We start from the raw sequence: 56,232 nt of genomic DNA, 5'->3' as shown, positions 1-56,232 counted from the left end.
TGGTGCAGCTTCAGCTGGCGCACGCCGAGGCGCGAGAGGGTTCGGGCCAGGGGAAGCACTTCGTCGATGTTCTGGGAGGTGACCGTCATGGTGACCCCGGTGGGGACACCGAGCCGTCGGGCGAGGGCGAGGGCCTCGAGCGCGCTCTGGTAGCTGCCGGGCTTGCGGATACGGTCGTTGGTCGAGCCGATCCCTTCCAAGGAGACGCGCAACAGGTCCAGGTGGGGAGCGATCTCGTTCAGGCGGCGCTCGATCCGGTACCCGTTCGTGCAGATCTCGACCCGCTGCCCCAGTTCCTCCTTGGCGTACCGGACGACCTGGGTGAGGTCCTTGTAGACGAACGGCTCCCCGCCGAGCAGGGTGACGGCCTCGGTGCCGTACTGCTCGCGCATCAGGGTGAGGAGGCTGACGGCCTGCTCGGCGGTGAAGGCGTCGGCGTGCTGGAGCCTCTTGCCGTGGAAGCAGTGGGCGCACTCGAAGTTGCAGCGGTACAGCAGCTGGAGGTACAGCATCCGGATCTTCCGGATCCCGGTGACTTCGCCGATCACGTGGGCTCCTTGGGCTGGTTGCCTGATGGGAGCCCTGATAGTGGCCGAGCGTCAGGGGACCGCATTACCGCGTCTAGGGACAGCCCAAGGACGTCCTGGGACGTTTCCCGTGCACCGCGAAGGTCTCCAGCAACCTGAGAAGTTGGGCGGTGTCCGAGAGATCCGGAAGGACCACGGAGGCGCCGGCGGCGGCCAGTTCCTCGGTGCTGTGGATGCCCGAGGCGACCGCGACGATCCCGGATTCTGTGGCGAGGGCGGCCTCAACGTCTCGTGGTGTGTCCCCCACCAGTACGGCGGGCACGTCGGCTGGCACGTCGTAGAGCCGCCGGGCCCGCTGGCGGGCGACCGCTACGAGGTCGGGACGGAGCTCAGCGTCAGCGCCGTAAGCGCCGACGGACAGGTCCAGGAGGGGATCGAGGCCGAAGGCGGACAGCTTCACGCGGGCGTTGGCGGCGATGTTGCCGGTCAGGACCGAGGAAATCCAGTCGTCATGTGCGGAAGCCGCCTTGAGTGCTGCGCGTACGCCTGGCAGCGCGGTCCCCCGTACCCGGAGATCGCCGAGACGCTCCTCTCCCGCATGGGCGAGGGCGGCCTCGACGGCGGGCCAGTCCGGCTCCGGCAGACCGTCTCGGAGGAACATGTCGCGCATGATCAGGCGATCCGTACGCCCCTCCGTGTGCGCCGGCCCGTTCGGTCGGCGTCCCGCGAGTGCCGAGAAGGCAGCCGCGTAGATATCCTTACTCACCCCCGCGTTCTCGATGAGGGTGTGGTCGATGTCCCACAGGACGATGAGCTCCATGCCGCCAGGGTAGGTACGTGACGCGACAGAGGTCCCACGAGAACGTCCCATAACGTCCTTGCGTGATCACGCCGGCCGCCGCTTCCATGGCCTCTGTGAACGAGCGACTGCACTCCGTACTCGCCCAGCGCGGCGTCTCACCCGAATCGCTCGCGGAAGTCTGCGAGGTGGACCCCAAGACGGTAAGTCGGTGGCTCGGCGGTCGCGTTCCCCACCCGCGGCACCGTTTTCGGGTCGCAGGCCACCTGAGGGTGGAGGAGACGTTCCTCTGGCCCGCCCCGCCACGGCGGGCAGCGCGGCCTGGTGACGGATTAGGCACCGAGCTCGTCGGCACCTACCAGAACCGCGCGAGTGTCCCGCGGGACATGTGGATCTCTCTGCTCCGGGAGGCTCGGGAGGAGATCGGCGTCCTTGTCTTCTCCGGTACCTTCTTCGCGCAGTCCAACCCGCATGTCGCCAAGATGCTGGTCGAGCGCGCCGCGGACGGCGTCCGAGTACGGCTGTGCTTCGGCGACCCGGAGGGCCAGGCAGTCGTCATCCGGGGCCGAGAAGAGGGAATCGGAGACACCCTGGCCGCCAAGATCAGGGCCTCCCTGACGTACTACCGCCTCCTGCTGGCCGAGACCGGATGCGAAGTGCGGCTGCACGACACCACGCTCTACACGTCCCTGTTCCGCTACGACGACAACCTGCTGGTCAACCCGCACGTGTGGGGCCAGCCGGCCAGCGCCAACCCCCTGCTCCACCTCAATAGGGCCGACGGCACAGGGTGGTTCGACAACTACGCTCAAAGCTTCGAAGCCGTCTGGGCCGGCGCACGGCCCTGGACACCCGACCAGGAGGGGACCGCCGCGCATGGGCAGGACTGAGTACTACAACGACCCCGCCGCTCCGAAGGCGAACACTCTCATCCCCGCCAGCAACCTGCTCGTCGTCGACGACAGCGGCGCGATCCTGCTCCAGCGCCGCCGCGACACCGGCCAGTGGGCGCTCCCGGGCGGAGCTCAGGACATCGGCGAGACGGCGGCACAGTGCGCGGTACGGGAATGCCTGGAGGAGACCGGCATCATCGCCGAGATCACGGGCTTCCTCGGCGTCTACACCAACCCGAATCACATCGTCGCCTACACCGACGGCGAGATCCGCCAGCAGTACGAGAACACCTACATCGGCCGCCCCGTCGGCGGCGAGCCCACGATCAACGACGAGGCCGACGGCGTCCGCTTCGTGAAGCCATCAGACCTCGACCAGTACGACATCCACCCCAGCATGCGCCAGCAGATCGGCGACTACCTCGCCGGCACCTACCCCTACCTGGGCTGAGCCGCCAGCGCCGCCTCCACCCGCTCCACGGAGGAGAAGACCTCCGGCGCCGCGCGTCGGATGAACCGCCCGACGACGCTGTCGGCCCCATAGCGGCCCAGGATCTCCGTGACCCGTTCCTGCGCGGTGGTCCGGCGGCCGTCGGGCGTGGTCGTCATGTCGCAATACACGAGCGCGTCCACCAGCAGTGGTTCGCCCAGCAGCGGGAACTCCGCCTCCAACTCGTCGCGTAGCCCGCGCTCCTCGGCCTCCAGCAAGGCGAACGAATGGTTCGCAACCAGCCGCACCAGCCGCTCGTCCGCCCCGTGCTCGTCACGGAGGAACCGGGCACCATCGAGCGGGTGAAACCCGGTCACCGCGAGCCGGGGCGCGTAACCGACGTCATGCAGCACGGCCGCAGCCACCAGCAGGTCGGCGTCCCCCCGCAGCACGTGACCGAGACCGACCGCTCGACGTTCGACGCCCCGGGAGTGCGCCCATCGTCGCGGTAGAACCGCGCCGAGTTCCACCTCGGCTACTCGGAACGCCCATTCCGCCAGAGGTTCATCCAATGCCCTGCCCCTCATCTGACTCCCTCGAAGTTGTCAGCAGAGTGCCTCGGCCACGCTCTCCACGAACGTGCACCACGCATTCCTGCCCACGGTAAGAACGGGCCCTCCGGGACGTTTCGAGTCCTGTACGAGCATGGCTTCGCTGCTGCGGGCGCACTCCACGCACTCGCCGCCCGAGCCGTTGCTATGGGAGGATTTGAACCACTGGAGGTTCAGCGACGGCACGCCAAGGGTGTTGTTCATCTCGCGTATTCCTTTAGCAATGTCTTGATTAGCTGGGCCGAGTGGTGAGGACTCGCGGCAGCAGCCCGCAGTTTGTCGAAGGCGCGCGTGTACTCGCGAACATCGTCGTTCCCCTCCAGGTAGATGGCGTCGGTGATGCCATCCCTGTACACGATGTCTGGATCTTCGGCGTCAGGGAAGCCCATCAGAGTGAACGATCCCGTGGCGGGATAGGGGCCGGCGTCAAAGCGCAGCACCTGGAGGGTGACGCTGGCCAGCTCGATCGATTCCAGAACTCGTTCCAGCTGTTCGCGCATCAGTCCGTGGTCACCGATCACGTTGCGCAGGGTGCTCTCATGGACCACGAACCAGGCATCGGGCGCGTCGGCGCGAGTGAGCATCGTCTGGCGTTCCATCCGTACCTGCACGGCTCGCTGGATGTCCAAGGCCGACATCTGATTCGTGGCCCGATGCAGCTCAGTGGCATACGCGGGTGTCTGCATCAGCCCCGGCAGGAACTCGCACTGATATTGCCGAAACGTCGACATGTCCTGCTCCAGGCCGATGTAGATGGAGAACCACGACGGGATTCCGCTGCCGTGCGCCTGCCACCAACCCTTCGTCTTCGCCTGCCGTGCCAGCGACTTGAGGAACTCTCGAAGCTCGTCGTCGGTCCCGTAGAAACGGCACAGCGCGTCGACGTCGGATGGCTGAACCCGCCCTGTACCCGTCTCCATGCGGTTCACCTTGGACCCGCTCCAGTCCAGTGCGTCACCGACCTGTGCGCAGGTGAAGTCGTTCGTCTCACGCAACTTCTTCAGTTCGATCGACAGTCGTCGGCGTCGAGCCGTGGGCGAACCGGCCATGTCAAACCTCGTTTCGCTAGCGGGTGTTCAGTCTCTGCGCCAGGGTGTGGCGTTGCCAATCACTCAAACGTGGGAATCCCTTCGTGCACATTGCATGAAGGGATTCGTGTCCTGCACGCTAGCGAGGCGAAGTACTCCCGTTGATGAGGAGAAGAGCATGGGGCATGAGGCATGCATGGCGAGACCGCCGTGGGAGCTCCCCTTCCTGGCGGAGCCAGGGGAAGTCGCTGCGCTCCGCAGGATCGTGCGAACCCACCTACGCGCGTGGGGTCTTCCCGATCAGACCGAGGTCGTTCAGGCGTGTGTGACTGAGCTGGTCGCGAACGTCATCAATCACGTCGGGATCGGCACACCGACCACACTCGCCCTGTCCATGCGCGACACCTATCTACGCATCGAGGTGTCCGACCCTGATACGCGTGCGCTGCCGACTCTCCTTCAGGCGACTACGAACTCGGAGTCGGGGAGGGGGATGCTCATGGTCGACGTTCTCTCTGATCGTTGGGGAGTGCAGCTCCGAGAGGACCGCAAGGTCACCTGGTGCGAGATCGCGACAGACCTCTCGGCGCCGAACGGCCACAGCGGTGGCGCGCGAGTCACCCGGGCGGAGGCGATGATCTCCCTTTACGGGGCGGCCAAGCTGCCTCGTCGCGGCACCTCAGCAACCTCGGCGTCGCAGCCGTGGAGGAATCCGCAGTCGATGTCATCTCCGACATCCTCCATTGGCTCCGCGCCCATGGCTGTGACCCGGAGACAGCCCTCGATCGCGCTCAGACTCATTTTGAGGCGGATGCGTCGCGAGGTTGACTGAGTGCCGTTCGGAACAGGAGGTGGAGGAGACCGCAGTCGTGTGCGGACTCCTCCAATATTGCGGTGCGCAAAGCGGTCAAATGCGCACCGCAAGCGGACTATTGCTCTGAGCCGGCATCCGTTGCGCGTCGAATTTCCGCCAGTATGAGCTTCTTCCGTTCACTCAAGAATTGATCGTAGTCATCTGAAGAAAGAGAGGAGTTCTCGCCCGTAGGGAGTAGGTGGGACTGGAGGATCCCGGAAACCTCTTCCTCACCCATTGCGTCGCTCATCGTGGCGATGTAAGTCGAGGGTGCGCGACTTCCGATGCTCTGATTGGTTCTCTTGTCGATCAATGCGCGGTTCAGGATGAGTTCCGGGCTGGCTGCGGTGAGGCTCGTTTCAAGATACTTCTTAGGGAATACATGGTGAGCATCAACGTTTTCCTGAAGAATCTTCTCGGGCGTCAGGATCGATCCGGTATGGAAGTCTCGTGCGCCGGCGCTAAGGGTCAGTGCCATGATGCCCTTGTAGAGGGCCTGCAGGTTCGTTCGAGCAGTGTCGAGGACGTCGTCGGAGAAGGAGAAGTCTCTAACTGCCTCTGGAATTGTCTCTTCTCCAGAAAGCCAGGCGGTCAGATCTGTGAAATCTCGCCCGGCTTGACTATTTCCTCCTTGATCGTAATTCCGACTGAATACTGAGCACCAGAAGAACCGGCGGATTTTCAGAAGCGCTGCACCGTTCTCCGCGCCGCGCTTTTCTTCGGCATCGTTCCATGCTGCTGCAAGAGGGACGATCATCATGGAATAGGGAAGCCACTTGGGGGCAAGAACCCCACACTCATCGCGCAGGAAGGTGAGTGCCCTGGCTGCCCCCTGCGCCACGCGGTCCCAGTGAAGATCGAGCTCCTCGGGCTTGAGTTCCAGCACGTCGCTTCGTTGCGCCGAGGCTGTTCTCCTCGTCCTTCCGAACGGATTCGACCTCCGTGTTGTGGCCAGGAGCGAAACAGCCTGCAGAAGGGAGTAGGCGTCGACATCGAATGCGCTGAGGATAGGGTGCTTCTGGCGAGCTGTCTCCCACATTTCTCGGAGGTCTACTCCGGCCGGCCAGAATCGAGCTGCCAGAAGCTCAAAAACGGTCAGCTTGATACCTGTCCGATTCAGTGTCTCGAAGATGCGACACACGGCGTCGAGCGGAGTGCTCTCGGGGAGCTCCACAACCGGGAATCGGTAGTTCCCGATAGGGCGCAAGTAGTTTCGGATTAGCTCACGAAGCTTCTGTCGCCGCTCCCGCCAGTCTTCGAAGAGGTCGGCTGCTACCTCCATCTCATCGAGCCACTCTTCGATCCTGTCCGATTCGATGAGAGCGAGAGGGAACAGTCCCATTTTGATCTCATCTGCCGCGCTTGACGGGGGACGCTTGCTGGCGGAGCGCGCATTATCCTCGCGGTACACGATTACGTCGTCCAAGCGGCTCGCGTCGAGCGGCCCGTCGTGGTCGAAGTGCAGCCCTTGGAGGGCGTTAAGGTCGACGTAGAACTTCTGGGATCCAACTCCACTGAGCGCGCGGAAGATTGACGTCATTCTCTGTTGGCCATCGAGAACTAGCGCAGCATTGTCCCGTAGGGGTGCATTGTCGAATCCTTCAAATCCACGCCGCCTGATCTGAGGCGTCTTCTGTTCCCAAAAGAGGAGGGTTCCGGCCGGATATCGAGCGATGATGGACACGAGGAGCTTCTGCGTGTCTGAAGGATCCCAAACGAAACTTCGCTGGAAGTCCGGTATTGCGAGCCTGCCTCGACGAATATCCGCCATTAGTTCGTTGATGGATGGCGTGTCGGGTGTGGAGAGCTGCTTCTTCGAGGGTGCTTCCCTGGATTCCATGGATGGCTACTCCGTCACGAGGGATTCTTGGTATGGCTGATGCGATTTTGCCGATTGGAGTGGCTTGCTCTGCTATCCGGCCGCAATGGTCGAATAGGTCCAGACATCCGCAGGGAGCTCATGTCGGAGTTTCCATGTGATTCCCATCGGCTTACTTCCCTTGTGCTCGACGTATTCCGCCGGCCCAAGCAGCATCCAGGGCTGTGGGCCGCCGATATCCGTTTTCTTGTAGCGGCGGGCGAAGAGGAGGACGTGGCTGCCGGAATCCTTGTGGGTTTGGTAGCGGACGCCCGTGGGGGAGGTCTCCGAGGTCTGGTTCTGGGACTCCCAGTGGAACAGGGTGTCGTTCAGGGCGTAGTCCCGGTAGCGCGTCTGGGGCGAGAAGTCCTTCTCGTCCTTCTCCAAAGTGATCAGCAGCGCATCCGTCTCAATGTCTTCGCACCACTTCACTCCCTCCCGGAAGTGGCCGGGCAGGAAGCCGCCGATGAAGGACTGGCCCAGAGCCGGCAGGATTTCTTCGCGGCTGTAGGAGGCGTGGACCGTCAAGGGGAGGTTGGCGAGTGGGCCGAAGAGGGGCACTGGGATGTGGTCGGTTCGGTCGAGGGCATACGCCAGGACCTGGCGGAGTTCGTCGCGGAGGGCGTGCTGGGGGCGTAGTGCATCCAGTGCGTCTTGGTAGTTGGAGTAGCCGCCACCCAGAGGCCACAGAGAGAAGAAGAGCATGCGGGCGTAAGCCCGCTCGATCTCGCTGAGCTTGCTGTAGGTAGGGGCGTCGTCGGCGAGGAGCCTCGTGTAGGTGTCCACCCGCCGGGGATCGTCGACGTGAAGGAACGCGGAGACACGCTTGAGCAGGGCGTCCTCACCCTGCGGGCCAGAGTGGGGGAGCAAGCTTGACCGGCGAAGGAGGCCAGTCCAGGAATTTCCGTTGCCGCGGTAGATATCTTTGAGCTCGCGCCCGCTCTCCTTGAGGTAGTCCGAGAGCCGGGGTTCGCCATACTGGCCGACTTCGCGGGCAAGCTGAGTCACGTTGACGCTGAGCTGGCTGCGGAGGTTGTCGATGATCAGCTCCTTGGCCTTGGACTCAAGGATGATCTGGCAGCCAGACGGCAGCTGGGGGAAGTCGTGCTCGATGGTCGCGAGCAGACGGTTCCTCGTGAGGTTGGTCAGTGCGCGGAACTGCTCCTCGAAGCGGAATTCCTTACGGTGCTGGCCGATGAAGTCCAGAACGGTCAGAACGGCCTTGCCTTCGCTGCGACGAAGCCCGCGTCCCAACTGCTGGAGGAAAACAGTGGCGCTGGACGTTGGACGCAGCAGAAGCAGCGTGTCGACGTCTGGGATGTCCAAGCCCTCGTTGAAGAGGTCGACGGAGAAGATCACTTGCAGGCTTCCGGAGCTAAGCGCAGCGAGTGCATCCCTGCGCTCGTCTCGCGGCGAGTCCCCTGACAGTGCCACAGCGTTGAGGCCTGCGCGGCGGAAGAAGTCCGCCATGAAGCGGGCGTGGGCCACCGAGACACAGAAGCCCAGGGCGCGCATAGAGCCCGGATCAGTGACCTTGTCCATCACCGCCTGTACGACGAGTCGTGCGCGGGCGTCGTTGCCGGTGAGCAGGTTGCTAAGCGCTGTGGCGTCGTACGCGCCGCGCTTCCACGTGATGGCGCTCATGTCGGTGTTGTCTGTGACACCGAAATAGTGGAACGGGCTCAGGAGGTCGTTCTCCAACGCCTCCCAGAGCCGCATCTCCGCTGCGATGCGACCGTCGAAGAACTCGTCCTGAACATTTCGACCGTCCATGCGCTCTGGCGTGGCGGTCAGGCCGAGCAGCTCGACGGGCGCGAAGTGATCGATGATCTTCCGATAGGTGGGCGACACACCATGGTGAAACTCATCGATGACGATGACGTCGAAATGATCGGAGGCAAGCCGCTCCAGCGTGCGAGTGTTGAGCGACTGGACGCTGGCGAAGACGTGGTTCCACTCTTCCGGGGCGAGGCCGCTGTGTAGCTCTTCACCGAAGTTGGCGTCCACGAGCACGTCTTGGTACGTGCGCAGGGACTGGCGCAGGATCTCCTGCCGGTGGGCGACAAAGAGGAGCCTCAAATCGCGGCCGTACGTCTGTCGCAGATGCTTGTAGTCGAGCGCAGCCATCACGGTCTTGCCGGTGCCGGTGGCCGCAACCAACAGGTTGCGGTGGCGGTCGTGGATCTCACGTTCCACTTCAAGACGCTCCAACATGTCCCGCTGGTGAGGGTAGGGGCGTACTTCGAGACCAGAGAGAGTGATGTGGCGGCCTGTGGTGTTGTTCGTTCCGCGGCCGGCGACATGGAGGGCTTCGTCGAGGCGCCTGGAGTCGTTGTCGGGGTCGTACGGTTCGAACGCCGAGTCGCTCCAGTATGAGTCGAAGGTCCCTTCGAACTTGCGGAGGACATCGGGCGTTGCGACGGACGAGAGGCGGACGTTCCACTCCAGTCCGTCAAGCAGAGCGGCCTTGGACAGGTTGGAACTGCCTACGTACGCCGTGTCGTAGCCGCTGTTGCGACGGAACAGCCAGGCCTTGGCGTGGAGACGCGTGGAGCGGAGCTCGTAGTTGACCTTGACCTCGGCGTTGAACCGCTGCACGAGACGGTCGAGGGCCCTTCGTTCGGTGGCGCCGATATACGTCGTGGTGATGACCCGGATGGGGACACCTCGTGCGTGGGCCGATTCGAGCGACTGCTCGATGACGCGAAGGCCGTGCCACTTCACAAAGGCGCACAAGAGATCAACGCGGTCAGCGGTGGCGAGCTCGGCCCGGAGTTCAAAGCCGAGGCTCGGGTCTTCGGGCGAGTTGGTGATGAGTGCGGTCTCTGACAGAGGTGTTGCGGGTCTGATCCGGTAGACCCCCTTTGCCTCTTGCTCGGCGATAGCCAGGAGCTGCCGAGGGCCGTCGGAGACGAGGTCGACCCACTCGCGAGCGCCCTCGATACTGCTCATCGACTCGAGGATGTGGTTGGCCGCGTGGACCCGCTCCGCTGCAGGCAGCTGCTCCAGGATGCGCCGGGCTGTGTCCGCAACATGCCGGGCGATGACGTGGGGCGCTGAAGCGGGTCCCACGGTGTCATCGATCGCATACCAGCCCCGGTCTGCGAGCCCCTTGAGCTGATTTTCAAGGCGCAAGGTGATGAGCTGCTCGTAGAGTCCCGAGATCGGCTCGTTGGCATCGATCGGACCGGCCATTGTCGTCCCCTCCCCGTTCAGACCATCCCAGTGATATCAGGCGTCACAGACAGTCGGATCACGGTATGGGGATATCCGGCTCCGTCACTCCGCCCCGTGGCACTCCCCGTACGTCCGCCCCGACCCGCACCAGCACGGAGCGCCCAGTGACGGGGGCCAGGCAGCCGCGCGGCCTCTGGCTGCCAGGGTTGTGGCGTATTGGGGGAGGAGGGAGGGGTTGGCGGGGGTGGTGGATTCTGAGGCGGCGAAGGCTTCGTATGACGGGACCGTGGCCGGGACGATGCCCAGGTTGGGGGTGCCGGCTGCCGCCAGTTCGCGGAGGGAGGCTTCGATGTCCGTCAGGTGGGCTCGGTACGTGGGGTACTCGGATTCCAGCTCCGGGTACGAGGTCAGGAGTTCGTCCAGTTCCCGTTCCGGCCAGTGCAGGACCGCCACCGGGAACGGGCGGGAGAGGGCCGTGCGGTAGCTGCCCAGTTCGCTGCGGAGCCTGGTGATCTCCGCCTGGAGTTCCGCCGGGTCGGACGAGCCCAGCGACCACAGGCGCTTCGGGTCGTGCAGCTCGTCCAGCGGGACCTCCGCCGTGTGGAGGGTGTCCGCCAGCGTGTCCCAGTCGTCGTGCGGCAGCGCCAGCATCCTGCGGATCCTGTGGCGTGTCACCAGGAGCGACTGCGTGGGGTGGGGGAGGTCGTCCTTCAGCGGCGCCAGGTTGGTTGCCGCCTCCGTCGCCACTTCCTCCGCCAGCGTCAGTTCGTCGTGGCTCTCCAGCGTCTCCGCCACGATCTCCCACGGCTCCGCCTCCGCCGGCCGCGCCGCCCGGAGGCCCTCGATGATCGCCCTCGCCTCCGCCTCGTGGCCGTACTCCCACAGGTTCGCCGCCTTCAGCGCCCTGATCAGGTTCGGGTTCTCCGGAGCGTCCGACAGGAGTGAGTCATAGAGCTTCGTTGCGCCTGCGCGGTCGTCCGCCAGTTCCAGGTGGGCCGCCGCCCGGAGCAACAGGGCTTCCCTGTCCTCCGGGTACCGCGCGGCGGTGCGCAGCAGGCGCTCGGCTTCGGTGGCGTGGTCGGCAGGCATGTCGGGGCGCATGCTGACCACCGTACTGCTGTACGGCCCTGGAGAGTTGGCGCCCCAGCACCTATCGTGCCCCGCGTGCGGGACAGGGTGCGTGAGCGGGTGCCGGTGGTAGTCCAGACGTGTGGGGTGCGGAGCACGCCCGCCCGGGTGCTGTGGGTCTGCGCCGAGGCCGTCGTCACCTGCGGGGTTGTCCTGATGCTTCTCGTCGTCCACCAGCTCTGGTGGACCAACCAGCAGGCCCGCGCCCAGGCCGGCGAGCAGGTACGTGTCCTTGAGCGGGAGTGGGAGGGGGAGCGGGAGTCGGAGCTCGAGTGGGGGGGATCACCCGAAGTCGCACCCGAAGTCGAACCCGCACCCGAAGCCACGCCCGAAGCCACGCCCGAGCCCGTCCCCGTCCCCGTCCCCGCCCCCGACACCGCCTCCCCTCCCCCCTCCTCCCTCGCCTACGCCATCATCCGCATCCCCCGCATCGGCCTCACCGCCCCCATCGCCCGCGGCGTCGGCAAGCGGTCCGTCCTCGACCGCGGGTACGTCGGGCACTACCCGAACACCGCCGCCCCCGGGCAGACCGGCAACTTCGCCCTCGCCGGGCACCGCAACACCCACGGCGAGCCCTTCCGGTACATCAACCGGCTCCAGAAGGGCGACCGCATTCGTGTGCAGACCCGGGACGCCTCCTACGAGTACGTCGTCGATCAAGTACTCGCCCAGACCGCGCCCCGCGACACCGGCGTCATCCAGCCCGTCCCCCGCTCCCTCGTCAAGCCCTCCTACGGCTACTCCCGACCCGGCGCCTATCTGACCCTCACCACCTGCACCCCCGAATTCAGCTCCACCTACCGGCTCATCGTGTGGGCCAAGCGTGTATAACGGCATGAGGAAACAGAACGGCTAGGAGGCGCCTCGTGATCCACGGGCTTCTGCTGCGCCTCGTCGCTCCCCTGTTCTTCCTTCTCGCCCTCGGCGACCTCCTGCTCTCCGACGGGTCCAGCCTCTCCGCCGCCGTCGCCCTCGCCGCGACCAGCGTCGTCTGCGCCCTCATCGGCGCCGCCGCGCCCGCGCCCGTACCCCCCACCCGGGTACGCACCGCCCTGCGCGACCGTGAGCAACGCACCGCCTTCCTGCCCCAGCGCGACCCCGACGCCTCCGGGCGCCGGCGGCCCCGAGCACCCGGCCGTCCCCTCCCGACGGCCGCGTAGGTAGACACAGCACTCCCTCGCTCCCTCCTGCGTGGATCCGTCATGCCGATCTCCTTCATTCCGGCACGACGAGACCCCGGAGGGTCCCATGTCCGTTTTCGCCACCCTGGTCGAGCGCCTCGCCGACCTGCTCCAGCCGCTCTTCGCCACCACCGCGACCGCCGCCGCCATCGTCCTGTTCACCATGGCCATCCGGCTCGCCATCCACCCCCTCTCCCGGGCCGCCGCCCGCGGCCAGAAGGCCCGCACCCGCCTCGCCCCGCAGCTCGCGGAGCTGCGCACCCGCCACGCCAAGGATCCCGAGCGGCTCAAGAAGGCCGTCACGGAGCTGCATGCCAAGGAGAAGGTCTCGCCCTTCGCCGGCTGCCTGCCGAGCCTCCTCCAGGCGCCCGCGTTCTTCCTCATGTACCACCTGTTCTCCGGCGACCGCATGGCCGGACACAGCCTCTTCGCCGCCCCGCTCGGCGACCACTACGCCGACGCCCTCGCCGACGGGCCATTCAGTCCCGCTGGGCTCGTTTATCTCGTTCTCTTCGCCGTCGTTCTCGTCGTCGCCGGCTTCAACTACCGGCGTACGAAGGCGCAGCTCGCCGCCCAGCCCCTCGACACCGGCCTCCCCCCGACCCCCGGCGCCGAGACCATCAACAAGGTGATGCCGCTGCTCTCCTTCGCCACCCTGATCACGGTCGCCGTCGTCCCGCTCGCCGCTGCCCTGTACGTCGTCACCAGCACCACCTGGACGGTCTTCGAGCGCGCCCTCCTGTACCGGGGGCACGCGGGCGAGCCCGCCACCGAGGCCCTTGCTACTCGCGCGTAAGGGTCCAGTCCGTGAACGGGGTCTTGCAGAGTGGTCGGTTCTCTTGGAGGATCGACCAACCTCCGATGGCCGCAACCCATCGGCCGGGGATCAGCTGGGCCGCACTCCGGGCCCACCTCGACCACAGGGAGAAGACCATGAAGCTGCTGCGAGTCGGTCCGGCGGGTGCCGAGCGTCCCGCCCTGCTCGACCAGGACGGGACGCTGCGCGACCTGTCCGCGCTGGTCGACGACATCGACGGCAGCCTGCTTGCCGACGCGTCCGGCCTCGAGCGGATCCGGGCCGCCCTCGGCGCCGGCGTGCTGCCCGCGCTCGACGCGACCGGGCTGCGGGTCGGCCCGCCGGTCGGCCGGATCGGCAAGGTCGTGTGCATCGGGCTGAACTACCACGGTCACGCCGCCGAGACCGGTGCCGCGACCCCCGCCGAGCCCGTCGTCTTCCTCAAGGCCGCCGACACCGTCGTCGGCCCGGACGACACCGTCCTCGTACCGCGCCGTAGCGTCAAGACGGACTGGGAGGTCGAGCTCGCCATCGTCATCGGCCGCACCGCGCGCTACCTGGAGTCCGACGAGCAGGCCCTCGCCCACGTCGCCGGCTACGCCGTCGCCCACGACGTCTCCGAGCGCGAGTTCCAGATCGAGCGCGGCGGCACCTGGGACAAGGGCAAGAACTGCGAGACCTTCAACCCGCTCGGGCCGTGGCTGGTCACCGCCGACGAGGTGCCGGACCCGCAGGCGCTCGGCCTCCGGCTCTGGGTCAACGGCGAGCTGAAGCAGGACGGCAACACCTCCGACCAGATCTTCCCGGTCGCGGAGGTCGTCCGTTACGTCAGCCAGTTCATGACCCTCCACCCCGGCGACATCATCAACACCGGCACCCCGGCCGGCGTCGCGATGGGGCAGCCCGAGCCCAAGCCGTACCTGCGCGCCGGTGACGTCGTGGAGCTGGAGATCGACGGGCTCGGCCGCCAGCGTCAGCAGCTCAAGGACGCCTGACCCCGGCTGACCCCGAATATCGGCATTGAGTGATTCGGGCGTCGCGCCGCTCGGTGCGGCGCCCGAATCTCGGTGCGCGCCCGGATCGTGGTGCGCGGATCGTGGTGCGCGCACGAATCTCGGTGCGGCGCCCGAATCGCGGTGCGCGCCCGGATCAGGTCCTCCCTCAGCCGACTACCGCGTCCCCGCCGAGCCACCGCTCCAGTGCCTCGACCACCATCGCGTGGTCCTCGGTCTGCGGCAGGCCCGATACCGTCACCGAGCCGATCACTCCGGCGCCCTCGACCGCGATCGGGAACGAACCGCCGTGCGCCGCGTACAAGTCCGGGTCCAGGCGGGAGGAGTCCTCGAACGTCTTCCCCTTGGCCCGGAACCGGGCGCTGACCAGGAACGAGCTCTCGCCGTACCGCTCCACCACCCGGCGCTTGCGGTCGATCCACGCGTCGTTGTCCGCGCTCGAACCCGGCAGCGCGCAGTGGAAGAGCTGCTGCGCGCCACGCCGGATGTCGACCGCGACCGGCGCCTCGCGCAGCCGCGCCATCTCGACCAGCAGAGAGCCGAGGGCCCAGGCGTCCTCGTACGTGAAGTGGCGGAGGACCAGGTTCCGTTCCTGCGCCTCCAGTTCGGCCACTTCGGTCACATTGTCTGCGTCGGTGCTCACAGCGACACCACCACTCCCTCGTGGGCGGATCGGCGCGCCGCCTCCAGTACGTCCAGGGCGGCCGCGGCCTCGTGGGCGGTGACCGGGTTCGTACCGGTGCCGCGGACGGCGGCGGCGACGGCCGCGTAGTACGCCGGGTAGTCGCCCGGCGCCGTCTCCACCGGGATCCCGCCGCCGGTCAGCGGCGACTCGCCGGCGCCGAGCCGGCCCCAGAGCGACTCCGGCTCCACGCCCCACGCCACGCGCGGCTCCGGGAGCAGCCCCTCGCGCAGGTCGGCCTCCTGGGGGTCGAGGCCGTACTTCACGAATCCGGCGCTCGACCCCAGGACGCGGAAGCGCGGGCCGAGCTGCGCGGTCGTGGCGCTCACGTACAGATGGGAGCGGACGCCGTTCGCGTGCGTGATCGCGAGGAACGTGTCGTCGTCGGTCTCCGCGCCCGGGCGGCGGACATCGGCCTCCGCGTACACCCGGACCGCCGGGCCGAAGAGCACCAGGGCCTGGTCGACGACGTGGCTGCCGAGGTCGTAGAGCAGGCCGCCGATCTCCTCCGGTGCGCCGGACTCGCGCCAGCCGCCCTTGAGCTGCGGGCGCCAGCGCTCGAACCGGGACTCGAAGCGCTGGACCTCGCCGAGCGAACCGTCCGCGATCAGGCGGCGCAGGGTGAGGAAGTCGTTGTCCCAGCGGCGGTTCTGGAAGACGGACAGGACCAGGCCCCGCTCCTCGGCGAGGGCGGCGAGCCCGCGCGCCTCGGCGGCGGTGCCCGCGACCGGCTTGTCCACGACGACCGGGAGGCCGGCGGTGAGGGCGGCGGTGGCGATCGGCACGTGCGTCTTGTTGGGGGAGGCGACGACGATCAGATCGAGCTCGTCCGCCCGCGCCCACAGCTCCTCGGGGGAGTCCGCGACCCGTACGCCGGGGTGCGCGGCGCGCGCCTGCGCCTGGCGCTCCGGGTTGCCGGTGGTGACCGTGTCGAGGACGAGGCCGTCGGTGGCGGCGATCAGCGGGGCGTGGAAGACGGAGCCCGCGAGGCCGTAGCCGACGAGTCCGACGCGGAGGGGGGCGGTGTCGGTGCCAGTCATGAACCCAGTCATGGGTTCCACTTAAGCAACGCTGTTGCCAAAGTGCAAGCGAGGGGGAGAATGGGGTGGTGAACAGGAGTGTCAGGAGTTCCGGGAGCCCCAGGTCGGAGGCGGGAGCCAACCTGCCCGCGCTGCGCAGCCACAATGCCGCGCTCGTCCTCGACCTGCTGCGGACGGCGGGGGAGGCGGGCATCAGCCGCCTGGAGCTGGCCGAGCGGACCGGGCTCACCCCGCAGGCGGTCAGCAAGATCACGGCGCGGCTGCGGGAGCAGGGTCTCGTACGGGAGGCCGGTCACCGGGCCTCGACCGGCGGCAAGCCCCGCACCGTCCTGCGGCTCGTCCCCTCGGCCGCGTACGCGGTGGGCGTGCACCTGGACCGCGACGAGCTGACGACCGTCCTGGTGGACCTGGCGGGGGTACGGGTCGCGGTCCGGCGCACCCCGCTGGACCTGGGCGCGGGTGCGGAGGCCGTGTTCGGTGTGGTCGAGCGCGAGGTGGGTGCGGTGGCGGGGGAGGTGCGCGGGGAGGTTCCGGGGGAGGTGTCGGGAGACGGGGCCGGCCCCGCCGTGCTCGGTGCCGGGGTCGCCATGCCCGGGCCGCTCGACCACTCCTCCGGTACGCCCGGGCGCGTCACCGGGTATCCCGAGTGGGAGGGCGTTCCCCTACGGGACGAACTCGCGCGTCGGCTCGCCCTGCCCGTCGCCCTGGACAAGGACACCAACGCCGCCGCCCTCGGCCTCGCCCTCCACGCCACCGCCCCCGCCGCCGACTCGTTCGCGTATCTGCACCTCGGTACGGGGCTCGGCTCCGGGCTCGTCCTCGGCGGCGCCCTCCACCGGGGGGCCAGAACCGGGGCGGGGGAGTTCGGGCACCAGACCGTCCTGCTCGACGGGCCGCCCTGCGGCTGCGGCGGGCGCGGCTGCCTGGAGGTCCTCTGCCTGGCGGCCGTCGCGCGCGGCGACCTGCCCGAGGCGGCGCGCGTGCTCGGTACCGGCGCCGTGAATCTCGTACGGCTCCTGGACATCGACCGGGTCGTCCTCGGCGGCCGGGTCGTGGCCGCCGAACCCGAGGCCTTCGTGGCCGGCGTCGGCGCGGTCCTCGCCGGGGCGGGCCTGGGGACGCCGGTCTCGGGCGCGACGTCCGCGTACGCCGTCGCCGAGGGCGCGGCGCAGCTGATCCTCGCGCCGCTGTTCGGAAAGTAGCCCGCTCGGAAGCAGCCCACCCGGAAGTAGCCCACCCGGAAGTAGCCCGCTCGGAAGTAGCCCGCTCGGAAGCAGCCCACCCGGAAGTAGCCCGCTCGGAAGCAGCCCACCCGGAAGTAGCCCGCTCGAAAGTTGGGCTGATCGGAAAATAGGCTGATCGGGCGGAATGTACGGGCCGTCCGGGGGCGCGCCCCGCGTCGCTCCCCGGGCCCGCCGCGCCCCTGTGGCAGCGTCGCGGCCGTCCCGTACGCCCGCGAGCAGCAAAGGCACCCCGCCCATGCGACTGCGCAACGCCCTCGCCCTCGGTGTCACGGCGGCGACGACCGGAACCGCCGTCCTCGCGCTCGCCGTCGGCCCGTCCTCGGCGGAGCCAGGACCGAGCCCCGAGCCCCCCACCTGCGGCGCGGCGACGGACCCCGACTTCCCCATCGACACCCGCATCCACGGGGGGCCCGGCACGTACGTCCCCGGCGCCGGCTTCCGTACGTTCGAGGTCGACCTCACCAACACCACCGCCGAGCCCTGCCACGGCATCCACCCGGTCCTCGCCCTCGCCGACCGCGACCGCGTCCTGCAACCCGGCCAGATCCGGCTGGACTTCTACGACTCCGCCGCCCGCCGCTGGCGCCCGGTGGCGTTCGAGGGGACCGAGGAGGACGAGAACGTCGGCGTCTTCACGGACACCGCCGACATCCGCGAGTCCCCGGACACCCCCGGCTTCGCCGGCTTCTCCGTCCCGGCCCGTCGCACCCTCACCGTCGGGGTCCGGCTCGCGTTCCGTGACGACACCGCCCCCAACGAGGTCGTGGCCAACGCGGCGATCGTCCAGCGCCAGGGGGACGACGGCGACTGGGTCGGCGAGTCCGACGACTACCGGCTGACCATCGCCGCCGAGGGGACGGAAGGGGACACGGAGTCCGCCCCCGCCGAGGCCACCCCGCCGCGCGCCGACACCGGCCTCCCGCTCCCGCCGAATCTCCCCGCCTGGCCCGAACTCGCCCACACCGGAGCCGAGTCGGCCGGCCGCCTGATCCCCGCCTCGGGCGCGCTGCTGGTCACGGGCTCGGGCCTGTTCCTCGCCGCACGACGACGCTCCCGCCGGGAACAGCGACACGACCAGCACGAACAGCGACAGGCCTGAGTCCCCGGCGCCCCGCCGCGCCACTCTCCGTACACCCTCCCGTTCATTACCATCTGCGAGCATCCCTCAGTGGACTACCCGAACGACCAGGCACCTGGCGCACCCATCCGCTCCGGCATCCCGGAGCACGGCCGCATCCCGAAGTACTACGCGGTGAAGGCGAAAGTCGCCTTGTTGATAGACGAATTGGGCGAAGGCGGGCTGCTGCCCACCGAGCGGGACCTCGCCGTCCGTTACGAGGTCTCCCGCGAGACCGTCCGGCAGGCCCTGCGCGAGCTGCTCCTCGAAGGGCGGCTGCGCCGGCAGGGGCGCGGGACCGTGGTCGCCGGTCCGAAGCTGGAGCAGCCGCTCTCGCTCGCCAGCTACACCGAAGGCGTACGACGGCAGGGGCGCACCCCCGGCCGTACCCTCATCTCGCTCGACCGCTTCCCCTGCCCCGAGGCCCTCGCGCCCGAGATCGGCCTCCAACGGGGCGAGCCCGTCTGGCACATGGAGCGCGTGCTGCTCGCCGACGACGAGCGGGTCGGCCTGGAGAGCACGTACGTCTCCGTGGCCCGCGCCCCGCGCCTGGACGCCGAGTTCGATCCGGACTCGTCCTTCTACCGCTACCTCCGCGAGCAGCTCGGCATCTCCTTCGGCGACGCCGACGAGCGGATCGAGACCGTGCTGGCCACGCCCCGCGAGGCCCTCCTCATCGGCACCCCGCCCGCGCTCCCGATGCTGCTCATCCACCGCATCTCGCGGGACACCTCCGGCAGCCCGCTGGAGCGCGTCCGCACCCTCTACCGGGGCGACCGCTTCAGCTTCACCGCGCACCTCGGCCACCAGGGCTGACCGAGCCGCGCGCTGCCGACCACCCACCGTCGATAACAGAAAGGTAACGGGTCTAGGCCAACCTTGTCGCCCCGTTAACCGTCCCGTTGCCATCCGGATCGTTCCGAGTCACCAACCCCCAGGACCGTGAACGGCATGAAGGTGATCGTCGTAGGAGCCGGCGTGGTGGGAACCATGCACGCCTGGCACGCAGTGGAACGCGGCCACGAGGTCGTACACATCGAGCGCGAGGCCGAGGCGCGCGGCGCCTCGCTCCGCAACTTCGGCCAGATATGGGTGAGCGGCCGCGCGGGCGGAGAGGAGCTGGACACCGCGCTGCGCGCCCGCGAACTCTGGGAGGGCATCGGCGCCCGCGTCCCCGAGCTCGGCTTCCGGGCCATCGGCTCGCTCACCCCCGTGCGCAACGACCTGGAGCTGGCCGTCGCCGAGGCCGCGCTCGCCCGGCCCGACGCGGCCGCCCGTGGCTACAAGCTGCTGACCGCCGACGAGGCCCGGCAGATCAACCCCGCCCTGCGTGGGGCGTTCCAGGCGGCGCTGTTCTGCGAGCGGGACGCGGCCGTCGAGCCGCGCACCGCCCAGCTCGCGCTGCGCAAGGCCCTGCTGGCCTCCGGGAAGTACACCTTCCTGCCGAACCGCGAGGTCCGGGACGTCGCGGGCGCCGAGGGCATGCGGTACGCCGCCGTCCGCGACGACCAGGGCGAGGTGCACACCGGCGATGCCGTCGTCCTCGCCACCGGCGCCGCGCTCAGCGGCCTGGTCCGCGAACTCGCCGGTGACATCCCGGTCCGCAAGGTCCGCCTCCAGATGATGCAGACCGACCCGCTCGGCGAGCCGCTGACGACCTCCGTCGCCGACGCCGACTCCTTCCGCTACTACCCGGCGTACAAGTCCGAGGCTCTGGACGCCCTCAACGCGGGCCAGCCGCAGGACCCGACCGCCGCCGCGAACAAGATGCAGCTCCTGATGGTGCAGCGCCTCGACGGCGGACTGACCATCGGCGACACGCACGAGTACGAACACCCCTTCGCCTTCGACACCCTCGAAGACCCCTACGAGCACCTCGTCCGCGTCGTCGAGTCCTTCCTCGGCCGGCCGCTGCCGAAGATCCGGCGCCGCTGGGCGGGCGTGTACGCGCAGTGCACCGACACCAGCCGGGTGGTGCACCGCCAGCAGGTCCGCGAGGGCGTGTGGCTGGTGACCGGACCGGGCGGACGCGGCATGACCTGCTCTCCCGCCATCGCCGAAACGACCGCTGACGAACTGGGCTGGTGATCCCGATGACCACGAAGAACCTGATGAACCTTGTCGTGTTGGACATGGCCGGTACCACCGTCGCCGACGGCGGTCTCGTCGAGCGGGCGTTCGGCGCCGCCGCCGAGCGCCTCGGCGAGGACCCGGCCACGATGATCGACTACGTCCGCGCCACCATGGGCGAGTCGAAGATCTCCGTCTTCCGGCACCTCTTCGGCGGCGACGAGGCCCGCGCCCAGCAGGCCAACCTCGCCTTCGAGGAGGCGTACGGCGAGCTGGTCGCCGGCGGCCTGATCGCGCCGATCCCCGGCGCGGCCGACGCGATCGCCGAGCTGAAGGAGCAGGGCCGGACGGTCGTCCTGACCACCGGGTTCGCCCGCGTCACGCAGGACGCGATCCTGGCCGCGCTCGGCTGGCAGGACCTGGTCGAGCTGACCCTCTGCCCGGCGGACGCGGGTGGCCGCGGCCGACCCTTCCCGGACATGGTCCTCGGCGCCTTCCTCCGTACCGGAGCCGTCGACGACGTCCGGCAGATCGTGGTCGCGGGCGACACCTCGTACGACATGCTCAGCGGTGTCCGCTCGGGCGCCGGGATCGTCGCGGGCGTGCTGACGGGCGCGCACGACGAGGCCGCGCTCAAGGAGCACGGCGCCACGCACGTCCTGACCTCGGTCGCGGACCTGCCGGCGGCGATAGCCCGGGCGGAGGCGGACCGGTGACGGCGGCCGCGCCCGCGCCCGCTGTCCGTAAGGCCGGCCCGGACGGCCCGGATACCGCTCCCCGTAGCGGTATCCGGTTCGACTCCGTCTCCGTCGCCTACGGCCGCAACACCGTCCTCGACTCGCTCGACCTGACCGTCGAGCCCGGCGAGGTCATGGCCCTCCTCGGGCCCTCCGGCTCCGGCAAGACCACCGCACTGCGCGCCGTCGCCGGGTTCGTCCAGCCGGCCTCCGGGCGGGTGTTCATCGGCGACCGCGACGTCACCGCCCTCCCGCCGCACAAGCGCGGAATCGGGATGGTCGTCCAGCAGTACGCCCTCTTCCCCCACATGCGGGTCGAGGACAACGTGGCCTTCGGCCTGAAGGCGCAGAAGGCGCCGAAGGCCGAGATCCCCGGTCGGGTCGCCGAGGCCCTGGAGATGACCGGGATGGCGGCCTACGCGAAGCGCTACCCGCGCGAGCTGTCAGGCGGACAGCAGCAGCGCGTCGCGATCGCGCGGGCGCTCGCCATCCGCCCGAACGTCCTGCTCCTCGACGAGCCGCTGTCCGCGCTCGATGCGCAGCTTCGCTCCGGGATGCTCGCCGAACTGGCGCGGCTGCACCGGGAGTTGCCGGACGTGTCCATCCTGTACGTCACCCACGACCAGGTCGAGGCGCTGACCCTCGCGGACCGGATCGCGGTCATGGACAAGGCCCGGCTCCAGGACTGCGGTACGCCGCAGGACCTGTACCGGCGTCCCCGTACGGAGTTCACGGCGTCGTTCGTCGGCAACGCGAACTTGTTGCCGGTGACGGTGGGGACGGGCGGGGTCTCCTTCGGGGGCGCCGAACTCACGGTCGCCACGGACGAGGTGGCCCCGGGGGCCGCGGCGACGCTGTGCGTACGGCCGCACCTCATGGGCCTTGGCGAGGGGCCGAACGCGCTGCGGGGGCGGATCGCCGAGGTGCAGTGGCGGGGGTCGACGCACCGGCTGTACGTCGACGTGTCCGGCCACCGCGTGAAGGCGGACGTCCGCGAGCTGCGGGAAACTCCGGCCCTTGGCGACGAGGTCACGCTGCACTTCGCGCCCGAGGACGGGGTGCTGCTGGGGGCCGGGGTGTCCGATGGGTGACCCGTCCGCGCCGGTCCTCGCAGCTGAGCGCCGTTGTGGCGGGGCACCCGAGGCGGACGCGCCCGCAAAGGCGCCGTCCGTTGTGCCCACCCGTTCCGCCCCAGCGGAACGATTGCCCACAACGGTTCTCTGGGCCCTTCCCCCCGTCGCCGTTCTCGCGCTCGTGTTCCTCTATCCGCTCGCCCTCGTCGTCCAGGAATCCCTCGCCCCCGGTGCCTACGCCGACGTGTTCGGGTCCGAGTCCTTCCGGGAAGCGCTCGTCACCACCGTGTGGCTGGCCGTGGGGTCGACGGTCGGGTGTCTGGTCCTCGGGTTCGCGCTCGCGCTGATCATCGCGTTCGTACCGTTCCCCGGCGGGAAGGCGGTGTCGAAGTTCATCGACGTCTTCCTCTCCTTCCCGTCCTTCCTGATCACGCTCGCCCTGCTCTTCCTCTACGGCACCGTCGGCATCGGAAACGGCCTGTGGACGGACCTGACCGGCGCCGAGACCGGGCCGTTCCAGTTCCTGACCACGCCCTGGGGCGTCCTCCTCGCCGAGATCACGTACTTCACGCCCTTCGTGATGCGCCCCCTCCTCGCCGCGTTCTCGCAGATGGAGACCGCGCAGCTGGAGGTCGCCTCGTCCCTCGGGGCGAAGCCGATGCGCATCATCCGGCAGGTGATCCTGCCCGAGGCGCTGCCCGCGCTCGCCGCCGGCGGAAGCCTCGTCCTGGTCATGTGCCTCAACGAGTTCGGGATCGTCCTCTTCACCGGCGCCAAGGGCGTCACGACCCTCCCGATGCTCGTCTACGGCAAGGCCATCCTCGAATCCGACTACGCCGCCGCCTGTGTCGTCGCCGTCGTCAACGTCGCTATCTCCGTGGGCCTCTACGGCCTCTACCGGGTGGTGAGCCGTCGTGTTGGTGCATAGCCGTACGGGCAGGTGGACGACCTGGACCCTCTTCGCGGTCCTCTTCGTCCCGCTCTTCGCCCTCCCGCTCCTGGTGATCCTGGCCGCCTCGTTCTCCACCAACTGGTCCGGGGCCTTCCCCTCCGGGCCGACCGCGGAGCACTACACGGCCGCCGTGCGCGGCGAGTCGCTGCAGGCGCTCACCACCAGCCTGGTCACCGCCGTCACCGCGAGCGTGCTCGCGCTGACCATCGGCACCTGGGCGGCACTGGTGGCCAACTCCCTGAAGAAGAACGGCCGTCGGTTCCTCGACGCGCTGTTCATGCTGCCGGTCGCCGTGCCCTCGGTCGTCGTCGGCCTGGCCGTCCTGGTCGCCTTCTCGCAGCCGCCGGTGCTGCTCAACGGAACGCGCTGGATCGTGATCCTCGCGCACACCGTTCTTGTCACGGCGTTTGCCTATCAGTCGGTTTCGGCGGCCATCCTCCGTCTCGACCCGATGTACGAGCAGGCGGCGGCGAGCCTCGGTGCCCGTCCCGCGTACGTCCTCCTCCGGGTGAAGCTGCCGCTCCTGCTGCCGTCCCTGAACGCGGCCGCCGGACTCTGCTTCGCCCTCTCCATGGGCGAGTTGAGCGCCACGATGATGCTCTACCCGCCGGACTGGCTGCCGCTGCCTGTGCTGATCTTCACCGCCACCGACCGTGGCTCCCTCTTCACCGGCTCGGCGCTCGCCGTGGTCCTCATGGCCACGACCCTGATCGTCCTGCTCGCGGTCTCCCGTATCCGTACCAAAGCGTCCTACCGCTAAGTCCCTCAGTCCCAGGAGAGAACGACGTTATGCGTACCTCGTCCAAGCTCGTCAAGCCGATCGCCGCCGTCACCGGCACCCTCGCCCTCGCCGCCACCCTCACCGCCTGCGGTGGCGACTCCGCCGCCTCCGACGAGAAGGTCGTCACCGTCTACAGCGCGGACGGTCTCAAGGGGGAGAAGGGCGACGGCTGGTACGACAAGGTCTTCGCCGACTTCGAGAAGGAGACCGGCATCAAGGTCAAGTACGTCGAGGGCGGTTCCGGCGAGATGGTGCAGCGCGCCGTCCGCGAGAAGAACAACACGCAGGCCGATGTCATCGTGACCCTGCCGCCCTTCATCCAGCAGGCCGACTCCAAGGGTCTGCTCCAGGCGTACACCCCGGAGGGCTCCGAGCAGGTGGACGGCGCCAACAAGGCCGCCGACGGCAAGTGGACCTCGGTCGTCAACAACTACTTCGGCTTCATCTACAACAAGCAGCAGCTGAAGGATGCCCCCAAGACCTGGGAGGAGCTCCTCGACGGCAAGTTCAAGAACAAGCTGCAGTACTCCACCCCCGGTGTCGCGGGTGACGGCACGGCCGTCGTCATCAAGGCGATGCACGACTTCGGCGGCCAGGAGCCGGCGATGGAGTACCTGAAGAAGCTCCAGGCCAACAACGTCGGCCCGTCCTCCTCCACCTCCAAGCTCGCCCCCAAGGTCGACAAGGGCGAGATCCTCGTCGCCAACGGCGATGTCCAGATGAACTTCGCGCAGTCCAAGTCCATGCCGAACCTCGCCATCTGGTTCCCGGCCAAGGAGGGCGGCAAGCCGACCACCTTCGCCCTGCCGTACGCGGCCGGCCTGGTGAACAAGGCCCCGCACACCGAGAACGGCAAGAAGCTGCTCGACTTCATGCTCCGCGAGCAGGCCCAGCGCGAGGTCAGCGCGGTCGGCGGCGGCTTCCCGGCCCGCAAGGACGTCAAGGCCACCGACGCCAACGCCATCGAGCTGGCGAACCTGATCGAGGGCGTAGAGGTCTTCGAGCCGGACTGGGCCGACATCGACAAGAACCTGACCGCGTACGTCGACGCGTGGAAGACGGCCACCGGCAGCTGACACCGGTACAGCAGCCGGCTTCCAAGAGTTCACCGTACGGCTCTGGTGTCCCTCCATGTATCGCGGAAGGATAACGGGTACGGACCAACGCCCCCGAGGAATCGGGGGCGTTGGCGCGTCCTCACCCCCTTCTACGGAGGATCCGAGATGCCGATCAACGGCATATCCACCGGCATGTCCCGCCGCACCGTGCTCGCCGCCGCCGGCGCCACCGCGGCCCTCGCCGCCACGGGCGTGGCCACCGCGCCCGCCGCCCACGCCGCCGCGCCCACTCTCCCGAACGGCACCAGCAAGGACAAGGTGCTCGTCGTCGGCATGGACGGGCTGCGGTACGACCGGATCGACGCCGCCGCCGCGCCGACCCTCAAGTCCCTGATGGCGAACGGCACGTACGGCCTGTCGCTGCTCTACGCCAACCCGATGGCCGCCACCTCCTCCGGGCCCGGCTGGTCGACCGTCTCCACCGGCGTGTGGCCCGACAAGCACGGCGTGAAGGACAACACCTTCACCGGCAAGAACTACGCCAAGTACCCCGGATTCCTGGCCCGGCTGAACCAGGTCCGCCCGGAGCTCTCGCTCTTCGCGGCCGTCGACTGGCCCGAGCTGGACACGCACGGCACGGTCACCCCCGGCGCCGACGCCAAGCTCGTCTACAACAACAACTACGCCGTCAACGACCTCGTCATCACCGAGGCGACCGAGGACATCCTCCGGAACCAGAACCCGGACGTCCTCTTCGTCTACTTCGGCGAGACCGACGAGGCCGCCCACTCCTACGGCGCCGCCAGCAAGCAGTACCTCGACGCCATCGCCGTCCAGGACGGCTACCTCGGCCGCCTCATGACCGCGATCAAGGCCCGCCCCTCCTACGCCACCGAGCGCTGGACGGTCATCGTCACCACCGACCACGGCCACACCGACGGCGGCGGCCACGGCGGCTCCGCCATCGAGGAGCGCCGTACGTTCGTGCTCGCCCAGGGCCCCGGCATCGCCGCCGGCGCCCGCCCGATCGACACCCGGCTCGTGGACGTCGCCGCGACCGTCTTCCACCAGCTCGGCATCGTGCCCGACCCCGCCTGGGGCCTGGACGGCAAGCCGATCCAGCAGCGCTCCGCCGACCCGTTCGACGCGCTGGCCTCCTCCCTCTCCGGGCGCGTGGACGAGACCGGCATCCCGGCCGGCGTCCTCGGCTTCACCCACACCGCGCCCAGCGGCTGGTCCGTCATCAACAACGCCATGGGCACCGGCGGCATGACCGAGTGGCGCGGCTGGGCCTTCGCGACCGACGAGTTCTGGTCCCGCACCCAGCGCGACCAGTCCCGCGAGCTGAACATCCGCGCCCGGGGCGTCTTCGCCGTCGCCGACTCCGACGAGTGGGCCGACAAGTCCTTCTCCGGTACGTACGACTCGACGCTGGTCACCCCCGCGTACGGCGTCACCGGCAAGACGCGGGCGACCCTCGACTTCACCACCTTCTACCGCCAGGAGGGCAGCCAGACCGCCCAGGTCCAGGCCGTCTTCAACGGCGGTACGCCGACGGTCGTCAAGAGCTACACCTCCGACGTGATCTCGCAGCCCCAGTCCCTCACCGTGAACGTCCCCGCCGGGGCGTCCAGCGTGAGCTTCCGCTTCCGCTACACCGGATCCAACAACTGGTACTGGGTGATCGACGGGGTCAAGGTCACGACCTCTTGATTACTCTGGGGGCGTCGCCACAGTGCTGTCGCGGCGCCCCCAGCACACCGCATGTTTCGCGTTGGCTGCCTGGCGCCCGCTCGCCCGCCTCAGACGAGGTCGACGAGGTCCGCGATCGAGTCGACGACCTTGGTCGGCCGGTACGGGTGGCGGTCGATGTCACCCGCCGTCGTCAGCCCGGTGAGCACGAGGAAGGTCTGCATACCGGCCTCCAGGCCGGCGAGGATGTCCGTGTCCATGCGGTCACCGATCATGGCGGACGTCTCGGAGTGCGCTCCGATGACGTTGAGCCCGGTCCGCATCATGAGCGGGTTCGGCTTGCCCACGAAGTACGGCTCCTTGCCCGTCGCCTTCGTGATCAGGGCAGCGACAGAGCCGGTTGCCGGAAGAGGACCCTGGGGAGACGGGCCGGTGTTGTCCGGGTTGGTGCAGATGAATCGGGCACCCCTGTCGATCAGCCGGATCGCCTTCGTCAGCGCCTCGAACGAGTAGGTTCGCGTTTCACCCAGGATCACGAACTCGGGTTCATGGTCGGTCATCACATAACCCGCGTCATGCAGCGCCGTAGTCAGGCCGGCCTCACCGATGACATAGGCCGTACCTCCGGGGTGCTGACTCTCCAGAAACTTGGCCGTTGCCAGAGCCGAGGTCCAGATGTTCTCCACCGGCACATCGAGCCCGATCCTGTTCAGCCGGGCGTGGAGATCGCGCGCCGTATAGATCGAGTTGTTCGTGAGGACCAGGAACGGCTTACCTGACGCGCGCAGCTTTTTGATGAACGCATCCGCCCCGGGGACTGGCACACCCTCGTGCATGAGTACCCCGTCCATGTCGGTGAGCCACGATTCGATGGGCTTGCGATCAGTCATGGGTGCGGGCTCCTGCCGTACGCGGACTCTCATGGGGTGACCATGCTATTCATCCTGCGCTTCCAGGGCCTGTCGGTCTCGCCTCCCGGACGCAGGTCCAAGCCCGCGCGGGACCCTGCTGGCCCTTGCCGCAGGCTGGGCCGGCTGTCGAAGGCCGCGCTCGGCAAGATCGAGCCAGGTACTCGACCGCTCACTCAGGGCATGGGCGCTGCCCTCGCGACCGCTTGGGGCAACACATTGGACGACCATTGAGGCAAGCGCCCACTGCCGGGACTACTTCCACACGATCTCGATGAGTTCCGGGCGGAACACCCCTTGCTGAGCACCGCCCTTGCCCGCACCGCTGATGACGACGGCTTCGATGTTCCTCTGGATTTCCTGCCGCTTCATGTCCACGCTATAGCTCTTCCATTCACGGACGACGCGAGCAGCGGCGGAGCCTGCTCGGGCAGGTGTGGCGGAGAGCGTGGAGACCGTCTCCTTCGTCGTCCTCTCCTTCTCCTCCAGGCGGCGGATCTCACGGGCGAACTCTGCCAATGACAGCAAGTCGTCAGCTCGGAGTTGGCGGGCCTCGGCCTTGTCGGCCTCGATCTGCTTCAGCGTTGCCTTTACCGTCGTCAGCTCGGGGTCCTCCTCGGCGGGCTTCACCGTGCGCGCCTGCCTCTTGAGGTCGTCGAGAAGGGCCTTCTCGACGTAGTCCTCCACGAGGGGACCACTTCGGGAGAGTTTGCCGCACCCTCCATCAGCCACGCGGCAGTAGTAGTAGTACCCGTGCTTCTCATAGCTGGTCGTGCCGTGCTGGTACAGGCCGGACGACAGGCCGCCTCCGCACTTGGCGCAGCGAGCGATGCCGGTGAGGAGTCGCTTCGTGACCGCGCTTCCCTTCTTCCGGCCGGTACCGCTACTCGTACGGGATTCGAGCTCGTCGATCAGCTCCCGCCATTCGTCGGGAGTGAAGATCGTCTCCCACTTCCCGACGACAGGCGTCCCGTCCGTGCGCTCGACGAGGTACTCGGCGGGGTCCACCCGGCCGGACCGTTCGCGAACCTCCTGTGGGATGTATGCACGGTATCCGCAGAGGCGGGGATTCCTGAGTACGTACCGGACACTGGTGTAGCCGATCGTCTTTCCCCCGGGAGTTTGTGGGCTACGCACCCCCATCGCCGCCCACTCCTTGTGAATGGTGGCGATCGTCGCGCCCCTGAGTACGTCCTGGCGGGCCTTTCGGAGGAGCTCTGCTTCCCACTCGTCGACGTGTTCCGCGTCCTTCCATCCGAAGGCGCGCTGACCCTTGTGCGGCTTTCCGCCGGTCGCCTCGGCGAGCTTCTGCCGGGCGACGCGGCGCGCTGCGTCTGTCGAGAACTTGTTCGCGATGGTCACGTAGATGCGGGCCTGGAAGCGGCCGTCCGTTGTGGTCAGGTCCCCTGGACAGACCCGCGGCCGGACGTCGACCGGACCCCTGCGGATGCGAGCGCGGCCGAACCGGGTGACCCTGCCAGTATCAGGAGGTCACGATGCGTTCAGGTCCCATTGCTCTCCGTGCCGCAGGGGCGGCCGCCTTGCTGGTGCTGGCACCCACGGCCGGTACCGCCTTCGCGGGCGACAACGCCAAGGTCACCGCCACCGTCACCCCGGCCACCGCCCGGCCCGGCGCGGACGTCGACATCCGCGTGCAGGGCTGCAAGGGCACGACCGGATCGGCCAAGTCCAAGGCGTTCGTCGCCGACGCCGAGCTCACCGGCCGTGACGGGGGCGACTACCCCCTCTTCGGTGACACCACGATCAAGTCGGGACTGGAACGCGGCACGTACAAGGTCAGCGTGACCTGCGACGGCCGGGAGCACCGTGACGTCGGCGTGGTCCACGTCGAGAAGCGCAAGCCCGAGCCCACGCGCGACCCCACCCACAAGCCGACCCCCCAGCCGACGCGCCACCCGAGCCCGGTCGCCCCGGTCCGGGCCGGTGGCGGCGGCGCGGCCCTGGCGGTCCCGGCCGCACCCGTGGCACCGGGTGTCGCCCAGACCACCAGCGAGAACGGCCTCGGCACCCCGTACACGCTGGTCGGCCTGGGGCTGGCCGCGATCGCCGCGGTGGCCGTCGCCTTCCGCAGCACGCGCCGCCGCCGGGCGGGCGACTGAGGTGACCGCCGGGGGCGGGGGAGGTTCCGGGTCCGGAGGCAGGGCCGGCAACGGGCGCATGGTGACCGGTGCGGCCTGGGCGGTCCTGGTCCTCGGGCTCTGGTTCTGGGGCCGGGAGATCGCGGACGGACCGGGCGGCACCTCGGCCCCCACCACCGGCGACATCCCCGCCGTCGGCCGCCCGCTCGGCGCTCCCCTGCCCCCGGCGCACCGGCCCATGGCGCCCGCCGAGCCGCGCCGGGTCGAGATCCCCTCGCTCGGGATCACGGCGCCGGTCGTCGGGCGCGGTCTCGACCCCGCGGGGGCCATCGACCCGCCGCCGTTCGAGATGCCGTACTCCGTCGGCTGGTTCCGGGACGGTACGCAGCCGGGCGCGAAGGGCGCGGCGCTCTTCGTCGGCCACGTCGACACCGAGACCAGGCCCGCCGTCTTCTACGGCCTGAGCGCCGCCCGCCCCGGGGCCACGGTCAGGGTGACCCGTACGGACGGATCCGTCGCGGAATTCACCGTCGACGACGTCCGGGTCTTCCCCCGGGACCGCTTCGACGCCGGGAAGGTGTACGGGCAGCACCAGGCGGACCGGGCCGAGCTGCGCCTGATCACCTGCGGCGGGACCTTCGACCGGGCGACCGGGACGTACACGGCGAACGTGGTCGTCTCGGCGTATCTGACGGGCACGGGTACGCGTACGGGTGCGGGCACGGGTACGGGTGCGGGGTCACCCGCTGATCACCCTCGCCGATCACCGGGCCCGGCCGCCGGTCCGCGGACCACGTTCCGCGGACCGTGAACCGCGAACCCGCGCGACCGACGGCCGGGCCGGCCTCCACCGCGGGCGCGCGGGCTGCGGGAGAAGCCCGGCGCCGCCGCGGGAGGTTCGGGTTCCGCAACTGTAGAGCGGGCGTCCGGCCCCGACCCCAGGGCGCGCCTCCGCCGCGCCGAGATCGACCGGTTCCGTACGGGAGTTCAGCTCTGCGGAACCCAACTGACCAGCTGGGAGAGGCGATTGGGTGGAGGGGCTCACGACCCCGCGGGGTGGCCGGAACGTGACCGTACGCTCACGGAGCGGAGTCGGGGTCGGGGTCGGGGTCGGCTTCGGTGTCGGCGTCGCGGGAACGATCAAGGCCCCCTCACCATCGGTGAGGGGGCCTTGACTCTGCGTGCGCCGCCAGGGACTCGAACCCCGGACCCGCTGATTAAGAGTCAGCTGCTCTAACCAACTGAGCTAGCGGCGCCTGCTGACCCGGAGAACTCTACCCGACATCCGGGGGTGCTCCTGACCATTACCGGCCGCTTCCGGCCTGTCGGATGGTCGTATCAGGCCTTCGATCCGTCAAAATGCGATTTGTCCAGACAGTTGAGACGATGGCGCCCGAGCACCAGCGCCAAAGGATCTTGACGAGTGTGGAGGGGAAACGCATGAGTGTGCCGGTCTTCGAGGAGTTCGAGCCCGCGGCCGACTGCGGCTGCGCGGGCTGCGCCCAGCAGCGGCGCGATCTTGCCCTGGGCCTGCCCGTCCGGGCGGGCGGTCACCCGGCGGCGCACGGAGCGCGCCGCGCGCTGGTCCTGGTCACGGCGGCGGGAGTGGTCCTCGGCGGCGGGGGCGCGAGCGCGCTCGCCCAGCCCGCGGGCGCGCCGGCCGGCCCGGCCGCCGCACCCGCGGATCTCGACGCCGCCGTACCCGGCGACGACACGCCTCAGGGCGGTACGGGCCCGCTGTACGGAGCCCCCGGGCCCGGCGGGTACCCGGCGCCCGGCGCGACCCCGACGACCAGTCAGATCACCACCGAGTCCCTCCGGAAGACCACCCGGGCCGAGATCATCAACCGCGCCAAGCGCTGGGTGGGCGCCCAGGTCCCGTACTCGATGGACCGGTACTGGTCCGACGGCTACCGGCAGGACTGCTCGGGCTACATCTCCATGGCGTGGAACCTGCGCGGCAACGAGTGGACCGGCAGCCTGGACCGGTTCGGCGAGCGGATCGACCGGACGGAGCTCCAGCCCGGCGACATCCTGCTCTTCCACAACCCGGCCAGCCCGACGAAGGGCTCGCACGTCACGATCTTCGGCGGCTGGACCGACTACACCCACACCTCGTACATCGCGTACGAGCAGACCAAGCCGCGGACGCGGCGGCAGGCGACGCCGCTGGCGTACTGGAGCAACTCCGACCGCTACGTCGCCTACCGCTACAGGGGCGTCGTGAGCGGCGGCAGCGGGGGAGGGCCGGCCACGCCGGCGCCCGCCGCGCCGTACCCGGGGTCGGCGATGTTCGGACCCGGCGCGAACAACGCGTACGTCACCCAGCTCGGGCGGCTGCTCGTCGAGCGCGGCGGCAAGAACTACTACCGCCAGGGCCCCGGTCCGCGCTGGGGCGAGGCGGACCGGCGGGCGACGGAGGCGTTCCAGCGTGCGCAGGGCTGGAAGGGCAAGGAGGCGGACGGGATGCCGGGGCCGCAGACGTGGCGCCTCCTGGTGACAGGGCAGGGGCGGAGCATCGGCGGTTCGAGTGGTTCGGGGGGTTCGAGCGCGAATGTGCCGGGGTTTCCCGGGCGTGGCTACTTCCGTCCGGGCCAATCCAACGCATATGTGGAGAAGCTGGGCAAACAGCTGGTGAAGCGGGGCTACGGCAAGCACTACCTGTCGGGTCCCGGTCCGCGCTGGAGCGAGGCGGACCGTCGCAATGTCGAGGCGTTCCAGCGGGCACAGGGATGGCGCGGCGGCGCGGCCGACGGCTACCCGGGCCCGGAGACCTGGCGGCGCCTGTTCCGATGACCCCGAGAGCATGAGGTGGACCGAATGACCGCAACGACCCCAACCCCGGACTCGGGAGCGGCGGCGAGCCGCGACGCGGCCCGGACGGCCCGCCGCCTGACGACGGAGCCGCGCGCCCCGAGACCGGTGGACGTCCGCCCACCGGAGTCCGACTCGGGCTGGCCTGACGGGGCGTCGGTCAGCCAGGAGCCGGGCAGCGCGACGGTCCTGAAGGACCGGGCGGCGGACCTGGCGGCGGCGGGCCTGGCGGCGGGGGACCCGGCGCCGATGGACGTGGTGGCGACGGACCCGGCGGCGAGGGGCCTGGCAGCGGCGGGCCTGGTGGCGACGGGACCGGCAGCGGGGGACCTCGCGGCGACGGGACCGGCGGCGGGGAACGTGGTGGCCACGGGACCGGCGGCGAGGGACGTGGCGGCGACGGGCCTGGCGGCGACGGATCTGGCGGCCACGGGACCGGCGCCGACGGAGGTGGCGGCGACGGACCCGGCGGCCTCGGCGCCGACCGCGCCGGGTGTCGTGGGCGGTATCGTGCCGCCCGTTTCCCGTACCCCGGGCGCACCGGAGCCGACGGCTCCGGGACACCCCGCTGCGGGCGCCGCCTCGACGATCCCGGCGCCCCCGGTGGGCTCGGCGGACCGGCCGACGGCTCCCGAGGGCTCGGCGGCTGTCGCACTTGGCCCCCGGGCGCCACAAGGTGCGGAGTGGCGCGCCGGGGCGCCCGTCGGCGCGACGGCTTCGGGGGCGCACCCAGTGGTGTCGGCGGCACCGAGCGGCGCGGTCGGTGAAGCCGGCGCGCGGAGCGCCGTCGGCGCGACGGCTACCGGAGGCTTGGCGGTGGGCGCCCCCGGCGCACCCGCGTCCGAGGGCTCCGAGCCGCCGGCCGGAGTCGTCGCGGGTGGCCCGGTGTCCGGGGCCCGTACGTCGGATGCCGTCGGCACCCCGGTCAGCACCGTCCACCCGGACCGCCCGACGGGCCCGTCGGGTTCGTCGCGTGCCTCCGCCACACCGGCCGGCACGACGGCGGCCGAGCCCCGCCCGCCCGAGGCCGCCGGCGCGGCGGCCCCCCTGCCCGCACCCCCCGCCGCCCCCGGGCGCGCCCCCGACCTGCGGCGGATCGTGCGGGGGGACGTCGGCGTCGTCGCTGTGCCCGTCGTCGCCGAGGCGCACGTGGCCGTCCGGCCCGTCGTACGGCGGAAGAACGTGATCGGCGCCGAGACGACCGGGTCGATCCCCGTCCACCTGCTCTTCCGCGACGAGCCCGACACCGACTCCCGTAAAGACGTCGGCGTCGACGTGGACGACGACGGTGGCCCCGCCACCGTCGCCATGGCCCCGCCCAGGGCCACCGCCCCCAAGGCCGTGATCCCCGCCCCCACCCGCCCCAAGGCCGCCGCCCGCCCCGCTCCCACCGCCGACCCCAAACTCGTCGAGCGGCCGGCGCCGGCCCTGCCCGGGTGGATCGGGGTCGTCGCCGGGGTGCTCGCGCTCGCCGGGTGCGCCGCCGTCGTCTGGTCGGTCGGGGCCGTGCCCGAGGAGCTCGCGCGGATGCTCCGGCTGCCCCCGCGCCCGTACCAGGGCATCCACCTCGGGCAGTGGGCCCTGCTCACCCTCGGCGTCCTCGCCACCCTCTTCGCCTTCGGCGGTCTCGGCCGCGGCCGGGTCGGCTACGCCTGGGTCCTCACCCTTTTCGGCGACTACCGGGGCAGCGTCCGCCGCACCGGGCTCGTCTGGACCAGCCCGCTCCTCCTGCGCCGCCGGGTCGACGTCCGCCTCCGCCACTGGCGCAGCGAGCCGCTCTCCTCGGTCGACGCGAAGGGCACCGCGCTCAACGTCGTCGTCCTCGTCGTCTGGCGCATCCGGGACACCGTCCGCGCCGCGCTCGGGGTCGACGGCCACGAGGAGTACCTTCGCGAGCAGGTCGAGGCGGCGATGGCCCGGGTCCTCTCGCAGCTGCCGGCGGACGCCTTCCACGAGGACGCCCCGACCCTGCGGGACGCGGAGGCCGTCGGCGAGGCGCTGACCCGGATGCTGTCGGCGGAGTGCGCGCCGGTCGGGATCGACGTGTTCTCGGCGCAGCCGACCAGGATCGAGTACGCCCCCGAGATCGCGGCGGCGATGCAGCGCCGCCGGATCGCGGCGATCGACGCGAAGCACCGCGACAGCGTGCTGACCTCCGTGGTGGACGCCGTGGACGACGTGGTCCACCGGCTGACCACGCGTGGTCTGGTCGAGCTGGACGACTACGAGCGCAAGGCGCTGGTCAAGGACCTGACGGTGGCCTTCTACACCGGCCGGACGGGTCCCGTGGAAGGCGCGTGACTGGTATGGACATGTTCAACATCCGTCAATACCTTGGTACTTGGTCTAGACCGGAATAAGCACTACCGCACAACCGGACCAACGCGCACCACCCACACCACCCTCCGCACGCGTGCAGCACAGCTCGGCTCATCGAACTCCCCCACGTTCATCAGGAGCGACAGCATGCGCAAAAAGATAGGTGTGGCGGCGGTGGCGCTCGGCGTCGCCGGCGCCTCCCTCTTCGCCACCAGCAGCGCCAGTGGCCACGGCTACACCGACTCCCCGATCAGCCGTCAGAAGCTCTGCGCCAACGGCACCGTGACCAACTGCGGCGACATCCAGTGGGAGCCGCAGTCGGTCGAGGGCCTCAAGGGCTTCCCGGGCGCCGGACCCGCCGACGGTGCGATCTGCGCCGGCGGGAACTCCCGGTTCTCCCAGCTCGACGACCCCCGGGGCGGCGCCTGGCCGACCACGAGGCTCACCTCGGGCCAGAGCCACACCTTCCGCTGGCAGTTCACGGCCCGGCACAGCACCACCGACTTCAGGTACTACATCACCAAGAACGGCTGGAACGGCACCCAGAAGCTCACCCGGGCCGCACTCGACCCGCAGCCGTTCCTCACCGTCCCGTACAACAACCAGCAGCCGCCGCCCACGCTCTCGCACTCCGGGACGATCCCCGGCGGCAAGACCGGGCGCCACGTGATCCTGGCCGTCTGGACGGTCGCGGACACCGGGAACGCGTTCTATGCCTGCTCGGATGTTCAGTTCTGACAGACCGTCAGCTACCGTCCGGCGTATGACCGAACAACCCACCGTGGCGGAGCTCGTGCGACGGCAGTGGGGCGACCACAGGACCGGACTGAGGGCGCGGGACAGGGTCCTCAGTCACCACCAGGTCGCCGCCGGGGCCGCCGCGCGGGCCGCGCTCCTCGTCGATCTGCTGCCCCGGGGTGCTGAGCCGCACCTCGGGGTACTCCTCGACAACACGCCGGAATTCCCGCTCTGGCTGAGCGCGGCGGCCCTCGCGGGGGCCGCCGTCGCCGGCATCAACCCCACTCGGCGCGGCGCCGAACTGGCCCGCGACATCACGCACACCGACTGCCGGGTCCTGGTCACCCAGCGCGCGTACCTTCCCCTGCTCGACGGGGTTCCCCTGCCGGGCGTACGCGTCCTCGTGACCGACACCGACGCCTACCGGGAGCTGCTCGCCCCCTTCGAGGGCGCGAAGCCGGGCGAGGCGGTCGCCCGTGCCGTACGCCCCGACAGCCGCATGCTGCTCTACTTCACCTCCGGCTCGACGGGCGCGCCCAAGGCGGCGATCTGCAGCCAGGGCCGCCTGGCGGCGGCGGGCGCGTCGCTCGTCGCCCACTTCCGGATCCGGCCGGACGACGTCCACTACATCTGCATGCCGATGTTCCACGGCAACGCGGTCATCGCCGACTGGGCCCCGGCGCTCGCCGCCGGTGCGGGCGTGGCGCTGCGGGACCGCTTCTCGGCCTCGGGTTTCCTCTCCGACGTACGGGAGTTCGGCGCCACCTACTTCACGTACGTCGGCCGGGCGATCCAGTACCTGCTGGCGACCCCGGCCGGCCCGGACGACCGCGCGCACGGTCTCCGCCTCGGCTTCGGTACGGAGGCGGGGGCGGTGGACGCGGCCCGCTTCGAGGCGCGTTTCGGGGCCCGCCTCGTCGAGGGGTACGGCTCGTCGGAGGGCGGCGCGGCGATCCGGCGGACCCCGTCCACGCCGACCGGCGCGATCGGGCGGGCGGCGCCCGGGGACGACCTGGCGGTGGTGGACCCGGCGACGGGGGAGGAGTGCGCGCCGGCGGTCCTCTCGCCGCAGGGCCGGCTCCTCAACGCCTCCGCCGCGATCGGCGAACTCGTCAACCGGGGCCGTAACCCCTTCGAGGGCTACTGGCGCAACCCCGAGGCGGAGGCCGCCCGGCTGCGCGGCGGCTGGTACTGGTCCGGCGACCTCTTCTACCGGGACGCCGACGGCTTCCTGTACTTCGCGGGCCGGACGGACGACCGGCTGCGCGTCGACAGCGAGAACCTGGCGGCGGCGGTGATCGAGCAGATCCTCTCCCGCTGGGACCGGGCGGCGGGCGTGGCCGTCTACGCGATACCCGACCCGGTCGCCGGCGACCAGGTGATGACGGCGATCGCCCTGCGCGAGGGCGCCGCCTTCGACCCGGCCGCCTTCGACGACTTCCTCGCCGCGCAACCGGACCTGGGCACCAAGATGGCCCCACGCTTCGTACGCGTCGTCCCGAAGCTCCCCCTGACCGCCACCAACAAGATCCACCGCGTCGCCCTCCGCCGGGAGGCCTTCCTCTGCCCGGACCCGGTCTGGTGGCGCCCGTCGCCGGGGGCCGCGTACGAGCGCCTGACGGCGCAGGCCGTCACGGCGTTGCGCGCGCAGTACGCAGCCCGAGGCCGCTCACTGCCAGCAGACTGAGGCTGAGTCCGAACATCAGGATGCCCAGGGGGACATGGAGCGACGGCAGGTGCGCGATGCCGGCGACCACCTGCACCGTGGCGAGCGCGAGGAAGCCGGACGCGTACAGGATCGGGCGGGGGGACCCGCCGCCCGGCCGCCAGGCGAGGATCGTGGCGAGAACGTAGAGCATCGACGCGCCGTACATCACGCGCGAGCCGACGTCGTGCAGGACCGCGCCGACGGACCCGGACAGCAGCATTCCGGCGGTGACCGCCTGGAAGAACAGAGCCAAGGTCTGCAGGGCGATCGCGACGCGAGGAAAGGTGGTAGTCGTCCGTACGGCCATGGTGTGGACCTCACTTCTGCCTCGCGGCGGTGGCTGGATACGCTCTCGGCAGTCCGACGACGTAGGCCCGCGAAATGTGAGGTGAGGACGCGAGTGACCGTGAACACACCGTCCGAGCCGGGCCCGGGCGCGATCGTCGGCGAGCGGCGCGCGCTGATCAATCTCGCGTACCGGCTGCTCGGTTCGCTGGCCGAGGCCGAGGACGCCGTCCAGGAGACGTACGCCCGCTGGTACGCGCTGTCGCGGCGGCAACAGGAGGCCATCGCCTCGCCCGGCGCCTGGATGACGACGGTGGCGAGCCGCGTCTGCCTGGACGTGCTCGGCTCGGCGCGCGCCCGGCGCGAGCGCTACGTGGGCGCCTGGCTGCCCGAGCCGCTGCCGGACCGCACGGAGTGGACCGACGCGGGGGCGGCCGACCCCGCCGACCGGATCACCCTGGACGAGTCGGTGAACATGGCCTTCCTCGTCGTACTGGAGTCGATGACGCCGGCCGAACGCGTGGTGTTCGTCCTGCACGAGGTCTTCAGGTACCCCTTCGCGGAGATCGCCGAGATCGTCGGCCGGACACCCGCGGCCTGCCGCCAACTGGCGACCTCGGCCCGCCGCCGTACGCGAACCGCGCAGGCGGCTCCGCCGACCGGACAGACCGGTCTGGTACGCCACTTCAAGCAGGCCTGGGAGGCCAAGGACATCGAGGCCCTCGTCGGCCTCCTCGACCCCGACGCCACGATGGTCGCCGACGGCGGCGGCCTGGTCGGCACCGTCCTGCGCCCGGTCGAGGGCAGCGAGAACATCGCCGCCTACCTGATCCACATCGCCGACAAGGCCCCCGGCCTGACCCTCCTGGAACGCACGGTCAACGGCCGCCCCGGCCTGATCGCCCAACACACCGGCGTCACCGTGACCGTGGCCGCGTTCGACCTCACCGGAGACCGCATCACTCACATCTGGGCGATCCGCAACCCGGAAAAACTCCACGCGTGGACCACGGACGGACAGCACCGATCCGGTGTACGGGGGTAGGGCCAGACCTACCCCCGTACGCACGCCAGACCCATGGCCCCGCCCGCCGCCCGGCGCCTACCGTGAGGCCCATGACGCCTCGAACGCCCTGGCAGGCCCTCACCCGGGCCCGGTATCCGCGGACCGTGTGGCCCTGGCGGGCCGCCGGGTATCTGGGGACCGGGGTACTCACCGGGGTGCCCGCGCTCCTGGTTCTGCTCGTGCTCGTCGTCTTCTCGCTCGTGCTCGTCGGGCTGCCGCTGCTGCTCCTCGCCGGGGTCGCCCTCGGGGGGCTCGAACGGCGGCGGCTGCGGATCGTCGACCTCGATCCGGCCGCCGACCCGCACCGGATCCCCGACGCCCCCGGCCTTGCCGCCTGGCTGCGGGTGCGGGTCCGGGAGCAGGCCACCTGGCGGGAGTTCGCGTACGCCGTCCTGCACGCCACCGTCCTCTGGCCGCTCGACCTGATCGTGCTCGCCGTCGCCCTCGGGGTGCCCGCCGCCCTGATGTCCGCCCCCGTCCGGCTCGCGGTCGACGGGCATGAGGTCAAGGTCGTCAAGGCCTACCTGGTGACCTCCTATCCGCAGGCCTTCGCCGCCGCCCTCCTCGGGGTCGTGCTCCTCGTCGCCCTGCTCTATCCGCTCGGCGCGCTCGCCGGTGCCCGTGCCGCCCTCAGCCGGGCCCTGCTCGCGCCCCGCGACGCCGAGCTGCGCGAACGGATCGGCGAGGTCACCGCCTCCCGGGCGCGGCTCGTCGACGCCTTCGAGGCCGAGCGGCGGCGGATCGAGCGCGATCTCCACGACGGCGCCCAGCAGCGTCTGGTCGCCCTCACCATGACCCTGGGGATCGCCCGGCTCGACGCCCCGGCCGGACCGCTCGCCGACCGGCTCGCCCAGGCCCACGACGAGGCCGGCCGGGTCCTGACCGAGCTGCGCGAACTCATCCACGGCATCCACCCGCAGGTGCTCGCCGACTACGGACTCGGCGCCGCCCTCACCGACGCCGCCGACCGCTCCGCCGTCCCCGTCACCACCGACGTCGACGGCCTGCCCCGGCTGCCCACCGCCGTGGAGAGCGCCGGCTACTTCGCCGTCTGCGAGGCCCTCGCCAACATCGGCAAGCACAGCCGGGCCGGGCGTGCCCGCCTCACCGCGCGGTACGGCTCCGAAGCCCTCCGCATCGAGATCGGCGACGACGGGCGAGGTGGCGCCGACCCCGCCCGCGGCACCGGTCTCACCGGGCTCGCCGACCGGCTCGCCGTCCTCGATGGCACACTGACGATCACCAGCCCGCCGGGCGGGCCGACCGTCCTACGAGTGGAGATCCCGTGCCGACCGCTGCCCGAGCCCTCCGGGTCGTCCTCGCCGAGGACAGCGTCCTCCTCCGCGAGGGCCTGATCGGTCTCCTCGCGCGTTTCGGCCACCAGGTCGTCGCCGCCGTCGGCGACGCCGACGGCCTGCGCGCGGCCGTCACCGAGCACGAGCCGGACATCGTCGTCACCGACGTCCGGATGCCGCCCGGCTTCCAGGACGAGGGGCTGCGCGCCGCCGTCGCCCTGCGCGCCGAGCGCCCCGGCCTGCCGGTCCTCGTCCTCAGCCAGTACGTGCAGCGGACCTACGCCGCCGACCTCCTGGACGCGGGCGACGGCACCGGCGTCGGGTACCTCCTCAAGGACCGGGTCGGTCAGGTCGAGGAGTTCCTGGACGCCCTCACCCGGGTCGCCGACGGCGGCACGGTCGTGGACCCCGAGGTCGTACGGCAGCTGCTGCGCCGCCGCCGCGATCCGCTGGAGGCACTGACCCCGCGGGAGCGGGAGGTCCTCGGGCTCGTCGCCGAGGGCCATTCCAACGGGGAGATCGCCCGTCGGCTCGTCGTCACCGACGCGGCCGTCGGCAAGCACATCGGCAACATCCTGGGGAAGCTCGACCTGCCGCCGGCGGAGGAGACCCATCGCCGGGTCCTCGCCGTACTCACCTATCTGCGGGCCTGAGGACACGAAGAAGCCCCCCGCTTCCGCGAGGGGCTTCTTCCGTCTGTGCGCCGCCAGGGACTCGAACCCCGGACCCGCTGATTAAGAGTCAGCTGCTCTAACCAACTGAGCTAGCGGCGCCTGCTGACAGAGAAAATACTACCTGGTCCTCCGGGGTGGTTCGGACCACCACCGCTGAGGACCAGGTCACACCCCTGCAAGGACACCCCTGAGCGCCCGCCGGGCCTCAGATCGCCAGCGAGAGCACCACCGGCGCCGCCCTGCGGTTCAGCGTGTCGGCCGCCGAGCGCAGCCGGTGCGCGTGCTCGATCGGCAGCGAGAGCGCCAGGCAGCCCACGGCCGCGCCGGCCGTCAGCGGGACCGCCGCGCAGACCGTTCCCACCGCGTACTCCTGGAGGTCGAGCACCGGGACCGTGGCCGGCTGGCTGTCCAGCTTGGAGAAGAGCACCCTCTCGTTGGTGATCGTCCGCGAGGTCAGCCGGGCGATCTTGTGGCGCGAGAGGTGGTCCCGGCGGCCGTTCTGGTCCAGCTGGGTCAGCAGGCACTTGCCGACCGCGCTGGCGTGCGCGGCCGACCGGAAGTCCACCCACTCGTTGACCTTGGGCGTGCGCGGCCCGTCGGCGAACTGGGTGATCTTCACCTCGCCGTCGATGTACCGGCTGATGTAGACCGCGGCGCCGACGGAGTCGCGCAGCTCGGTCAGCGTCTCCTGGAGCTTCTGCTCCAGGGCTTCGCGGCGGGTGAGGCCGGAGCCCAGGAGGACCAGGGAGTCTCCGATCACATAGGCGCCGTCGGCGACCTGCTCGACGTAACCCTCGCGGCGGAGCATCAGCAGCAGGGAGGACAGGTGGGCGACGGGCAGACCGGTCTCACGAGCGATCTGGACGTCCGTCACCCCGCCACCGTGCCGTGACACCGTCTCAAGGACGCGCAAGGCGTATTGCACCGAGTGGAACGGCGCAGTGGGCTCGGGCTTCAGCGCCACGGTTTCCCCCTACCAGGTTGTGACCGCAAGCTTCCGTACCACGATAGCCGTCAAGCTCCCTTTTCGGGGCGGCTGTTGGCGAGATTGATGCGGCGCCCCAGGGCCGTACGCTGGGGCGCGCCACCCTGGCATATGCCATGGTCACAGCACCTTGCGAGAGTCTGAGGTCAGAGCACCGCGCCGAGGAACTCACGGGTACGCGGATGCTCCGCGGCCGAGAAGATTTTTTCCGGAGAACCGGACTCGATCACCCGGCCCGCGTCGAACATCAGGACCTCGTCCGAGATGTCCCGGGCGAAATTCATCTCGTGCGTCACACAGATCATGGTGATGTCGGTCGTCGCCGCGATCTCCCGGAGCAGATCGAGGACGCCCGCCACCAGTTCCGGGTCGAGCGCGGAGGTCACCTCGTCGAGCAGGAGCACCTTCGGCTCCATCGCGAGCGCCCGCGCGATGGCGACCCGCTGCTGCTGCCCACCGGACAACTGCGCGGGCCTGGCCTCGCACTTGTCCGCCAGACCGACCATGTCGAGCAGCTCCCGCCCGCGCGCCTCGGCCTCCTCGCGGCTCTTCCCGAGCGTCCGGACGGGCGCCTCGGTGATGTTGCGCAGGACGGACATGTGGGGGAAGAGGTTGAAGTGCTGGAAGACCATTCCGATCTTCCGGCGTACCTCCCGGCGGTGCTTCTCGTCGGCCGGGTACAGCTTTCCGCCGTTGACCCGGATGGTGCCCGCGTCGGGCTTCTCCAAGGTCATCAGCAGCCGCAGGATCGTCGTCTTTCCGGAACCGGAGGGTCCGATCAGGGTGACGTGCTTGCCCGGACGGACGGTGAAGCTGAGGTCGTCGAGGACCGTCTGGTCCCCGAACCGCTTGGTGACGTTCTCGAATTGAATGAGGTGTTCAGTGGGCAAGGCGGCGCTCCAGAGTGCGGACGAGGAGGGAAGCGGGATACGCGATCAGGACAAAGGCCACCCCGACCACGGTCAGCGGCTCGGTGTACTGGAAGGTGGCGGCGGATTCCAGACGGGTCTGCTGGAGGAGTTCGAGCACACCGATTCCGGCCAGGATCGGGGTGTCCTTCAGCATCGCGATGACGTAGTTGCCGAGCGCGGGCGTGATCCGGCGCAGGGCCTGCGGCAGGATCACCGTCAGCCAGGTCCGGTGGCGCGGCAGGCTGAGCGCCTTCGCCGCCTCCCACTGCCCGACCGGTACGGCGTCGATGCCGGCCCGGTAGACCTGCGCGGTGTACGTCGAGTAGTGCAGCCCGATCGCGAGCGTGCCGGTCGTCAGGGCGGAAAACTGCACGCCCCACTCGGGCAGTACGAAGAAGAGGAAGAAGAGCTGCACGAGCAGCGGAGTCGTACGGACGAACTCGGTGACGGCGTGCACCGGCCAGCGCACGAACCGGCTGCGGGCCCGGAAGCCCAGCGCCCACACCAGACCGAGCGAGAACGAGATCAACGAGCCGAGCACGAGCACCTGCAGGGTGACGAGCACCCCGTCCCAGAAGCGCGGCAGGAAGTCCACCACCGCGGACCAGTCCCAGTTCACTTGGCCACCACCCCCAGGTTCGCCTTGGTACGCCTCTCCAGCGCCTTCATCGAGCGGGTGATCACCAGCGCGATCACGAAGTACACGACCAGCGTGACCGTGTAGATCCCGCCGCTCTCCTGGGTCGCGAGCCGCACCAGGTACGCGGCGAACGAGACGTCCCCGACGCCGAGCAGCGAGACCAGGGCGGTGCCCTTGAGCAGCTCGACGAGCAGGTTGCAGAAGGACGGGATCATCTCGGGCACGGCCTGCGGGAGCAGGACCAGCCGCAGCCGCTGCCAGGGCGAGAAGCTGAGCGCGATCCCCGCCTCGCGCTGCGCCTTCGGTACGGCGTTCAGGGCGCCGCGCACGATCTCGGCGCCGTACGCCCCGTACGACAGGCCGAGCGCGAGGATCGCCGCCCACATCGGGACCAGCTGCCAGCCGACCAGCGGCGGCAGCACGAAGAACAGCCAGAACATCAGGATCAGCGCGGACGTGCCGCGGAAGACCTCGGTGTAGAGCCCGGCCAGGAAGCGGACGGCGCGGGAGCGGTGGGTACGGGCGGTGCCGACTCCGAAGGCGACCACGGCGGCGAGCGCGGCGGAGGCGATCAGGAGCTGGAGGGTTGTCCAGATGCCGGGCAGGACCCAGTTCTGCCAGAGTCCTGCGGTCATCGGCACAGCTCCTCGGCGGTCAGCGTGGTCATCTCGGCCTCGGTGAAGCCGAAGCGCCGCAGGATCCGGAAGAGTTCGCCGCTCTTCTTCATACGGTGCAGCTCGGTGTTGAAGGCGTCCCGCAGGGCGGTGTCGGTGGGGCGGAAGGCGAAGCCGCCGCCGTCGACCTTCCGCCTGCCGTCGACGACGGCGGCGAAGGGCGCGGTGGCCTCGGCCCTGACGGACTTGCGGACCACCGAGCGGGCGGTCAGGGCCGTGCCGGCGAAGACGTCGACGCGGCCCGACTCGACGGCGTTCAGCCCGGCGACCTGGTCCTGAAGGATCACGATGTCCTTCTCCGGGTAGCCGGCGGCCACCGCGTACGCGATCTCGGCGTAGCCGCTGCCGGTCGCGAAGCGGGCCTTCGCGCGCACCACGTCCTCGTACGAGCGGAGGTTCTTCGGGTTGCCCTTGCGGACGATGAAGGAGTCGAGCATCTGGTACTCGGGGTCGGCGAAGACGACCTGGGCGCAGCGGTCCTTGTTGATGTACATCCCGGCCGAGACGACGTCGAACTGCTGCGAGCCGAGTCCGGGGATGAGCGAGGCGAAGTCGGTGGCGACGGGCTGGACGTCCTTGACGCCGAGCCGCCCGAAGATCACCCGGGCCAGCTCGGGGGCCTCGCCGGTGAAGGCGCCCTGCTCGTCGACGTAGCCGTACGGCACCTCGCCCGCGATGCCGAGGCGGACCGTGCCCTGGGATCTGAGCCGGCCGAGGGTGTCGCCGGAGGCGACGCGGGCGCACCCGGCCGCCGCGGTCGTGGCGGCGGCCGCCGTCCCCCACAGCACCGTCCGCCGTCGTATCTGGTTCGTTGATCGAGGCATGGGCGCGCGGCTACCCGAAGCCGAACGGCTCATTCCTGTGGATCGGCGGATTCGACCGGCGGAATAACCGGAGACCGCCTCCTGTTCTGCCTCGACGTACGTACGTCTTTGGGCAGAAGGGTCGGCACACGGTGAGCGACGCGATTCGGGGCACGGCACACGGGGACTCGCCCGTACCGCTGTCCGTACTGGACCTGGTGACCGTCGGCAGCGGCAGGACCGCGAGCCAGGCGCTGGCCACCAGCGTCGAGATCAGCAAGCTCGCCGAACGGCGCGGCTACCACCGCCACTGGGTCGCCGAGCACCACTCCATGCCCGGCGTCGCCTCCTCCTCACCGGCCGTGATCCTGGCCCACCTCGCCGCCCACACCGAGCGCATCCGGCTCGGTTCGGGCGGCGTCATGCTGCCCAACCACGCCCCGCTCGTGATCGCCGAGCAGTTCGGCACGCTGGAGGCCTTCGCCCCCGGCCGGGTCGACCTCGGCCTCGGCCGCGCCCCCGGCACGGACGGCCCGACGGCCGCGGCCCTCCGGCGGACCCGCACCCTGAACGAGGGCGCGGACGATTTTCCGCAGCAGCTGGCCGAGTTGACCCAGTTCCTGGACGACGACTTCCCCGACGGGCACCCGTACAGCAGGATCCACGCCGTGCCGGGCCCGGTTCAGGGTCCGTCCGGCCGGCCGCCGATCTGGCTGCTCGGCTCCTCCGGCTTCAGCGCGCGGCTCGCCGGTACGCTCGGCCTGCCGTTCGCCTTCGCCCACCACTTCTCCGCGCAGAACACGATCCCCGCGCTCGACCTCTACCGGGACTCCTTCCGCCCCTCGGAGATCCTCGACGCGCCGTACGCCGTCATCGGCGTCGCCGCGCTCGCGAACGAGGACGAGAAGGAGGCCCGCCGCCAGGTCCTCACCGGCGCGCTGTCGATGCTGCGGCTGCGCACCGGCCGTCCCGGCCTGATCCCGACGCCGGAGGAGGCGGAGGCGTACCCCTTCAGCCCGACGGAGCGGGAGTTCGTGGAGAGCTGGCTCGCGAACATCGTCTTCGGCACGCCGGACGAGGTACGGACGGGTCTGGACGACCTGCGCAAGCGGACCGGCGCCGACGAGCTGATGCTCACGGCCAACGCGCACGGCGGCGAAGCCCGGCTGCGCAGCTACGAGTTGATCGCGGACGCGTACGGAATGCCGGACGCGACCGAGTAGGCCACCGGGTTCACCGCACGCTCCGGGAGAGCGTTCCGTCCGGGCTGTACGCGCTGAACACGGGCGCGCCGTCGTCCGGGGCCGTTCCGCCTCCGGTGATCCACAGCCGGGACGGGGCGCCGGCCGGGCGCCAGACCGCGGCGTACCCGTCGGGGCCGGTGATGCGCACGTCGGCCTCGACGCCCCGGGGTGTGGGCGCGCTCCGGGTCGGCGACGCGAGCCCGGCGGCCGGCTTCCCGGGGGTGGGTTCGGCCGAACCCGAGGTCAGGGCGCCGACCGTGAGACCGCCCGCCCGCAGGCCACCAGCGCGACTCCGGCCCAGACGCCCTTCGGCACGGCCCCTCGACGCGCTCCTCGGCACGCCCCTCGACGCGCGCCGGGGCCGGTCGTCCATGTCGCCGTCGACCCGCGGCAGGGGCCGTGTCGACGTCACACCCCGGCCGCCATCACCCCACTCCGGCGCACTCGCCGAACGCGGCAGGAACTCCGTCGCCTCCGGGTCCCACACGGGGCCCTCCTCCCCGCCCACCGGGCCGCTCCCACGCACCGCCGCGACTCCTCGCCGTTCACTCCTGCAGGCCGCCGGGCACCCTGGACCACCGCGCCCCCAAGTGATCTCGATGACCGCTGCGCGGACACGGCGTCGAGTAAAACCTGGGTTTCCGGGGCGGGTTGGTTCACCCCGGAGCCACCGCCTCCGGCACCCCTAAGCGAGCCTTAAGTCGCTCGTCACCGATGGTTGCGAGGAGTCCCACCTTGTGCTGCACCGCTCTGACGAGGGTTTTCTTCCGTCAATTGGTCTAGTCCTCAATCTGGTTCAGACCATTGACGTGCCGATCGCGAAGGGGCTATCACTGCTCCAACCCGCCGTACCGCGTACCCCTCGTATCCCCCTCGGAGGCCGCACGTGCACCCCCGTAAGCCCTTGATAGCCGCGCTCGTGAGCACGGCCCTCGCCGCAGGCGCGCTCGCCGCGACCGTCGGACTCGGCTCCGCCTCGGCGGCCGGCGTCGGCGCCGGCGCCGACACCACCGCCACCGCAGCCGCGGCCGCCGACGGCAACGTCCGCATCGCGTACTACGACCAGTGGAGCGTGTACGGGAACGCCTTCTACCCCAAGCACCTCGACACCCGGGGCATCGCGAGCAAGCTGGACATCATCAACTACTCGTTCGGCAACATCCACCCCACCGAACTCACCTGTTTCGAGGCCAACAAGGCGGCCGGCGACGACGCCAACCCCAACGCCGGTGACGGCGCGGGCGACAGCTACGCCGACTACCAGAAGTCCTTCGGTGCGGCCGACAGTGTGGACGGCGTCGCCGACACGTGGAACCAGCCGATCGCGGGCGTCTTCAACCAGTTCAAGGAGCTGAAGGCGAAGTACCCGAACCTGAAGATCAACATCTCGCTGGGCGGCTGGACCTACTCCAAGTACTTCAGCGACGCGGCCAAGACCGACGCCTCCCGCAAGAAGCTCGTCGCCTCCTGCATCAAGCAGTACATCAAGGGCGACCTCCCGGTGGAGGGCGGATTCGGCGGCCCCGGCACCGCGGCCGGCATCTTCGACGGCATCGACATCGACTGGGAGTACCCCGGCTCGAAGGACGGCCACCTGGGCAACCGCTACAGCCCCGAGGACAAGCAGAACTTCACCCTCCTGCTCCAGGAGTTCCGCAAGCAGCTCGATGCCGAGGGTGCGGCCAACGGCGGCAAGAAGTACCTGCTGACCGCGGCCCTCCCGGCAGGCCAGGACAAGATCCAGTACATCGAGACGGACAAGATCGGCGCGTACCTCGACTACGCGAACATCATGACGTACGACATGCACGGCGCCTGGGACGGCGACGGGCCGACGTACCACCAGTCCCCGCTGTACTCCGGCTCGAACGACCCGACCGACCCGATCGCGCCGGGCACCGAGAAGTACTCGATCGACAACGCGATCGACTCCTGGATCGACGGCAAGCCGGCCTACGGCATCGCCGGCGGCTTCCCCGCCAACAAACTGACCCTCGGCTACGAGTTCTACTACCGCGGCTGGAAGGGCGTCCCGGCGGGCTCCGCCAACGGCCTCGCCCAGTCCGCGACCGGCGGCTCGGCCGCCCGCCCGCTCAGCCAGCAGGCCGGCATCGCCCACTACAAGGAGCTCGGCGGCGTCGTCGACAACGCGTCGACCACCTTCTGGGACGACCAGGCCAAGGCCTCGTACTTCTACAAGGACGGCGAGTTCTTCACCGGCCTGAACCAGCGCTCCATCCAGGCCCGGGTGGACTACGGCAAGCAGCGCGGCCTGGCCGGCGCGATGATGTACTCGCTCCTCGGCCTGGACAACAACATCACCCTGCTGAACCAGATCAACGACGCGCTCGGCGCCACCACCACCCCGCCGACCACGCCGCCCACCACCCCGCCCACGACGCCTCCGACCACCCCGCCCACGACCCCGCCGACCACCCCGCCCACGGGCTGCGGCTCGGTCCCGGCGTACGTCGCCGGCACGGTCTACACCGGCGGCAGCATCGTCTCCCACAACGGCCGCAAGTGGCTCGCCCAGTGGTGGACGCAGAACGAGACGCCGGGCACGACAGGTGAGTGGGGCGTCTGGAAGGACCAGGGCGCCTGTTAGCCCACCCCCCCACAGCTCGCGGGGAGCCCGCCGGCTCCCCGCTGAGCACAACACGACCACTGCCCCCGCCCGGAATGTCCCTCCGGCCGGGGGCAGTTCCATGCCCGTACGCGGCCTCTCACACGGGGAGCGGCGCCGCTCCGATCAACTCCGCGATACGGTCCGGGGCCACCGCCCGCGAGTACAGCCAGCCCTGCCCGGTGTCGCAGCCGATGCGTCGCAGCCGGGTCGCCTGCCCCGAGGTCTCCACACACTCGGCGGTGACGGTGAGACCGAGGCGGTGGGCGAGTTGGACCAGCGCCTCCACGATCAGCTCGTCCGCCGGATTGGCGTGCGCCTCGTCCTGGAAGCCGCGCACGAACGATCCGTCCAGCTTCAGGACCGAGACCGGCAGCCGGCTGAGGTACGCGAGGTTCGAGTACCCCGTCCCGAAGTCGTCGATGGCGATCCGTACGCCCATGTCGCTCAGCGCCTGGAGCGCCTGGAGCGGGCGGCCCGCCGAGCCCATCACCGCGGACTCGGTCAGCTCCAGCTGGAGCAGATGCGGCGCGAGACCGGTCTCCGCGAGGATGCCCGCCACGTCCGCCACCAGGTCGGAGTCCCAGACCTGCCGTACGGCCACGTTGACGCTGACGAACAGCGGCCGTTCGCGCGGATGGTCCTTCTGCCACTGCCGCGCCTGCCGACAGGCGGTCCGCAGCACCCACCGGCCCAGCTCGACGATCGAGCCGTCCTCCTCGGCGATCCCGACGAACCGATTCGGCGGAAGTGTCCCGAACTGCGGGTGGTTCCAGCGCACCAGCGCCTCCACCCCGTGCACCGCGCCGTCGGCGAGCCCGACCAGCGGCTGGTACTCCAGCGCGAACTCCCCGCGCTCCACGGCCGGTCGCAGCGTGGAGGAGAGCGCCTGCCGGGTCATCCGGTGGGCGTTGCGCTCGGGGTCGAAGAGGGTCCAGCGGGCCTTGCCGTCGGCCTTCGCCCAGTACAGCGTGGTGTCGGCGGCCTGCATCAGACCGGTCGCGGTCGTCCCGCGTGCGCCGCGCTCCACCACGCCGATCGAGGCCGAGACGGTGAGCCGCTGCCCGGCGAGGTCGAAGGGGCGCTGGAGCGCGCAGAGGACGGACTGGGCCAGATCCGCGAGCTGTTCGGTCCCGGTGGAGTCCTCGACGAGGATGGCGAACTCGTCGCCACCGAGCCGCGCGACCAGGTGCCCGCCGCTCCTGGTGTACCCGTCGTTGTCCGCACACTCCGTCAGCCGGGCGGCCACGGCGGCGAGAAGCCGGTCGCCGACCCGGTGCCCGAGGGTGTCGTTGACCGCCTTGAAGCCGTCGAGATCGAGGTAGCAGAGACCGATCCGCCCTGTTCCGCCATGCCCGTACGACTCGTAGGACTGATGCGACCGGTGTGACTGGTCGGACTGGGGGGACGGTCCGAGGTCGTCCTGCGCGGCCGCGGTCTCCAGGGCGACCGAGAGCCGCTCGAAGAAGAGCGTCCGGTTGGGCAGCCGGGTCACCGGGTCGTGCATCTGGAGGTGGCGCAGCCGCGCCTGGAGCTCGCGCCGGTCGCTGATGTCCGCGATGGAGAGCAGGACGCGGCCGCTGTCGGGCACGGGGGCGACGGTGACCTCGGCCCAGAGCGAGCGCCCGTCGGGGTGCTTGAGCCGCCGGGTGCAGCGGAAGCGGGAGCGCCGGCCGCCCAGCACCTCGCGGTACGCGTGCCAGGTGCGGCCGTCGGCGGCGAGGTCGACGAGGTCGGCGGCGGCCTGCTCGCGGAGCGCGGCGGCCTCGGTGCCGAAGAGCGTGCCGAGGGCGTCGTTGGCGGAGACGACGAGCCCGTCCTGGTCGACGACGGCCATGGCGAGCTGCGCGGCGCGGAACGCGGCCCGGTAGTCGCGGAGTTCGGCGTCGGAGGGGCAGCCGGGCTCGCGGGCGGGGCGCTCGGGATCGAGGCGGCCGGGCTCGGGATCGGGGCGGCCGGGATCGAGGTGTTCGGGGACGGGGCCCAGGCCGGGGCCGGGGTGGCCGTCCGAGTGGCCGTTGTGACGCTCCGTGATCATCGGCGCGGGCTCCCGTGCGGGCGAGAGCCGGGTGTGCACCGGTCCTTCGGGGGTTCCGCTCACCGCTCGCTCCCGTAAGTGCAGTCGGGCCGTACAGACGTGGTCGGGATGGTCGGCCAAGGAAAGTGTGCCGATCATAGGGGCACGCCTGGGGGTCGTTCCAGCTTCATGGGTGCCCTGTGGCCCGCAGGGGTGTCGAACCGCCCCCCGAGATGACCCGGCCGATCGTTTCTGCGCGGGTCTGACGCGGGTCGGTGACGGCCTGACCGATTGTGACGTTCCGTGAGCCGTTGACGGCTCGTGTCGCGTCGACGCCATGTCCCGCGCTCACCCGACTGGGGCAGCGGAAAAGTGCGAAACACCGCAAACCATCACAAGGTGGTTGAGGTATCCCGCATTCCGCAGCCGGAGGTCGACGTGAGGGGTCAGCAGCCACCCGGGGGAGTGGAACGCGCGCGGCTGCGCGCCTCCGCAGCGGCCTTCACCTCGCTCGTCGCGCTCGCCGCGACCGGGCTCGTCGCCGGCCCCGCCGTGGGCGCGCCGAGGGCGGGGCCGTGCGCCCTGCCCCGTACCGCCGCGCACCATTCGCTCGGCCTGGACACCTGGAACGGCGCGTACCCGAAGCCGGTCCGCTCCCTCGACGCGGTCATGGTCTTCCTGTCGTTCCCCGACTCCGAGCCGCTGACCACCCCCGACGAGCTGGCCGCCGACCACTTCCCCAGCACGAGCGACTTCTTCCGGCGCGCCTCGTACGGCAAATTCGCGCTCCGCGCGGACACCCGGGCGGAGTGGACCGAGATGCCGAAGACCTCGACGGCGTACGCGATACGGCGTGACTGGGACCCGGCGAAGCGGACGGCGTATCTGCGGGACGCGCTGGCGGCGGCGGACCGGAAGGTCGACTTCGCGCGGTACGACGTCGTCTACCTGGTCGCCGACCCGGACGCGCCGGGCGTGGACTCCGACGCCACCAAGGTGGTGAACCTGGAGCAGCCGCTCACGGTGGACGGCAAGGAAATCAAGCGGGTCGTCACCGTCTTCGAGCGGCATCCGCCGGACCGCAACGTCCTCGCCCACGAGACCGGGCACGTCTTCGACCTGCCGGACCTCTATCGGCGGCCGATGGACGGCAAGGGCGACTGGGACACCCATGTGGGGGACTGGGACGTCATGGGCAGCCAGTTCGGCCTCGCACCGGAGCCCTTCGGCTGGCACAAGTGGAAGCTGGGCTGGCTGGAGCGGCGCCAGGTGACCTGTGTGCAGGGGCCGGGCAGCCGGCTGTTCAGCCTGGAGCCGCTGGGGGCGGCACCGGTGGCCGGCGGCTCGGTCGGCACCCGGCTCGCGGTCGTACGGACGGGCCCGGGCACCGCGCTCGCGATCGAGGCGCGCGGTGCCACCGGCAACGACCAGGACACCTGCACGGAGGGTGTACTGATCTACCGCGTGCGGAACGAGGCGGCGTCCGGGGACGGCCCGATCGAGGTCGTGGACACCCATCCGAAGACCGAGGCCTGTTGGGACCGGTCGGTGTACCCGCCGCTGGCGGACGCGCCGCTGGGGGTGGGCGAGACGTTCACGGTGCCGGGGGAGGGCACGCGGGTGGAGGTCGCGGACCGGACGCGGGCGGGGGTGTGGACGGTGAAGGTGACGGTGCCGCCCCCGTCGCCGTAAGCGGTTGTCGATGGAATGTCGATGGAAACAAGAAGGCCCCTCGCTTTCGCGAGGGGCCTTCTTCGTCTGTGCGCCGCCAGGGACTCGAACCCCGGACCCGCTGATTAAGAGTCAGCTGCTCTAACCAACTGAGCTAGCGGCGCCTGCTGACGTCGTAGACCTTAGCATCCTGATCGGCGGGAGGAAAAATCGATATCCGCACGTCGGCGGCGGAGGCGGCGCGGACCGCCCGGACGCACGCCCAGAGCATGACCTCGGGGCCCGGCAGCCAGGGGTGCCGGGTGTCGGGGGCGACGACCCAGCGGGGGCCGGTGGCCGGGCCGGGCGTGAGCGGGGGGATCGTCACGGCGTCTCCGAGACCGTGGCAGAGCGGTGGCGGCACGGCCTCCCCCCACTCCTCCCAGTGCAGCAGGGCCGGTAACCGCTGGGCTGTGCCGGGCGCGGCGAACAGCAGCATCCGGCCCCGGTGGACGGCGACGGGCCCGGAGCCGGGGCCCTCCGCCCAGAGCCGGTCGAGCATCCGGCGCCCGAAGATCGAGTCCACGTTCACGACGTCGAAGGCCGTCCCGCAGGGGAGTGCGGCGGGGGCGGCGGGCCGGGCCTCCCACAGCGCGAGCGTGGAGGTCGGGGACGCGGCGGCGGAGGCGAGCCAGTCGGCACCGGCGGCGGTGACGTGCGCGGAGTGGTGGCGCCGGTCGTCGGGGTCCCGAAGGAATCGGAAGATGTCGTGCCGATCGCTCCGCCGCTCGTCGGTGTCGCTCTGGGCGGGGCTGAGGGGGGTCTCGTCTCGTGGCCATGCGCTGCTCATGAATCCAGATGTACTGGCAGTGACCATTTGGTTTCCGAGTGTTGCCGGAAACCCGGACAGGAGGGGTGCGGGGGGAGTATCTTTCGCCCCGGCATATGCCAGGCGCTGATGGCGGGGGCGTGGGCCGCGCATGCGCGGGCGCGGGGCGCGGGGCGCGCGTGCCCGGCGCGACCGGAGTCCGGGGGGCGCGCGCCGCGCGGGCTCCGGGCGGTCGTCGCCCGGTCGTAGCCCAGTCGTCGCCCGGTCGTCGTCCGCTCGTCGCCCGGTCGGGTCAGCCGGTCGTCGCCGGTCAGTCCCCTGTCGGTCGTCCGGTCAGTCGTCCGTCGGGGTGCCGGCGGTCCGGAGCAGGTCGCGGCCGAAGTCGATCATCCGGCGGGCGTAGTCCTCGGTCCATTCCGCGCGTTCGGCGACGTCCGCCGCTGTCAGGCGGTCGAACCGGCGCGGGTCGGCCAGCTGGGCCGCCGCGATCGCCTGGTACTCGGTGGCCCGGTCCGTCGCGGCGCGGAACGCGAGCGTCAGCTCGGTCGCGCGCGACAGCAGCTCGCGCGGGTCGTCGATCGACTCCAGGTCGAAGAAGTGCTCCGGGTCCGCGGTCGCCTCGGCGGGCTCGAAGATCAGCGGCGCGGGCCGGAGCCGCCGTTGTTCGTTCCGCTCCGCGGATTCCGCCATGGTCCTTCTCCTCCTCACGCGCACGGCCCGGACTCCCGGGCCGACTTCCATTGTCTCGCGCCGCGCAAGAGGGCGGGGTGCGGTCAGCCGTCGAGGCCGCGGAGGTACACCGCGAGCCCCCCCGAAGAACTCCCGTTCCGCGGAGATCCCGGACGCGTGCCGGACCGCCTCCGTCATGTACGGGAACTGGTCCGCCGGCAGCTCCGCGATCACGGCCGTGCCCGCGCCGCCCAGGGAGCCGAGGTGTTCGAGCTGGATGGCCCCGACGACGTACGAGATCAGGCCGCGCAGGGCGACGACCCGCTCCTCGCCCTCGATGCCCGCCTCGGCGAGGAGCCCGTGCACCGACTCCGACCAGCGGAGCAGTCCGGGCAGCCGGTGCCGGTGGCTGACGGTCAGGGGTACGGCCGCGGGGTGCGCGCTCACGCTCGCGCGCAGCCGGGTGACCAGGACGACGATCCGGTCCCGCCAGGGCGGGCCGGCGGCGGGCGGGGTGGGGTCGACGGTGCTCAGGACGCGTTCGACGACGAGCCCCTCCAGCTCGTCGCGGTCGGCGACGTACCGGTAGAGGCCCATCGTGCTCATGCCGAGCTCCTTGGCTACGGCGCGCATCGACAGGCCGGTGAGGCCGTCGCGGTCGATGACGGCGAGGGCGGCGGCGGCCAGATCGTCCTCACGGCTGCCAGGTGACCCGGTGTTCCGCCAGGTGGGCGAGGACCGCGTGGTTCGCCTCCCAGCCGTCGGGGAATTTGACCGTGACGCCGAGCTGGACCGGTTCCGTCGAGGGGTGGTCGTCCAGGAGGTCGGTGACGCCCGCGCGGCAGACGACGATGCAGGCGTGGCGGTGGCGGGAGGCCAGGACGCACAGGCGGCCCGTCTCCAGGTGGAAGGCCGTGGCGTCCGGGCGGCCGGACAGGGGGTGGAGGGCGACCGTCACGTCGTACTCGCGGCCCTGGAGGCGGTTCGCCGTGTCCACGGTCACGCCCGTGACGCCCAGCTCCACGAGCGCCGCGCGGACCGCCGCCGCCTGGTCGCGATGCGCCGTGCCGACCGCGATCCGGTCCGGGGTCAGCGGGACCGGGTCCGGTCCCCGCTCGCTCACCGCCGCGCCGCCCCGGTCCAGGAGCCGGCGCACCACGAGGGCCACCGCGCGGACCGCCTCCGGGTCCGTGCGCGGGGTGTGCCGGGCCGGGAGCTCCAGCAGGCCCCAGCCCGACTCGGCGGCCTCGTCCAGGACCCGGTCGGGACCGGACCCGTCCGACGAGACCCCGAACGTCAGGCGCCGGTCACCATGGTCCGTACCGCTGCGGAACCGGGTGTACGGATAGAACGCGTCGGACACCAGCGGCGCCGCCGACGCCGGCAACCGCCAGGACACCGGCAGCCGGTGCTGCGGCAGCTCGGGGTTGTGCGCGAGGAGCGTGGAGACCGCGGAGGCCGACGGGTCGTACGACAGGCCCGCCCACTGCTCCGCGCCGACCACCGAGAACGGGTCCAACTGCCCCGGGTCGCCCACGAACAGCGCCCGCTCGAACAGCCCCGCCACCGCGAGCAGCGCGTCCGAGCGCATCTGATACGCCTCGTCCACGATCGCGTGCGCCCACGGCTCGACGTTCTTCACGTGCGCCCACTTCGCGGCCGTCGAGATGACGACGTCCAGCCCCGCCAGATCCCCCGCCTTCGCCGACTTCCGTACGTTCTCCAGGTCGTCCAGCGCCTTGTCGTACGGATCGCTGTCGTTCGAGTGCAGCCGCCCCACCGGCAGGTCCGGCTGCTTCTCCGCGAGCCGCAGCACCAGGTCGTCCACCTGGGCGTTCGTCTGCGCGACCACCATCAACGGGCGCCCCGCCTCGGCGAGTTCGAGCGCCGCGCGGACCACGAGCGTCGACTTGCCCGCGCCCGGCGGGGAGTCCACGACGACGCCCCGCGCATCCCCGTGCAGGGTGTCGGCGAGGATGCCGGCGGTGGCGCGGGCGGCCTCCGCCCCCGGGTCGAAGCTCACAGCAGGTCCTCCGGTGTCACGGCATCGGGCAGTTCGGCGGCGTCGGAGCGCGGCGGGCCGCCGTGCGTCCAGGGCGTCTCCTCCGGGTCGGGCAGCTTCGCGCCCATCCGCTGGTCGTGCTCGAAGAGCGTCCAGGCGATCCGCTCGCCCTTCTCCGGTACCGACCCCTCGGCCGGCTCCTTCGACCGGCCCATCCGGTCGGTGACGCGGAGCACGAGCGCGCCGTCGTCCTCCTCGTACCGTACGAACTCCGCCGTCTGCGGCTTGCCTTCGAGCGAGCGGTACACCTTGACCCCGGCGCCCAGGTGTGGCCGGTCGTCCGTGCGGACCGTGAGCAGCGGGCGCGGCGAGGGCCGCTTCGACTCCGACCAGGCCATCGTCACCTCCGCCACCTCCGCGACGAACGCCTCGCCCGCGAGCCGCCGCCCGGCGAGCACCAGCGGATCGTCCAGGGCCTCCTGCGCCTCCAGCTGGCCCTGCGCCGCCTCGCGGGTGGCGAGCTTCTGCGCCGCCGC

Annotated in this window: 53 protein-coding genes, 3 tRNA genes and 1 pseudogene (2 of these 57 running past the window's edge); 29 read left to right on the top strand and 28 right to left on the bottom strand. The window is 70.4% G+C overall.

What is annotated here, in order from left to right; all coding sequences use genetic code 11:
- Positions 1–548 carry the 5' portion of a radical SAM protein gene (locus Q5762_RS13085; RefSeq protein WP_315892211.1) on the bottom strand. 355 nt of this gene lie to the left of the window's left edge, so only the first 548 of its 903 coding nucleotides appear in the window; it begins with the start codon at positions 546–548; its stop codon lies off the left edge, out of view.
- Positions 549–621: 73 nt separating this feature from the next.
- On the bottom strand, positions 622–1,347 hold the full coding sequence (locus tag Q5762_RS13080) for a haloacid dehalogenase-like hydrolase (protein WP_315892210.1): 726 nt from the start codon (positions 1,345–1,347) through the stop codon (positions 622–624).
- A 95-nt stretch (positions 1,348–1,442) separates the two neighbouring features.
- Here Q5762_RS13080 and Q5762_RS13075 point away from each other — a divergent pair, with 95 nt between their 5' ends.
- The gene (locus tag Q5762_RS13075; RefSeq protein WP_315892327.1) at positions 1,443–2,216 is read left to right on the top strand and encodes an XRE family transcriptional regulator; all 774 of its coding nucleotides are present in this window, start codon (positions 1,443–1,445) and stop codon (positions 2,214–2,216) included.
- Entirely contained in the window at positions 2,203–2,670 is a 468-nt protein-coding gene (locus tag Q5762_RS13070; RefSeq protein ID WP_315892209.1) for an NUDIX domain-containing protein, read from the top strand. The genes Q5762_RS13075 and Q5762_RS13070 overlap by 14 nt, the downstream gene beginning before the upstream one ends.
- Here the strand turns inward: Q5762_RS13070 and Q5762_RS13065 are convergent.
- The 3 genes from Q5762_RS13065 to Q5762_RS13055 are packed head-to-tail and all read right to left on the bottom strand — an operon-like array spanning position 2,658 to position 4,309.
- The gene (locus Q5762_RS13065; RefSeq protein WP_399495043.1) at positions 2,658–3,221 is read right to left on the bottom strand and encodes an HD domain-containing protein; all 564 of its coding nucleotides are present in this window, start codon (positions 3,219–3,221) and stop codon (positions 2,658–2,660) included. The genes Q5762_RS13070 and Q5762_RS13065 overlap by 13 nt on opposite strands.
- Before the next feature lie 33 nt (positions 3,222–3,254).
- On the bottom strand, positions 3,255–3,464 hold the full coding sequence (locus Q5762_RS13060; protein ID WP_315892207.1) for a DUF397 domain-containing protein: 210 nt from the start codon (positions 3,462–3,464) through the stop codon (positions 3,255–3,257).
- A complete protein-coding gene (locus Q5762_RS13055; protein WP_315892206.1) occupies positions 3,461–4,309 on the bottom strand; it encodes a helix-turn-helix transcriptional regulator in 849 nt (282 codons plus the stop codon). The genes Q5762_RS13060 and Q5762_RS13055 overlap by 4 nt, the downstream gene beginning before the upstream one ends.
- Positions 4,310–4,466: 157 nt before the next feature.
- Here Q5762_RS13055 and Q5762_RS13050 point away from each other — a divergent pair, with 157 nt between their 5' ends.
- A complete protein-coding gene (locus Q5762_RS13050) occupies positions 4,467–5,120 on the top strand; it encodes an ATP-binding protein (RefSeq protein ID WP_315892205.1) in 654 nt (217 codons plus the stop codon).
- A gap of 97 nt (positions 5,121–5,217) precedes the next feature.
- On the opposite strand, the gene Q5762_RS13045 is transcribed toward Q5762_RS13050, so the two are convergent.
- The 3 genes from Q5762_RS13045 to Q5762_RS13035 all read right to left on the bottom strand — a co-directional run bounded on the left by Q5762_RS13045 (position 5,218) and on the right by Q5762_RS13035 (position 11,277).
- Positions 5,218–6,981 carry a DUF262 domain-containing protein gene (locus tag Q5762_RS13045; protein WP_315892204.1) on the bottom strand — a complete coding sequence of 588 codons (1,764 nt, stop codon included), beginning with the start codon at positions 6,979–6,981 and terminating at the stop codon, positions 5,218–5,220.
- Between the two features lie 72 nt (positions 6,982–7,053).
- A complete protein-coding gene (locus Q5762_RS13040; protein WP_315892203.1) occupies positions 7,054–10,194 on the bottom strand; it encodes a DUF3427 domain-containing protein in 3,141 nt (1,046 codons plus the stop codon).
- An 84-nt stretch (positions 10,195–10,278) separates the two neighbouring features.
- A complete protein-coding gene (locus Q5762_RS13035; protein WP_315892202.1) occupies positions 10,279–11,277 on the bottom strand; it encodes an SEC-C domain-containing protein in 999 nt (332 codons plus the stop codon).
- 63 nt (positions 11,278–11,340) lie between these two features.
- Here Q5762_RS13035 and Q5762_RS13030 point away from each other — a divergent pair, with 63 nt between their 5' ends.
- The 4 genes from Q5762_RS13030 to Q5762_RS13015 all read left to right on the top strand — a co-directional run bounded on the left by Q5762_RS13030 (position 11,341) and on the right by Q5762_RS13015 (position 14,276).
- On the top strand, positions 11,341–12,135 hold the full coding sequence (locus Q5762_RS13030; RefSeq protein WP_315892201.1) for a class E sortase: 795 nt from the start codon (positions 11,341–11,343) through the stop codon (positions 12,133–12,135).
- 35 nt (positions 12,136–12,170) lie between these two features.
- Entirely contained in the window at positions 12,171–12,464 is a 294-nt protein-coding gene (locus tag Q5762_RS13025; RefSeq protein ID WP_399495039.1) for a DUF6412 domain-containing protein, read from the top strand.
- An 88-nt stretch (positions 12,465–12,552) separates the two neighbouring features.
- On the top strand, positions 12,553–13,281 hold the full coding sequence (locus tag Q5762_RS13020; RefSeq protein WP_315892200.1) for a membrane protein insertase YidC: 729 nt from the start codon (positions 12,553–12,555) through the stop codon (positions 13,279–13,281).
- Between the two features lie 137 nt (positions 13,282–13,418).
- Complete coding sequence (locus Q5762_RS13015; RefSeq protein ID WP_315892199.1) at positions 13,419–14,276, top strand: fumarylacetoacetate hydrolase family protein; 858 nt, start codon at positions 13,419–13,421, stop codon at positions 14,274–14,276.
- Between the two features lie 166 nt (positions 14,277–14,442).
- Here Q5762_RS13015 and Q5762_RS13010 read toward each other — a convergent pair whose 3' ends face one another.
- On the bottom strand, positions 14,443–14,937 hold the full coding sequence (locus tag Q5762_RS13010) for a heme-degrading domain-containing protein (RefSeq protein ID WP_315892198.1): 495 nt from the start codon (positions 14,935–14,937) through the stop codon (positions 14,443–14,445).
- Complete coding sequence (locus Q5762_RS13005) at positions 14,934–16,016, bottom strand: Gfo/Idh/MocA family oxidoreductase (RefSeq protein WP_315892197.1); 1,083 nt, start codon at positions 16,014–16,016, stop codon at positions 14,934–14,936. Before Q5762_RS13005 ends, Q5762_RS13010 begins: the two co-directional genes overlap by 4 nt.
- Positions 16,017–16,084: 68 nt before the next feature.
- On the opposite strand from Q5762_RS13005, the gene Q5762_RS13000 reads away from it, so the two are divergent.
- The 10 genes from Q5762_RS13000 (at position 16,085) to Q5762_RS12955 (ending at position 26,761) form a co-directional block, all read left to right on the top strand.
- Entirely contained in the window at positions 16,085–17,218 is a 1,134-nt protein-coding gene (locus Q5762_RS13000; protein ID WP_315892196.1) for an ROK family transcriptional regulator, read from the top strand.
- A gap of 277 nt (positions 17,219–17,495) precedes the next feature.
- On the top strand, positions 17,496–18,359 hold the full coding sequence (locus Q5762_RS12995) for an LPXTG cell wall anchor domain-containing protein (protein ID WP_315892195.1): 864 nt from the start codon (positions 17,496–17,498) through the stop codon (positions 18,357–18,359).
- 69 nt (positions 18,360–18,428) lie between these two features.
- Positions 18,429–19,193 (top strand): GntR family transcriptional regulator, encoded by a 765-nt coding sequence (locus Q5762_RS12990; RefSeq protein ID WP_315892194.1) that lies wholly within the window; start codon positions 18,429–18,431, stop codon positions 19,191–19,193.
- 135 nt (positions 19,194–19,328) lie between these two features.
- Positions 19,329–20,465, top strand: coding sequence for a TIGR03364 family FAD-dependent oxidoreductase (locus Q5762_RS12985; RefSeq protein ID WP_315892193.1), 1,137 nt, complete (start codon positions 19,329–19,331; stop codon positions 20,463–20,465).
- A gap of 5 nt (positions 20,466–20,470) precedes the next feature.
- Entirely contained in the window at positions 20,471–21,163 is a 693-nt protein-coding gene (locus Q5762_RS12980; protein WP_315892192.1) for a phosphonatase-like hydrolase, read from the top strand.
- The gene (locus Q5762_RS12975; protein ID WP_399495033.1) at positions 21,160–22,275 is read left to right on the top strand and encodes an ABC transporter ATP-binding protein; all 1,116 of its coding nucleotides are present in this window, start codon (positions 21,160–21,162) and stop codon (positions 22,273–22,275) included. The genes Q5762_RS12980 and Q5762_RS12975 overlap by 4 nt, the downstream gene beginning before the upstream one ends.
- Positions 22,268–23,185, top strand: coding sequence for a 2-aminoethylphosphonate ABC transporter permease subunit (locus Q5762_RS12970; protein WP_315892191.1), 918 nt, complete (start codon positions 22,268–22,270; stop codon positions 23,183–23,185). Before Q5762_RS12975 ends, Q5762_RS12970 begins: the two co-directional genes overlap by 8 nt.
- On the top strand, positions 23,172–23,969 hold the full coding sequence (locus Q5762_RS12965; RefSeq protein ID WP_315892190.1) for an ABC transporter permease subunit: 798 nt from the start codon (positions 23,172–23,174) through the stop codon (positions 23,967–23,969). Before Q5762_RS12970 ends, Q5762_RS12965 begins: the two co-directional genes overlap by 14 nt.
- Before the next feature lie 29 nt (positions 23,970–23,998).
- Complete coding sequence (locus tag Q5762_RS12960) at positions 23,999–25,066, top strand: 2-aminoethylphosphonate ABC transporter substrate-binding protein (protein ID WP_315892189.1); 1,068 nt, start codon at positions 23,999–24,001, stop codon at positions 25,064–25,066.
- 147 nt (positions 25,067–25,213) lie between these two features.
- Entirely contained in the window at positions 25,214–26,761 is a 1,548-nt protein-coding gene (locus Q5762_RS12955; protein ID WP_315892188.1) for an alkaline phosphatase family protein, read from the top strand.
- Between the two features lie 89 nt (positions 26,762–26,850).
- On the opposite strand, the gene Q5762_RS12950 is transcribed toward Q5762_RS12955, so the two are convergent.
- Complete coding sequence (locus Q5762_RS12950; RefSeq protein WP_315892187.1) at positions 26,851–27,630, bottom strand: HAD-IIA family hydrolase; 780 nt, start codon at positions 27,628–27,630, stop codon at positions 26,851–26,853.
- Between the two features lie 273 nt (positions 27,631–27,903).
- Positions 27,904–29,010, bottom strand: coding sequence for a recombinase family protein (locus tag Q5762_RS12945; RefSeq protein ID WP_315892186.1), 1,107 nt, complete (start codon positions 29,008–29,010; stop codon positions 27,904–27,906).
- Positions 29,011–29,144: 134 nt separating this feature from the next.
- Between Q5762_RS12945 and Q5762_RS12940 the strand changes: the two genes are divergently transcribed.
- Complete coding sequence (locus Q5762_RS12940) at positions 29,145–29,768, top strand: hypothetical protein (protein WP_315892185.1); 624 nt, start codon at positions 29,145–29,147, stop codon at positions 29,766–29,768.
- Between the two features lie 58 nt (positions 29,769–29,826).
- Positions 29,827–30,558, top strand: a complete 732-nt coding sequence (locus tag Q5762_RS12935) for a class F sortase (protein WP_315892184.1) — start codon at positions 29,827–29,829, stop codon at positions 30,556–30,558.
- A gap of 371 nt (positions 30,559–30,929) precedes the next feature.
- On the opposite strand, the gene Q5762_RS12930 is transcribed toward Q5762_RS12935, so the two are convergent.
- Positions 30,930–31,003, bottom strand: a tRNA-Lys gene (locus tag Q5762_RS12930).
- A gap of 184 nt (positions 31,004–31,187) precedes the next feature.
- Here Q5762_RS12930 and Q5762_RS12925 point away from each other — a divergent pair.
- The 4 genes from Q5762_RS12925 (at position 31,188) to Q5762_RS12910 (ending at position 37,305) form a co-directional block, all read left to right on the top strand.
- Entirely contained in the window at positions 31,188–32,543 is a 1,356-nt protein-coding gene (locus tag Q5762_RS12925) for a peptidoglycan-binding protein (protein WP_315892183.1), read from the top strand.
- Positions 32,544–32,567: 24 nt separating this feature from the next.
- Entirely contained in the window at positions 32,568–34,862 is a 2,295-nt protein-coding gene (locus Q5762_RS12920) for an SPFH domain-containing protein (protein WP_315892182.1), read from the top strand.
- A 165-nt stretch (positions 34,863–35,027) separates the two neighbouring features.
- Entirely contained in the window at positions 35,028–35,618 is a 591-nt protein-coding gene (locus tag Q5762_RS12915) for a lytic polysaccharide monooxygenase auxiliary activity family 9 protein (RefSeq protein ID WP_315892181.1), read from the top strand.
- A gap of 25 nt (positions 35,619–35,643) precedes the next feature.
- Entirely contained in the window at positions 35,644–37,305 is a 1,662-nt protein-coding gene (locus Q5762_RS12910) for an AMP-binding protein (protein ID WP_315892180.1), read from the top strand.
- Here the strand turns inward: Q5762_RS12910 and Q5762_RS12905 are convergent.
- A complete protein-coding gene (locus Q5762_RS12905; RefSeq protein WP_315892179.1) occupies positions 37,250–37,633 on the bottom strand; it encodes a hypothetical protein in 384 nt (127 codons plus the stop codon). The two genes, Q5762_RS12910 and Q5762_RS12905, sit on opposite strands and share 56 nt — an antisense overlap.
- A gap of 99 nt (positions 37,634–37,732) precedes the next feature.
- On the opposite strand from Q5762_RS12905, the gene sigJ reads away from it, so the two are divergent.
- From sigJ to Q5762_RS12890, 3 genes are all read left to right on the top strand, one after another.
- A complete protein-coding gene (gene sigJ, locus Q5762_RS12900) occupies positions 37,733–38,656 on the top strand; it encodes an RNA polymerase sigma factor SigJ (protein WP_315892178.1) in 924 nt (307 codons plus the stop codon).
- Between the two features lie 71 nt (positions 38,657–38,727).
- Positions 38,728–40,032 (top strand): sensor domain-containing protein, encoded by a 1,305-nt coding sequence (locus tag Q5762_RS12895; protein WP_315892177.1) that lies wholly within the window; start codon positions 38,728–38,730, stop codon positions 40,030–40,032.
- Complete coding sequence (locus Q5762_RS12890) at positions 39,963–40,625, top strand: response regulator transcription factor (protein ID WP_315892176.1); 663 nt, start codon at positions 39,963–39,965, stop codon at positions 40,623–40,625. Before Q5762_RS12895 ends, Q5762_RS12890 begins: the two co-directional genes overlap by 70 nt.
- A 46-nt stretch (positions 40,626–40,671) precedes the next feature.
- Here the strand turns inward: Q5762_RS12890 and Q5762_RS12885 are convergent.
- From Q5762_RS12885 to ehuB, 6 genes are all read right to left on the bottom strand, one after another.
- Positions 40,672–40,745 (bottom strand) — tRNA-Lys (locus Q5762_RS12885).
- Between the two features lie 106 nt (positions 40,746–40,851).
- The gene (locus Q5762_RS12880; RefSeq protein ID WP_315892175.1) at positions 40,852–41,610 is read right to left on the bottom strand and encodes an IclR family transcriptional regulator C-terminal domain-containing protein; all 759 of its coding nucleotides are present in this window, start codon (positions 41,608–41,610) and stop codon (positions 40,852–40,854) included.
- Positions 41,611–41,777: 167 nt separating this feature from the next.
- A complete protein-coding gene (ehuA, locus tag Q5762_RS12875) occupies positions 41,778–42,521 on the bottom strand; it encodes an ectoine/hydroxyectoine ABC transporter ATP-binding protein EhuA (RefSeq protein WP_315892174.1) in 744 nt (247 codons plus the stop codon).
- A complete protein-coding gene (ehuD, locus tag Q5762_RS12870) occupies positions 42,511–43,161 on the bottom strand; it encodes an ectoine/hydroxyectoine ABC transporter permease subunit EhuD (protein ID WP_315892173.1) in 651 nt (216 codons plus the stop codon). The genes ehuA and ehuD overlap by 11 nt, the downstream gene beginning before the upstream one ends.
- On the bottom strand, positions 43,158–43,817 hold the full coding sequence (ehuC, locus tag Q5762_RS12865; RefSeq protein ID WP_315892172.1) for an ectoine/hydroxyectoine ABC transporter permease subunit EhuC: 660 nt from the start codon (positions 43,815–43,817) through the stop codon (positions 43,158–43,160). Before ehuC ends, ehuD begins: the two co-directional genes overlap by 4 nt.
- Entirely contained in the window at positions 43,814–44,680 is an 867-nt protein-coding gene (ehuB, locus tag Q5762_RS12860; RefSeq protein ID WP_315892171.1) for an ectoine/hydroxyectoine ABC transporter substrate-binding protein EhuB, read from the bottom strand. The genes ehuC and ehuB overlap by 4 nt, the downstream gene beginning before the upstream one ends.
- 131 nt (positions 44,681–44,811) lie before the next feature.
- Between ehuB and Q5762_RS12855 the strand changes: the two genes are divergently transcribed.
- The gene (locus tag Q5762_RS12855) at positions 44,812–45,882 is read left to right on the top strand and encodes an LLM class flavin-dependent oxidoreductase (protein WP_315892170.1); all 1,071 of its coding nucleotides are present in this window, start codon (positions 44,812–44,814) and stop codon (positions 45,880–45,882) included.
- 10 nt (positions 45,883–45,892) lie between these two features.
- On the opposite strand, the gene Q5762_RS12850 is transcribed toward Q5762_RS12855, so the two are convergent.
- Positions 45,893–46,429 (bottom strand): hypothetical protein, encoded by a 537-nt coding sequence (locus tag Q5762_RS12850; RefSeq protein ID WP_315892169.1) that lies wholly within the window; start codon positions 46,427–46,429, stop codon positions 45,893–45,895.
- A gap of 360 nt (positions 46,430–46,789) precedes the next feature.
- Here Q5762_RS12850 and Q5762_RS12845 point away from each other — a divergent pair, with 360 nt between their 5' ends.
- The gene (locus Q5762_RS12845; RefSeq protein ID WP_315892168.1) at positions 46,790–48,511 is read left to right on the top strand and encodes a glycosyl hydrolase family 18 protein; all 1,722 of its coding nucleotides are present in this window, start codon (positions 46,790–46,792) and stop codon (positions 48,509–48,511) included.
- A 118-nt stretch (positions 48,512–48,629) separates the two neighbouring features.
- Here the strand turns inward: Q5762_RS12845 and Q5762_RS12840 are convergent, their stop codons facing one another.
- Positions 48,630–50,630: a putative bifunctional diguanylate cyclase/phosphodiesterase gene (locus tag Q5762_RS12840; protein WP_399495023.1), complete on the bottom strand. Its 2,001-nt coding sequence runs from the start codon at positions 50,628–50,630 to the stop codon at positions 48,630–48,632.
- Between the two features lie 354 nt (positions 50,631–50,984).
- On the opposite strand from Q5762_RS12840, the gene Q5762_RS12835 reads away from it, so the two are divergent.
- Positions 50,985–52,238: a M6 family metalloprotease domain-containing protein gene (locus tag Q5762_RS12835; protein ID WP_315892324.1), complete on the top strand. Its 1,254-nt coding sequence runs from the start codon at positions 50,985–50,987 to the stop codon at positions 52,236–52,238.
- Between the two features lie 69 nt (positions 52,239–52,307).
- On the opposite strand, the gene Q5762_RS12830 is transcribed toward Q5762_RS12835, so the two are convergent.
- From Q5762_RS12830 to Q5762_RS12805, 6 genes and pseudogenes are all read right to left on the bottom strand, one after another.
- A tRNA-Lys gene (locus Q5762_RS12830) sits at positions 52,308–52,381 on the bottom strand.
- Positions 52,372–53,046 carry a bifunctional DNA primase/polymerase gene (locus Q5762_RS12825; protein ID WP_315892166.1) on the bottom strand — a complete coding sequence of 225 codons (675 nt, stop codon included), beginning with the start codon at positions 53,044–53,046 and terminating at the stop codon, positions 52,372–52,374. The genes Q5762_RS12830 and Q5762_RS12825 overlap by 10 nt, the downstream gene beginning before the upstream one ends.
- A gap of 312 nt (positions 53,047–53,358) precedes the next feature.
- On the bottom strand, positions 53,359–53,715 hold the full coding sequence (locus Q5762_RS12820; RefSeq protein ID WP_315892323.1) for a hypothetical protein: 357 nt from the start codon (positions 53,713–53,715) through the stop codon (positions 53,359–53,361).
- A 204-nt stretch (positions 53,716–53,919) separates the two neighbouring features.
- Positions 53,920–54,327 (bottom strand): annotated as a pseudogene (locus tag Q5762_RS12815) (TetR/AcrR family transcriptional regulator); the annotation flags it as partial.
- A gap of 61 nt (positions 54,328–54,388) precedes the next feature.
- Positions 54,389–55,717 carry an AAA family ATPase gene (locus Q5762_RS12810; RefSeq protein WP_315892165.1) on the bottom strand — a complete coding sequence of 443 codons (1,329 nt, stop codon included), beginning with the start codon at positions 55,715–55,717 and terminating at the stop codon, positions 54,389–54,391.
- Positions 55,714–56,232, bottom strand: partial view of a hypothetical protein gene (locus Q5762_RS12805; protein WP_315892164.1) — the 3' portion only. It continues 1,101 nt past the right edge of the window; only the last 519 of its 1,620 coding nucleotides appear in the window; its start codon lies off the right edge, out of view; it ends in the stop codon at positions 55,714–55,716. Before Q5762_RS12805 ends, Q5762_RS12810 begins: the two co-directional genes overlap by 4 nt.

The organism is Streptomyces sp. P9(2023) (assembly GCF_032436795.1).
GTDB lineage: Bacteria > Actinomycetota > Actinomycetes > Streptomycetales > Streptomycetaceae > Streptomyces.
The sequence above is the reverse complement of the archived record's forward strand: the minus strand, read 5'-3'. Positions and strand labels throughout refer to the sequence as shown.

Bases quoted from the DNA above. Each gene is read 5' to 3' on its own strand.
- Q5762_RS13050 (WP_315892205.1), top strand. From the start codon at position 4,467: ATGGGGCATGAGGCATGCATGGCGAGACCGCCGTGGGAGCTCCCCTTC.
- Q5762_RS13035 (WP_315892202.1), bottom strand. From the start codon at position 11,277: ATGCGCCCCGACATGCCTGCCGACCACGCCACCGAAGCCGAGCGCCTG.
- Q5762_RS12925 (WP_315892183.1), top strand. From the start codon at position 31,188: ATGAGTGTGCCGGTCTTCGAGGAGTTCGAGCCCGCGGCCGACTGCGGC.
- Q5762_RS12955 (WP_315892188.1), top strand. From the start codon at position 25,214: ATGCCGATCAACGGCATATCCACCGGCATGTCCCGCCGCACCGTGCTC.
- Q5762_RS13045 (WP_315892204.1), bottom strand. From the start codon at position 6,981: ATGGAATCCAGGGAAGCACCCTCGAAGAAGCAGCTCTCCACACCCGAC.
- Q5762_RS12995 (WP_315892195.1), top strand. From the start codon at position 17,496: ATGCGACTGCGCAACGCCCTCGCCCTCGGTGTCACGGCGGCGACGACC.
- Q5762_RS12825 (WP_315892166.1), bottom strand. From the start codon at position 53,046: ATGAGCAGCGCATGGCCACGAGACGAGACCCCCCTCAGCCCCGCCCAG.
- Q5762_RS13080 (WP_315892210.1), bottom strand. From the start codon at position 1,347: ATGGAGCTCATCGTCCTGTGGGACATCGACCACACCCTCATCGAGAAC.
- Q5762_RS12960 (WP_315892189.1), top strand. From the start codon at position 23,999: ATGCGTACCTCGTCCAAGCTCGTCAAGCCGATCGCCGCCGTCACCGGC.
- Q5762_RS12970 (WP_315892191.1), top strand. From the start codon at position 22,268: ATGGGTGACCCGTCCGCGCCGGTCCTCGCAGCTGAGCGCCGTTGTGGC.
- Q5762_RS13040 (WP_315892203.1), bottom strand. From the start codon at position 10,194: ATGGCCGGTCCGATCGATGCCAACGAGCCGATCTCGGGACTCTACGAG.
- Q5762_RS12920 (WP_315892182.1), top strand. From the start codon at position 32,568: ATGACCGCAACGACCCCAACCCCGGACTCGGGAGCGGCGGCGAGCCGC.
- ehuC (WP_315892172.1), bottom strand. From the start codon at position 43,817: ATGACCGCAGGACTCTGGCAGAACTGGGTCCTGCCCGGCATCTGGACA.
- Q5762_RS12915 (WP_315892181.1), top strand. From the start codon at position 35,028: ATGCGCAAAAAGATAGGTGTGGCGGCGGTGGCGCTCGGCGTCGCCGGC.
- Q5762_RS12980 (WP_315892192.1), top strand. From the start codon at position 20,471: ATGACCACGAAGAACCTGATGAACCTTGTCGTGTTGGACATGGCCGGT.
- Q5762_RS12905 (WP_315892179.1), bottom strand. From the start codon at position 37,633: ATGGCCGTACGGACGACTACCACCTTTCCTCGCGTCGCGATCGCCCTG.
- Q5762_RS12895 (WP_315892177.1), top strand. From the start codon at position 38,728: ATGACGCCTCGAACGCCCTGGCAGGCCCTCACCCGGGCCCGGTATCCG.
- Q5762_RS13015 (WP_315892199.1), top strand. From the start codon at position 13,419: ATGAAGCTGCTGCGAGTCGGTCCGGCGGGTGCCGAGCGTCCCGCCCTG.
- Q5762_RS12985 (WP_315892193.1), top strand. From the start codon at position 19,329: ATGAAGGTGATCGTCGTAGGAGCCGGCGTGGTGGGAACCATGCACGCC.
- Q5762_RS13070 (WP_315892209.1), top strand. From the start codon at position 2,203: ATGGGCAGGACTGAGTACTACAACGACCCCGCCGCTCCGAAGGCGAAC.
- Q5762_RS13020 (WP_315892200.1), top strand. From the start codon at position 12,553: ATGTCCGTTTTCGCCACCCTGGTCGAGCGCCTCGCCGACCTGCTCCAG.
- Q5762_RS13005 (WP_315892197.1), bottom strand. From the start codon at position 16,016: ATGACTGGCACCGACACCGCCCCCCTCCGCGTCGGACTCGTCGGCTAC.
- Q5762_RS12820 (WP_315892323.1), bottom strand. From the start codon at position 53,715: ATGGCGGAATCCGCGGAGCGGAACGAACAACGGCGGCTCCGGCCCGCG.
- Q5762_RS12950 (WP_315892187.1), bottom strand. From the start codon at position 27,630: ATGACTGATCGCAAGCCCATCGAATCGTGGCTCACCGACATGGACGGG.
- Q5762_RS13055 (WP_315892206.1), bottom strand. From the start codon at position 4,309: ATGGCCGGTTCGCCCACGGCTCGACGCCGACGACTGTCGATCGAACTG.
- Q5762_RS12935 (WP_315892184.1), top strand. From the start codon at position 29,827: ATGGTGACCGGTGCGGCCTGGGCGGTCCTGGTCCTCGGGCTCTGGTTC.
- Q5762_RS12940 (WP_315892185.1), top strand. From the start codon at position 29,145: ATGCGTTCAGGTCCCATTGCTCTCCGTGCCGCAGGGGCGGCCGCCTTG.
- Q5762_RS13060 (WP_315892207.1), bottom strand. From the start codon at position 3,464: ATGAACAACACCCTTGGCGTGCCGTCGCTGAACCTCCAGTGGTTCAAA.
- ehuB (WP_315892171.1), bottom strand. From the start codon at position 44,680: ATGCCTCGATCAACGAACCAGATACGACGGCGGACGGTGCTGTGGGGG.
- Q5762_RS12910 (WP_315892180.1), top strand. From the start codon at position 35,644: ATGACCGAACAACCCACCGTGGCGGAGCTCGTGCGACGGCAGTGGGGC.